The organism is Faecalicatena faecalis, assembly GCF_012524165.2.
Classification (GTDB): Bacteria; Bacillota; Clostridia; order Lachnospirales; family Lachnospiraceae; genus Faecalicatena_A; species Faecalicatena_A faecalis.
In genome coordinates this window covers 1-57,671 of record NZ_JABACJ020000001.1, presented here as the reverse complement: position 1 = coordinate 57,671, position 57,671 = coordinate 1, and the positions used below count along the sequence as shown (strand labels likewise).

The window sequence follows — 57,671 nt, the reverse complement described above, 5'->3', positions numbered from 1 at the left end:
TGTGTGCATCCATGTGATCACACCTGCGCAGGTCTCATCTGTATTCGCCTCGTTGAAAGTCTTTCTGATCAGTTCATTCGTAATCAGGGTCGGTTTCCATACCACTTCATATGGAAGAATCCCGGAAGCATTAAAAGCCTCTACGATCTTGCGGGAATGCTCTGCCACATGAGCGAGACATTCGTCCCCATATAAATCCTGTGATCCTGTGCAAAACCAAAATTTGTACTGTTTCTGCTGCATTATAAAATCCTCCTTAATTTTGTGAATATTCAGATATTGGAGTGCAAAAGGGCCTGACCCCCTTGCAGAGGGGTCAGGCCCCTTTGCCCTCCGTTTTCAGAATCGTTTATCATTATTGTCCGTAATAAGCGTTTGCCCCATGTTTTCTATAATAGTGTTTGTCCTGCAGTTCCTGTGGAGCTGGCTGTACCTGCGGATTGATCATTTCTGTGCGAGCCGCCATTTTAGCCACTTCTTCCAGTACGACTGCGTTATGTACCGCCTCATGGGCGTCTTTGCCCCAGGTAAACGGTCCATGGTTCTTGCAGAGTACTGCCGGTACTGCAACATAGTCTTTATCCTTAAAATAGTCTACAATTAAAACTCCTGTGTTTTTTTCGTAAGCTTCGTCAATTTCTTCTTTTGTCAGATTTCTTACACATGGGATTTCTCCGTACATGTAATCTGCCTGTGTGGTTCCGTAGCATGGAATTCCTCTTCCTGCCTGTGCCCAGCTTGTTGCCCAGGATGAGTGGGTATGTACGATTCCGCCGATTTCCGGGAACGCTTTGTAGAGCTCTACGTGGGTCGCTGTATCGGAAGATGGGTTATATCTTCCTTCCACTTTATTTCCTTCCAGGTCTACTACTACCATGTCTTCCGGTGTCAGCCTGTCGTATTCTACGCCGCTTGGCTTGATGACAAAAAGTTTGGATTCTTTATCGAATCCGCTGACATTTCCCCAGGTAAAGGTAACTAATCCATATTTGGGGAGCAGCATGTTGGCTTCATATACTTCCTGTTTTAATTTCTCTAACATTTTTGTTTCCTCCTCGTTCTTATATATGTTCGGCAATTGTTGTTCCTGGCATATAAGTTCTTGTTATACCTGTTTCTGCCCAATCCCCGCTTATTTTAGGTTCATAACTGCTGAACGCTCAATCTCCAGCCCCTTCTTATATCTCTCTGTGAAGATTTCAAATCCTTCCACATCCTTCTCGTCCGGTTCCATCTTCGTCCCTTCATTTCCGGCAAATACTTTTTCGGACAGATAATGATCCAGTGTCTCCCCTTCCTCTTTTCCTGCCATATAAGCGGCCAGAAGAGCGATTCCCCATGCGCCGCCTTCTCCTGCGGTCTCCATGACTGATACCGGTGCATTCATAGCTGCCGCCATGATGCGCTGTCCTACCCCCTTCGTCTTGAACAGACCGCCGTGTCCTAAAATCTTATCGATCTTAATATTTTCTTCTTTTGTGAGGATGTCCATCCCGACCTTCAGTGCACCGAGTGCTGCAAATAAGTGAACCCTCATGAAGTTTGCCAGGTTAAACTTACTTTCTGGTGTACGCACGAACAGCGGACGTCCCTCATCCAATTCGATGATATTTTCTCCTGAATAATATCCATAGGATAACAGACCGTCACACTCTGCATCTCCCTCAAGAGCTTTGTTGTATAGAACGGAGAACAACTTGTTCATATCCACTTCCATACCGAAGGACTCTGCAAATTCCTTGAATAGTCCCACCCATGCATTGAGGTCTGAGGTACAGTTATTCGCATGAGACATGGCAACCAGATCCCCGGATGGCGTAGTAACCATATCAATCTCTGTATACACCTTAGAAAGTTCCTTTTCCAATACGATCATGGCAAATACAGATGTCCCCGCAGAGACATTTCCTGTACGTACAGCCACACTATTCGTTGCAGCCATACCAGTTCCCGCATCTCCCTCTGGAGCACATACCGGAATTCCTGCTTCTAGTTCCCCGGATGGATCAAGGAGCCTTGCCCCCTCTTCTGTCAGGCATCCGGCATCCTCTCCTGCCACAAGCACCTGAGGAAGCAGATCCTTTACTTTCCATGGATATCCCTTATCTGCCACTAATTCGTCGAACTGCCTTAGCATACCTGCCTGGAAATCCTTTTTCTTGGTATCAATCGGGAACATACCTGCTGCATCACCGATTCCAAGAACCTTCTTTCCGGTCAGACGCCAGTGGATGTATCCTGATAATGTGGTAAAGAAATCCAGGTTCTTCACATGCTCTTCGCCATTAAGGATGGCCTGATACAGATGTGCAATGCTCCAACGCTGCGGAATATTGTACTGGAACAGTTCAGTCAGTTTGGCTGCTGCCTCACCTGTGATGGTATTCCTCCAGGTTCTAAATGGAACAAGCAGATTTGCTTCTTTATCAAATGCCAGATATCCATGCATCATCGCACTGAATCCCATGGACTTTGTCCGCTTTAATGTCACACCGTACTTTTCCTTTACATCCTCTGCCATCTTGCGGTAACAGTCCTGAAGCCCCGCCCAGACATCCTCCAGAGAATAGGTCCAGATACCATTATCATAACGGTTCTCCCAGTCATGGCTTCCAGATGCGATCGGGGTAAAATCGGTTCCGATCAGAACAGCCTTGATTCTTGTAGATCCAAACTCAATTCCCAATGTTGTCTGTCCCTCAATAATCTCATTTTTTACGTTTCCTAAGTCACTCATGTGTTTCCCTCCTGTTTGAATTTTATTTATCGTTTTCTTTTCTATCACACTTTATTTTCCCGTTTCGACTACGGACATTACACGCAGCTCCTCCGGTTCTGTAAGGATACGTACCGACTTTCTGATTACCAGCTCTGGTTCCAGCTCCACGCTTTCCTCTTCTTTTATCCCCTCCAACATTTCCAGCATCTTCGCCGCGGCGATTCCTGCCAGATCTTTCACCGGATTCTGTGCCGAGGTCAACGGGATCTCACATCGCCCCGCCAAATCTGAATTGTCGATTCCCACAATAGACAGATCTTCTGGAATTCGTATCCCCGCCTCCTTGCAGATTCCTACCAGATAATTGGCCACCTCATCATTGTAGCAGACACAGGCTGTACATCCAGAAATACGCCTCAAATAACGAGCAGCATCTTCCTTCATCTCTTTCAGTTCGCAGGTATCGATCCAGGCGATCCTCTCCCCCTTCACTTTCATCTCCCGCTCCATCAATGCATCTACGTATCCCGCATACCGTTTGTGTCCCTGCCCGTCATCCGACTTAAAAATCCCGGCGATTCTGTGGTGTCCGCACTGCAGCAGATGCTCTGTCACCATCTTCCCGGCCAGATAATCATTCAAGCTCACATGCACGGACTCTAAGTCTGGGTATGAGCTGTTCAGAAAGAGGACCGGAATCTTCCTTTGAAGCTCTCTGTAGATATCCAGATTGGGATTGGGCAGCCCGCTTTTGGTAGGTTCTGCAATAATCCCATCTACACTGTCCTCTTTTAGAAACCCTTTTAAAATCATGCGTTCCTTTTCTACTGTGTTGTGCGTAAATGCAATCTGGAGCGCATATCCTTCACGTGACAATCTTCCCTCTATCTCTTTTAGCATACTGGGAAAAATGTATTCATCAACATAAGTCGTCATGACCGCGATCCGCATTGTCCTGCCGGCTCTTCCAGCCTTTCCCGGCTCTTTCCCGTTGATGTAGGTCCCGCTTCCCCGGATGCGTCTTACGATTCCCTTTTGTTCAAGCACCGAGACTGCATGTCTGGCTGTCTGGCGGCTCACCTTGAACATAGAACTCAATTCATGTTCAGAATAGATCTTGCTTCCTGGTTTTAGATTCCCCTTCTTTACTTCTGCAATGATACAATCCGCTATTTCTTCATATTTCGCTTTCTCTTCCGCCATAGACACACTCCCTTGGCAAGAGCCCTGATCCTGTTCTGCGCCCCGTCCAAGGGGCATGGATTACGGAATTTTCTACAGATTATGTATCTCTTAGCCTGTTCTTACTGTACAATACAATTTGCCGAAATTCAAGTCGGAGTCTTCCACAAATGTATATACAACTCTACTTTTACTTTTTGTAATTGGTGAACAAACATGCTATAGTTGTACATATACAACTTTTGAAAACAGCTGTTCAAAAGCAAAACAGCAGATTCCTGCGCTTCCGTCGGAATCTGCCGCCCTATTTTTATATTCCTTAATATTCTCCCACCAAAGTGGTCTTTAACAGGTTTGTGTTCCCCGATTTTCCAAGAGGCACCCCTGCTGTCAGGACCACGATCTCGCCTTCCTTGACAAAGCCCTTTTTCTCCGCTGCCTCTGTCGCATGCAGCAAGAGAATCTCCATACTGTACTCCTCCCGGATAATGACCGGCTGCACGCCCCATGACAGATTCAGCTTCCGGAAAGTATGCTGATCAGGCGTACACCCTACAATCAGACACCCCGGCCGGTATTTAGAAATCATCCGCGCCGTATGTCCAGAGCGGCTTACGGTTATAATTGCTTTTGCCGAGAGATCAATTGCTGTCATGCAGGTGGCATGTGAGATTGCAGTCGTCATATCTGTCCTGCTCTCCTTACTTCGGATACTGAACAACTGGTTATAATCAATATCACTTTCCGTCCTTACCGCGATCTTCACCATGGTCCGTAGTGCCTCCACCGGATATTTTCCAGCAGCCGTTTCTCCTGAAAGCATGATTGCACTCGTCCCCTGGTAGATTGCATTCGCAACATCTGTCGTCTCCGCCCTTGTCGGACGAGGATTTTTCATCATAGAATCCAGCATCTGCGTCGCCGTGATCACCTGTTTCCCAGAGTTGTATACCTTTCCAATAATCGATTTCTGAATGATAGGCACATCCTCAAGAGGCACCTCCACCCCCATATCTCCTCTGGCGATCATGATTCCATCCGCCGCCTCAATGATACTGTCGATGTGGTCTACTCCCTGCTGATTCTCTATCTTGGCAATAATATTGATAAATTGGCCGCCGTTCTCATCCAGAATCTTTCTGATTTCCTTCACATCTTCCGCACTCCTTGTAAAAGAAGCCGCTATAAAATCAAATCCCTCCTGGATTCCGAACAGGATATCCTCCCGGTCCTTCTGGCTGATGAATGGCATATTCACCTCAACGCCAGGCAGATTCACTCCTTTATGATCCGAAATCACACCGCCATTGACCACTTTGCAATAGACTGTCTCACCCTTCACACACTCTACCGTCAGTCCGACCAGCCCATCATCGATCAGGATGCTGTCCCCCGGCTTTACATCCTGATAAAGCTCCTTGTATGTGACCGATACTCCTTCACTTGTTCCTTCCATCTCCTCGGCAGTCAGAAAAAAGTCCTGTCCTTCCTTTAATTCCACCTTTTGTGCCTGGAATGTGCCCAGACGAATCTCCGGGCCCTTGGTATCGAGGAGAGCCGCAATCGGTCTGTCCAGCCGCTCTCTGATTTCCTTGAGCCGATCCAGACGTGCCTTCTGTTCCTCATGTGTACCATGCGAAAAATTAAACCGGGCCACATCCATCCCATCCCTCACAAGCTGCTCCAGAATTCCCTCTCCATCTGTTGCAGGCCCCAGTGTACAGATAATTTTCGTTCTCCTCATAACGACTCCTCCTTTTTCCATTGCTTCTGGCCGAACTATATTTCCAACCGAATTATGCCAGAATAATTCCCTCAAACTTACTTACACTTTCAGATTTTCCGATGACCACAAGGACATCTCCCCTGTCGAATACATAGTCCGGCTCAATCTGCGTTTCTGTATTCCCTCCATGTTCCACTGCTATGATATTCAGACCGAATCTTTGGCGCAACCGAATTTCCTCCACACTCTTTCCGACCATTTTTGCCGGAACCATGACTTCCGAAATCTCCACATCATTATCCAGCGAAATAGAATCCATCACACTGCTGACCAGCATTTTCTTAGCGAGCCTAAGAGCCATATCCCGTTCCGGGTATACCACCTCTGCACCGATCTTCTCCAGGACCTCCCCCTGGTCTTTACTGATTGCCTTCGCGATTACCCGTCTTACTCCCAGATTTACCACATTCAATGTGACCAGGATACTGGTATCTATCTTCTCACCGATACACACGACCACCGTATCGCAATTCTGAATCCCGATCTCCTCTAAGACCTCCTTGGTCAGTTCATCTGCAACATAAGCAAAATCCGTATAGCTGCGCAGTTCCTTCACTTTGCTTTCATTCCGGTCCACCACGATCACTTCACGGCCTGCCTCTGCCAGCTTCTTTGCCAGTGCTGTTCCAAATCTACCTAACCCTATAATACCATAACTTTCTGATAATTCCTCTTTTAACATCATAAACATCTCCTACCCAATTGTAATATTTTCCTCTGTAAATACTGCGTTTGCCGGCTGCTTGAAGCTCCACATCGTAATAATCGTGAGAGTCCCGAGACGTCCGATAAACATAGTCAGGATAATCACGAGCTTCCCTGCCACGCTTAAATCAGGTGTTATCCCGGTGGACAGCCCAACTGTTCCAAATGCTGACGTGCACTCAAAAAGCAGCTGCATAAAAGAATAATCCGGTTCTAAGATACACATGACCAAGGTCGAAATACACACCACCAGCAGAGAAAGAAATGAAATCATAAATGCTTTGGACACTACTTTGTCCGGTATTTTTCGCCTAAATGCACTGCAATGTTGATTGGTCGCCGTACTTTTTACTACATTTAAAAGTACGAACATCGTACTCGTCTTGATACCACCTCCGGTAGATCCCGGAGAAGCACCGATGAACATCAGGATCGTCAGGACGAAAAGTCCTGCCGAGGTGAATTTTCCAATCGGATAAGTAGAAAATCCTGCTGTTCTTGCGGAAACACTTTGAAAAAGTGCTCCCAGCCAGGTAATCTGCTCTGTACACTTCAAAAGCACCGTACCTGCCACAATCAGAACCGCACTCGTTAAGATGACCGCCTTTGAGTGCAGACATAATCTCTTAAAAGACCGGGTCTTTAACACATCCAGGATTACCAGGAAGCCCAAGCCTCCAAAAATGATCAATCCACAGGTCGTCAGATTCAAAAGAACATTATCCTGATAAGGAATCAGATTCGTCAGACCGCCAAGAATATCGAATCCCGAGTTATTGAATGCTGCTATGGAATGGAACACACTGATTCCCAAGGCGTCCAGCGGTGAATATTTCTGCACGAATACAAAGAAACTCAGCACCGCCCCTGCCGTCTCAAAACACAGCGTCATCCAAAGTACATATTTTACCAGTAGAACCATCCCTTTGATTCCGTTGACGTTCATTGCCTCCTTCACCAGAAGACGTTCCTTAAAACCAACTCTTTTTCCGGCTGCCAGTATGATTCCTACACCGACGGATGTTACTCCCAGTCCGCCGATCTGTATCAGCATGGCGACCACAGTCCTTCCAAATACCGTAAAATGTTCTGCGGTGTCAATTGCAATCAATCCCGTCACACACACTGCACTGGTCGAGGTGAACAGCGAATTGATCCAGCTCACCTCCGCCCCTTCCCTGACGGATATTGGCAGCTTTAGCAGTACCGCCCCTGTCAGGATCACAAAAGCAAAGCCCAGGGTAATCAATCTCGCCGGTGACTGCTTCTTAAAAAAATTCTTACCTGACTCTAATATGATATTCATAAAGCCAACGCTCCTCTCTGCTCATTTATTCTATGCAAAGAAGGGCCTGCCTTTTCTTCCCATCCTGCCAATGTAGAAAACCACAAATCACTTTTTTAAGAAATGTATCTACACTTAGCGCAAAAAGGGAAATTATAAATATGGCACAAGGAATAACAGCTATTTTGAATAAAACAGCCAAAATAGATTCAGCACAGATCCGACTCTCATAAATCCTGAGTGCTGTGCTGTGTCTTAAAAACGATGATATATAGGAGACGTGAAGCTCCTGCTCTGAAATCGCAGTGTCTGTCAACTGATCATCTGCACTCAGCATGCAGATTCCCTCTGACTGTATGTAACTCTCATCCGGGCATGTATCGTCCTGAAATCCTACGTAGCGTTGTCCTACCATCAAGATTCCTGTGAACAGAAGAGATAAAACCAACAAACCGACCGCTTTTGCTATCCGATTATTCGCCTTCATCTTTCTACCTCCTGCCTCTGCACCGATGCTTATGTCTGCCCCGCACTGCTCCATCTTTATAGTTATATGCATTATAGGGCCGAAGGTGAGGGGTGTCAACCAATCCTGCAAAATCTATACAAAACCTTAACCTGCAGCACGTTCGCCCAGAAAAAAACGCAAAGACTGAAGCGGTCTGGAAACTCTCACCTAAGCGCGGCCTCTTGCTGCCATTTTCTCCTTGAACAAAGTGTGTATTCCGCCTAGAGGGCTTTTTTAATATAGGAAATAGAGTTTCCTGTATTAAAAAAAGTACTGCCGCATAACGACAGTACTTTTATTCGCGCTTTGTTCAAAAGTGCCTGAATTATTTCAGGTTAACTTCTGCTCCCTGCTCCTCTAATTTAGCTTTCAGTTCTTCAGCTTCTGCCTTAGAAACAGCTTCCTTGATTACCTTCGGAGCTCCGTCTACTAATTCTTTAGCTTCTTTTAATCCAAGTCCTGTTACTTCACGAACAACTTTGATAACTTTAACTTTAGAAGCACCTGCTGCTACTAACTCTACGTCAAACTCATCTTTCTCTTCTGCTGCGCCTGCTCCGTCTCCAGCTGCTGCTGCAACTACAACGCCTGCTGCTGCAGATACACCAAATTCTTCTTCACAAGCTTTTACTAATTCATTTAATTCTAATACTGATAACTCTTTGATCGCATCGATCATTTCAGCTGTTGTCAATTTAGCCATTTTAATATCCTCCATTTTAGATTATTTGCGGATTCTCTGATCCTTTTTTTATTTTAGTTTCTTAAAACCTGGGCTCTCAAGGGAACTTCCCTTTAGACCCTGCACACCTCTTACTCAGCCGGTGTCTCTGCTGCTTCAGCTGCCGGAGCCTCTGCTACAGCTTCTTCTGCTGCTTCTACAGGAGCTGCCTCGCCGTCCTTCTCTGCAATCTGCTTGATAACACGAGCAAAATTGGTGATAGGTGACTGCATACTTCCAAGCAATCTGGAAAGTAATTCTTCTCTTGACGGGATCTGGGACAGTTCTGTCAATCCAGCTACGTCATAAACATTACCTTCAACTACACCGCCTTTTAATTCAAGCTTGTCTGCTGTCTTAGCGAACTTGCAGATAATTCTTGCAGGTGCTGTTGCGTCATCCTTAGAAATAGCGATAGCGCTTGGTCCTTCTAAGCAATCCTGAAGTCCTTCGAATTCAGTTCCTTCAAAAGCTCTCTTCATCATAGTGTTCTTGTAAACTTTGTAAATCACACCTGCTTCTCTGAGCTGCTTACGAAGTTCAGTATCCTGAGCTACTGTTAATCCACGGTAGTCAACAAGAACGACTGACTGAGCGTCTTTGATCTCTTCTGAAATTGCCTCAACGATTGGTTGTTTTAATTCAACTTTTGCCACGTTCTGGTACACCTCCTTATTTTATTTGTGCGTGTACTGCCAAAACTAAAAAAACTTCCGTGTCCGAAAACGCGAAAGTTCACAAATTCATATTAAGAATTCTGATCTTCCTCGGCAGGCGTTCATACCTTATGCCTTACGGCACCTGCTGTCTTCGGCAGTCAATTGCTTTAATATAATATCATTGAATTTACTGATTGTCAATAGATTTTATACATTTTATTTATTCACTCGACCTTTTAGATTTTGTGAATCCAGGTAATATAAAAAATCCTCTTTGAAGTAGGTCTTATAAGATAAACAACAGCAGGACAATATAGAAATTCAGCTATACCGCCCTGCAGTAATAAGACAATGTTCATTCAACACTTAATCATACGCTCTTTTTATATTCTATTCAAATAATCACCTAGTTAAATGAATGGTATAGTTATATATATCTGCGCGATTATACATCTTAGAAAATTCAAGGACATCCCCATCCCTTGTATATGTCATACGTTCTAAATAGAGTAAGGGGTCATCTACTGAAATCCCTAATTGCTCCGCAATTTCCGGCGGACATGATATTGCTTTCAAAGATTCATCTGCACAATCAATTACTGTATGGTGCTCGTTCTCTAAAATACTATATAAAGAAATTGCTTGATCGTCTAATTGTTCCTTTAGAGAACCCGACGTGATACTTTTTATAATCATATTACTATCAAGTATATTTAAATTATAGTAGCTGTCATGCATACTCATGACAATATTATTTACAGTTCTTAACCGTACTAAATGAATCAGTGGTGTTACTTCCGCTACTCCCATATGACTAGCAATAGCAGAATTCGTTATCACTTCTAACACTTTCGTCTTTGAACCGGGTATACAATTTTTTTGAATAATATCTTCCGAAAAGCTAGTCAATTTCGGTAAATGATATGAAAATTTGGGAGGAGCAACAAAAGTACCCTTAGCCCGCTTTTTAACGATGTACCCTTCATTCTCTAAAAGTTCAAGCGCATGTCTCACCGTAATTCTAGAAATCCCAAGCATATCCTGCAATTCTGTCTCTGTAGGAAGCTTCTCTCCAACAGCCCATTCATTATTTTTTATTTTTTCTAAAATATATTCTTTTAATTGTAAATACAATGGAACTTTTGAATCCGGATTAATATTCATTTCTCCATCCCTTTCATACCGCTTAAAGCTTCTACTACTTCTGAACCTATATCCCGATCTTAGAATCTTACCGGTAAATATAACATATCATTAACTAAAAGTAGCGCGCAATATAACTTAAAACATTATAGCAAAGATTATTTTAAAATGGTAGCTGAATTTTACAAATATTTCCAGTGTTTGACAGATTTTAAACCCATCCTCATCCGCGTATTCTACCTATCCTGTTCAGTACTATAATAGTTTGGCGCCTCTTTAGTCACATAAATATCATGTGGATGACTTTCCTTTAACGACGCAGATGATATTTTAACAAACTGCCCCTTTTCTTTTAATTCTTGAATTGTGGCAGTACCACAATATCCCATTCCGGCCCTTATTCCTCCAAGAAGCTGAAATACCGTATCCTCTAACATACCTCTATACGCAACCCGCCCTTCAACACCTTCCGGCACAAGCTTTTTTGCATTCTGTTGAAAATAACGATCCTTACCGCCATTCTCCATTCCTGCGATTGAGCCCATTCCACGATAAGTCTTATACTTTCTGCCCTGATATAATTCGAATTCTCCTGGGCTTTCATCACATCCAGCCAGCACGCTCCCCATCATACATACATTTGCACCTGCTGTCAACGCTTTTACAATATCTCCAGAATACTTTATTCCGCCGTCCGCAATAACTGGTATATCATATTTCTTAGCCATTTCATAGCAATCCATAACCGCTGTAATTTGTGGTACTCCAATACCTGCAACAATTCTAGTCGTACAAATTGATCCCGGACCAATTCCTACCTTTACAGCGTCTGCTCCCGCCTCTATCAGAGTCTTTACAGCTTCTTGTGTAACTACATTTCCTGCTATGATAGGAAGTGTAGGATATGCATCCTTAATTAAACGTATGCACCTTATTACATTCGCTGTATGTCCATGTGCTGAATCTACAACGATAACATCCACTTGAGCATTTACTAAGGACTCAACACGCTCCAAAACATTTGACGTGATTCCAACTGCTGCTCCACACAGTAACCTCCCCTTACGATCTCGTGCCGACAGAGGATAACGAATTGCCTTTTCAATATCTTTAATGGTAATCAACCCTTTTAATCGAAATTGATCATCTACAATTGGCAGCTTTTCAATTCTTGCCCTGCCCAGAATTTTTTTTGCTTCTTCAAGAGTTACACCCTCTTTGGCAGTAATCAATCCTTCCTTCGTCATGCATTGTGATATTTTCTGCGAGTAATCTGTTTCGAACTTTAAATCTCGATTCGTTATGATGCCTACTAATTTTTCTCCTTGTGTGATAGGTACACCTGAAATTTTATATTTGCTCATAAGCTCCTCGGCATCTTTTAAAGTATGTTCTGGAGACAAATAAAATGGATTGGCAATCACTCCATTTTCCGAGCGCTTCACTTTGTCAATCTCTTCTGCCTGACGTGATATTTCCATATTCTTATGAATAATTCCAATCCCACCTTGTCTGGCCATTGCAATTGCCATACGATGTTCTGTCACTGTATCCATACCTGAACTCATTAATGGTATATTCAATTTTATTTCTTTTGTCAAACAAGTTGACAATTCTACTTCTGCAGGTAGTATTTCCGAATATCCTGGTATTAATAGAACATCATCAAACGTTATCCCATCCTTTAATATTTTTCCCATGTTCAGCTCCATCTCTTATGCTAGTTTTTCACGAATCTCAAATATTTTTTGCATAAAACGCATAGTTCTATCACGATCCACAGTGTTTGTCCATACTCCACCTTCTTTAAAATAACTTGCTACAATGCCTCCATCAGCAACTTTCATAATCCGTTCTGCATTTTCTGGAGTAATTCCACTGCCAACTATAACTGGTACCTCTGGATCTACTTTTATACTATTCATCTCCTCATCTGTAGGCGCATCCCCCGTCCTATTTCCAGTACAGATCAGTACATCTGCGCAAAAGAACAAAGAATCTTTTGCCTGTTCTTCAATAGACCGGTCAGCCACAATAGCATGGCTTCCGTGTTTTACATGTGAATCCGCAAAGATTGATATATCCTCACCTTTGATTGCTGAACGGTAACGAAGCACTTCACCAGCCATCCCCTCCATAAACCCTTCATTAGCAACATAAGCATTCACATACTGATTTATTCGTACAAATTTGGCTCCAATAGCTTTTGCTATCGCAAGTGCAGGGATGGCTGCATTAGCAAGGCAATTCACCCCTATCGGCAACCCACACGCCTTTACCTTTTTCCCTATCTCAGCGCCAAGATATGCCATTGCAGCAACCGTTTCATATCCGAATTTATCCGGCTTCACAAAAGGTATGTCTCCATGATTTTCTATGATAAATCCATCCACTCCACATTCAATAAGTGTCTCTACTTCTTTCATCGTATATTCCAGAATCTCGTCCATAGATTCTCCATGATAGAACGGAGCTCCCGGCAAGGACAGTAAGTGCAGCGTAGGAATAATCGGTTTTTTTACATGAAATATTTCCTCTAGTTTATTTGTCCTGCTATACACCAATTCATTTCCCAACTATTCCACCTCCAATAACACCTTTCTTAAATATGAAGCAATTTTAGGCACATCTCTGACAGCTGGTTCATTACTATCATATTCAATAGATACATATCCATCGTAACCTTTACTTTTTAAAATGTCTTTAATCTTAGCATAATCTAAAATCTTATCACTCCCATCTTCATTTATATCAAAAAACTTCACATGTACAACAGCTGCATCAAGAAGAACCTCCTCCATAAATCCATAGGAGTCTCCTTTTTTAATGAAGCTTCCATTATCTAAAACAACTTTAAGAAGCCCGCCGCTAACTGCCTTCATTTTCTTTACATCTGATACATTCTGAACTACTCCAGGTTCCTGATTTTCAATTCCCACTGTAATATGCGGATACTTCCCTTCCTGTATCACCTCACTTAGACTTAAAAATACTTTCTCCTGCCTTTTCTCATCTCGTAATCCTTCTCCCCCTATCGAAATCCTCATTATAGATGCCCCAAGATAATCCGTTATTTTCAGCCATTCACGCATTGTATCCTTAGCTTTCTTAATCTCCTCATCGCTAAAACCGCCAAAAATACATTTCGTGGCAACAGAATAGACTGGTAACCCTAATTCTTCTGATTTCTTCTTGATTTTTTGCAGATAATCTTCCTCCAGACTTTCAAAATGGTTGTTCCAAATCTCTGCTCCATCAAGTCTGCACTCCTGTTTACAATGTTCCATCCACGTAAAGACATCCATTGCCCCTTTACTAAAGTCATTTCTATGCGACCAAGAAATACATCCTATCTTTATCATCGTATCTTCCTTTCCAATCCTATTTTATCTTTTTATTTTCTGTAACATCCCTGGTATATCTCTTCTACTATTGCAGCTGTATGATTTGACGACTGGGCCCCCACATTAGAGACCGTAAGACCTCCAGCAATACATCCATAGCATAATGCTTTATAACTATCCATCCCCAACTCATGATTTGTAACAAAAGCTCCTGTAAATGCATCACCAGCTCCTACTGAATCTATCACTTCCACCTTCATTCCTTCTGCGTAATAAACCTGATCTGCATCCTTCAGTATAGCGCCTTCCTCTCCAAGAGAAATCAAAAGCATGTTGCATCGTCCAATTTCCACCTGCAGTAATTCCTTTTTTATTTCTTCCAAAGTATTTCCATATATTCCAAGAAGCATCTGTGCCTCCCGCCGATTTACAATTATTGCATCTGCCTGATTTATCAACTCAGGAAGACTATTTTCTGCTGGCGACGGACATAGATAAATATAAATACCATGTTCTTTTGCATACGCCATTACTGTTTTTACAGTATTAAGGTTTATCTCCAGTGAAATTAAGATTGCATCTAATCCCTTTAATCCATCTATTATTCCATCTGACAAATCCACCTTATTTGCACCAAGACTTACAATACTAAAATAATCTTTGTTTCCATCAACTAGGAACATATATGTCTGACCAGTAGGCACATTTGGGTTTTTTATTAATAAATCGACATTACACCCCTTCTGTTCAAAATAGCTCAACATTCTTTGACCCACCTCATCATTCCCCACAGAACCTAATATGTATACCTCTGCACTATAGCGGGCCGCTTCAACAGCCTGATTAGCTGCCATACCTCCAATACAACTTCCAAGCCAATTGCCAAAAACACGCTCTCCTTTTTTGGGTAATGATTCCGCATTATATATGTTATCCAACGCAATACTTCCTATCACGCCTATTTTTTTACTCTTATACATAGGAATCTAGTTTCCCTTTAGACACCCTACTATTTCATCACATAAGGCCATTGTTTTTACGTTGTCTTCTGCATCACATACAGGTGTTTTATCATTCCTGATACAATCGAAAAAATGCTCCAATTCGCCAACATATCCGTTCAAATATAAATCACGCCATCCTCCCGAACTAGAAGTATTAACTGGTGAAAGGACAACATCAGCTTCATCTAACGTCTTCCAGCGTGCCCCTATTGTTTCAACGGGTCTATCAAAATGATATCGAACACTCATCATGTTATCGACTTTAACAAAACCTTTTGTGCCAGTCACACAAATTTCTTCCCAATGTCTTTTCCACGCCGGTATTCCCCCAAAAAACATACTTCCAATCACTCCACTGTCGAAACGCATTGTAAACACATTATCCACTTCCACGTCAACACTGTTTGTATATCCATGGATGTCTTTCAATTCTCCAAACAGATCTCGCATTAAATCTACATAATGAATTCCACCAACCTTTGTGTACACATTATTATCCCAGCCAGGTCTGCCAGATGTAATTGCAAACATCCCCATAAACGAAAGTGGTGTGCCGAACTCATCTCTGTTATTCATAATCTGCTTCAAATTCTGATATGATGGCGAAAACCGTTTCATAAAACCTACCATGACTTTTTTCTGTACTATTTTAGCCAGCTCGGCAACTTCTTGTGCCTCCTGTTTATTCATTCCAAGAGGTTTCTCAACAAATACATGCAGGCCCTTTTTTAAACACTCTTTTACAATTTCTGCTTGACTTGAGGCTTCTGTTATAACAAAAGCTACATCCAATTCTTCTTTATTTAACATTTCTTGATAGCTTCCATACGCATTTGGAATATCAAATCGTTCTGCGGCCTCCAATGCCCGTTCACGATGTCTCGCACAAACTGCCTGCATCTGGTATCCTAGCATGTGCAAGGTTGAAAAAATATTTGCTTTCGCGTGAACTCCACAACCAATCATACCTAATTTTAATTCATTCATTCCATTTCCTCCTATGCCATATATACTTTTTTAATTTTGTTTCTTTTAAACTTGACATTACTCTCTACTTTTTCTTAAATTGTTCAAGTAAAACAGCTAGTATTATTACCACTCCTAAAAGCAACTGCTGGTAATAAGAAACTATATTTAGTATGGATAAACCATTATTTATTGTCCCTATAAGAACTGCACCAAATACCGTTCCTACTAATGAACCAACCCCTCCCAGAAGGCTTGTTCCGCCAATTGCTGTTACAGCTGTAGCATTAAGTTCCAACCCTTGACCCACAGTTGGCTCACTTGCCCCCAATGTACAAACGTAAAGTACCCCTACAATTGCTGCACAGAATCCACATATTGAATACGTTATTGTCTTCATTTTCCTTGTATCGATTCCTGAAAGTCTTGTCGCCTCTTCATTCCCACCCAAGCAATAAACACACCTTCCCAGAAAAGTATAATTCAAAATGATATAACCAACAGCAAACATAAACAAAGCAATAAGTGTAATAATAGGAATCCCCAAAATACGTCCATTTCCAATCTTAATTAATAATGAGTCTGTCACAAAAACTGAACGCCCTGAGGTCAATATATAGGTGAGACCTCTCGCTATGCTCATGATGCCCAATGTACAGATCATGGGCTGCAGCCTAAAATAACTTATCAAAATACCATTCAGCATTCCAAACAATGTTCCTGTCAACATGCCGATGAGTAATGCTAAAAATACCGGTATCTCCCACTTTGTAATGGCAATTCCAACCATAACACTGGATAAGGCAGCCACTGATCCAATCGACAAATCAATTCCGCTGGTCAATATTGCAAAAGTCATCCCTATTCCTGCAATCATCACAATTGATGATTGCTGCAATAGTAGCAAAATATTACTAATTTTAATAAAATGAGGAGATAGAAACGTTAAAATCCCCCATAAAACAGCTATGAATCCTACGAGCAAAAAATTTCTTGCCTTAATCTTCCCCAATTTCCCTTTCATTATATCCATACACGAGCATCCCTTTCTCTTAACATCCTTTCTCTCAGATTCCATACATCGTATCCAACATCTTCTTTTTGGCACAATCCTTTGAGAGCAGCTCTCCTTTCACTCTTCCATCATATAAAATAATAACACGGTCACATGTATCAATTATTTCTTCTACTTCCGAGGATACGACCAGTACTGCTTTCCCTTCTTTTGCCAATTGCCTGATAATTTTATGTATCTCTCTTTTTGCTCCAATATCAATCCCCCGGGTTGGTTCACACATAACAAAGACTTCCGCATTTTTTAATAGCCATTTTGCCAATACAATTTTTTGCTGATTTCCTCCGCTTAATGTATTAACAGTCTGACTTAGGTCTGATATTCTTATATCAAGTGTCTCAACCATCTCTTTTGCGCTTTCCTTTTCTTTTTTTTGATTCAGAAAGCCCAATTTAGACCATTCTTTGCTCATTGTTAATACAATATTATTTTGAACACTGCCCTTAAGGTTCAATCCCTCCATTTTCCGATCCTCTGAAATATAGGCAATCCCTTTCTGAGCAGCAGTTTTCGGAGTAAAATGTTCTATCTTTTTGCCCTTAATATAAATTTCCCCTCCACTCAGCTTATTCACTGCGAAAAGAGCTTTCGCTATCTCCGTTGAGCCACACCCTATCAGTCCCGTAATTCCCAGCACCTCTCCTCGATACAAATCAAATGAAATATTTTGAAATAGCTTCTGAGCAGAAATGTTCTGACAAGAAATCAACTTTTCATCCGTCTTATTACTTATATTTACGGTTGAAATTTGTTCTTCTTCCGTCACCCCTGTAAGTTCTGTTACAATCTCTTTCATTGTAATCTGTCCTATTTCCTTTGTCGTAATCCATTTCCCTTCCCGCATTAACGTAACTCGATCTGCCGTTTCAAAAATTTCATCTAACCGGTGTGTTATCCAAATAATCGAAACACCTTGTCCTGCCAATTTTTTCATAATGCCAAATAGACATTCTGCCTCTGCATTGTTTAATGCAGCAGTCGGCTCATCAAATATTACAACTTTAGCCTCCCTGCTAATTGCCTTGGCTATAGCTATAACCTGCTGCTTAGATACCCCCAACTTCCTAACCGGCAGGCTTAAATCAATATCAATATCAAAATTCTGAATGATTCGTTCTGCTTCCCGTCTTCTACTCTGTGCATCAATCAAACCAAATCTATTCCGAAACTTATTTTGCCCCAAAAAGATATTCTCGTCTCCACTTAAGTCAGGTATTAAATCAAGTTCTTGATACACCATACCTATTCCTTTTTTGATGCCAGCCTGTGGGGATGTCAGATTGATCTCTTCTGAGTCCAACGTAACAGTGCCCGAGTCTTTCACATAGGCACCAGATATAATCTTAACCAATGTTGACTTTCCTGCACCATTATGTCCTAACAATGCATGTATCTCGCCTTTTTTTACCTCAAGTGACACGTCATCCACTGCTTTTACTCCTGGAAATGACTTAACAACATGTTCTAACTTTAGCATGATCTCATCTTGCAATATTTTCACCTCCTGTCATCTCATCTCGGGAGGCTATAAAGCCTCCCCCGCTCTGTCTATTCTTTAATACCTTCAATTGGAAGATAAATATTTTTATTAATATCAAACATTTCTTGTACAGGTTTTGGTGCTTCTTCCATTGCTTCCGACACGTTATCAATTGTAATTAACCCAGGTGTTAAATCATAATCTTCTAAAGTTTCTTTTTCTTCCACAACAGCCTTTACAGCTGCATGTACACTAAAATATGCAATTTGCCAGGCAACGCCGTCGATCGTAGCTGCCATTTCTTTATTTTGAATAGATTCATAGGCCTCATTTGTACCGTCATCACCAATTACAAGTACATCCTGAAGTTTTTCAGCTTGATTCAGCGCTGCCACACAGCCTAATGCCATTGTATCATTCAAAGCATAAATCGCTTTTATCTCTGGATTTGCCTGAAGAATACCGAGCGTAACGTCTTTTGCCTCTTCTCTTAACCAGTCTGCCGGCTGTGATGCAACGATTTTGATATTCGTACCTTCTAACGCTTCTTTGAAACCTGCAATCCTTTCATTAGTCGCAGTAGTTCCCGTAAGCCCTTCAATAATAGCCACTTCACCTTCTCCTCCAAGTTGTTCCGCAACATATTTTCCTGCTATAACTCCCTCATCATGGAAACTCAGTCGACAGTTGCAAGTAACTTTGGCATCATATTCTTTCAGAACGTCCTCATCTTGAAGTTCACTCACTACGACCCATGGAATTCCTTTTTTATTTGCATCAGCAATAGCAGGGATCAGATTTGTATTTGTTATTGATGCTGCAACAATAGCATCATAATCCTGATTCACCATTCCGCGCGCTACATCTAATTGACCAACATAGTCATCTTCTGATTTAACATCCCTTATATCAACCTGGACCCCCAGTTCTTCCGCTGCTGCCTCCGCTCCTTCTTGATAAGTCTGCCAAAATGTATTGCTTAAGCATTTCACTATGTATCCAATTTTAATATCTTCTGCCTTTACAGCCTTTTCCGTCTTTTCTGTCTTTTTCTCAGTTGTACCCTCTTTCTTTTCTTTTTCACTTTGCCCACATCCACATAAAAATAATACTGCAACCAACCCTATAGCAATAATAGATCGAACCGCTTTTCTTTTCATACACTTCTCCTTCCTAATTTTAATTTTCGTTTCTTTGTCATGACTTTTATTATTATAACGTTATAACCTTTATGGTTATACCATATCACAATGTAATATGCTTGTCAATAACTTTCATTTTATTCTGAATCTATGTAAATATTATTTTTTCGAAAGCAAAAAAAGACTCAACCTAATTGGTTCAGTCTTTTCTAAACTCTATTATAACTATATAGTTAAAATTATAAAAAGCCTTATGAGCCATGCTTTAAAAACATGACTCATAAGGCTTTTATTTATCTCACTATGTCATCAAATTCTTATTTGAAATTAAGCAAGCTTCATTGGGTTGATTTTTACACCAGGTCCCATTGTAGATGTCAGTGTAACACTCTTTAAGTACTGACCCTTTACAGCTGCCGGTTTTGCTTTGATGATTGCATCGATAAGCGTCTGGAAGTTGTCCGCTAACTGTTCTTCGGTAAAGGATGCTTTACCGATCGGCACATGGATAATGTTTGTCTTGTCCAATCTGTACTCAATCTTACCAGCTTTGATGTCGTTGATTGCTTTTGTTACGTCCATTGTAACTGTACCAGCCTTCGGGTTCGGCATAAGACCTTTTGGTCCAAGTACACGTCCAAGACGTCCAACAACGCCCATCATATCAGGTGTAGCAACAACAACGTCGAATTCGAACCATCCTTCATTCTGAATCTTCGGAATCAGTTCGTCTCCTCCTACGTAATCTGCTCCTGCTGCCTTTGCTTCTTCTGCTTTAGCATCTTTTGCAAATACAAGGATACGAACCTTTTTACCTGTTCCATGAGGCAGTACAACTGCACCACGAATCTGCTGATCTGCATGACGTCCGTCACAACCTGTTCTGATGTGAGCTTCGATTGTTTCGTCAAATTTAGCTACTGCTGCTTTTTTCACTAATGCTACTGCTTCTTCTTTCTCGTAAAGGTTACCCCTCTCGATCAGTTTTGCAGCTTCGATATATTTTTTTCCTCGTTTCATTTCAAATAACCTCCTTGTGGTATTGTCGGGATCGAGCCCCTCCCACTTTATTCAACTTCGTTTAGTCTTCAACAACAACGCCCATAGAACGGCAAGTACCTTCAACCATGCTCATAGCTGCCTCTACTGTTGCAGCATTTAAGTCTGGCATCTTTGTCTTAGCGATTTCTTCTACCTGAGCTCTTGTGATCTTAGCAACTTTGTTCTTGTTCGGAACGCCTGAACCAGATTTGATGTTGCATGCTTTCTTAATCAGAACTGCTGCCGGTGGTGTCTTTGTCACGAAGCTGAAGCTTCTGTCATTATATACTGTGATAACAACAGGAATGATCAGGTCTCCCTGGTCAGCTGTTCTTGCGTTGAACTGCTTTGTAAATTCAACGATGTTAACACCGTGCTGTCCAAGTGCAGGACCTACCGGTGGTGCTGGTGTAGCTTTACCAGCTGGAATCTGTAATTTGATATAACCTTCTACTTTTTTTGCCATTTTTAATTACCTCCTTGTGGTATTGGCGGGACATGAATCCCTCCCACGGTTTTTAATCCATCTTTCTTACTTCTGCGAAACTAAGCTCTACAGGCGTCTCACGCCCGAAAAGCTCTACATTGATAGACAGGCTCTGTTTCTGCTCATTCAATGACTGGATGACGCCAACAGTACCTTCCCATGCTCCGCTTAATACGGTCACGGTGTCACCAACCTCAAAGTCTACCAGGACATTCTCCTGCTTGATTCCAAGTCTATCCATCTCCTCTTCCTCAAGCGGTACCGGTTTTGATCCAGGACCAACAAATCCTGTCACACCTCTGGTATTACGAACTACATACCATGTGTCATCATTCATGATCATATGAATCATGACATATCCCGGGAACATCTTTTTTTGACTTGCTTTCTGGACACCATTCTTGAGTTCAATCACTTCCTGCATCGGAACTCTGACTTCAAGGATCTGGTCTTCCAGGTGGCGGTTCTCAATTGCCTTATCAATATTAGCTTTGACCTTGTTTTCATACCCGGAATAGGTATGAACTACGTACCATTTTGCCTCTGACATAAAATCACCTTTCTGCTACGGCTAACTATTTAACCAATAAATCAATTCCATACTTTAAGATGGCATCGATCACAGTGATCAGTGCTCCTAATAATACAGAAACTGAAACGACTGCCGTGGTCTGTTTTGCAAGTGTTTTCTTGTCTGGCCAAATGACTTTCTTAAACTCTGCCTGAAGCCCTTTGAACCAGCTCTTCTTCTGAGTTTTGGCTGTTTTCTCACCCATGACATCCACTTCCTTCCAACGACTATTTCGTCTCTTTGTGCAGTGTGTGTGATTTACAGAACTTACAGTACTTCTTAGTCTCCATGCGCTCAGGATGTGTTTTCTTATCCTTTGTCATGTTGTAGTTACGATGTTTGCATTCTGTACATTCCAATGTGATTCTTGTGCGCACAACTTCCACCTCGCTTTTTTCTTATTCACTACGTGTTACATGATGGTTGCGAAGCCATCTAATTTTAGGCATAAAAAAAAGACCTACTTCCATTCGCTAGAGCATTGTACCATAGCGAAAGCCTGGAAGTCAAGCCTTTTTCTTATTTTGCATCTATTTTTACATCTATTTTTAGTATCCAATTTCTTTAAGTACCTGATCCATCACCTCAGCCACCTCTACAGAAAATTCATTTGACACCCACGGCTTCTCTCCCTCCAGGATACATCGCCCGAACTGCTCTGTTTCCAACTGGTAATTACTCTTTACAGAGGATGTGAACGTCTCTGTCTTTCCATTCTTATGGATAAGATAGGTAAACGCTCCCTCCTGATTGAATCTGATCGGCGCTTCCAGTGCACCTTCTGTACCATATATATAGTACCGGTCAGCACGCTGCGGGGAACACAGTCCCTGTTCTGCACTGGCTCTCGCCCCGGACGGGAACACCATGTATGCCGCTGAGAAATCATCTACACCATTCTCCATAAATCCGCCCATTGCCCTGACCTGACAAGGCATTTCCTGAAATACGCTTAAGATCAGGCTGATGTTGTAGCATCCCAGGTCATATGTGCCTCCACCGAAAGTCTCTCTGCGCATCCTGATATTTTCCTGCTCATAGCTTGGGGTGAAAAAACAGGACTCCATGAACTGCGGCTTTCCTATTACATTATCATGTACCTTATCCAGAATCTCCTTTGTTGCATCACTGTGAAGATATGCAAAAGCCTCCATCAGAAGGACTCCCTCCTGTTCACATACCTGCACCAATTCCTTCACCTCCGCCGCAGTCGGTGCCAGAGGCTTCTCACATAGGATATGTTTTTTCTTTCTCGCTGCCTTCACTGCCCATTCCTTATGAAGCTGATTTGGAAGCGGGATATATACTGCTTCTACCTGCTCATCATCAAGGAGCGCATCATAGGAATTATAGGCTTTTTCAAAACCAAACTCATCCTGGAACTGCTTTACCTTTTCCGTGCTTCTGCCTGCGATCGCATATAATTCACAGTTATAGGCCTGTTTCATTCCTGGGATGGTCTGCTCCCATGCGATGCCGGCGGTTCCGAGAACGCCCCATTTTACACGTCTGTTTTCCATGTTGTACCTCCAATTGGCCTACTTGAATATCAGAATATATTCTTCCTTGTTTTTCTTTATTATAACGGCCAATTCCTCTTTTGTAAATAAAAAGGACGCTCCGGCTTCTCTATCCTTTTACAGCCCCTGCTGTCACACCGGCCACCATATACTTCTCCAGGAAGATGAACACCAATGCAATCGGAATAATCGAGATTGCCGCGGCCGCCATGACTTCTCCCCAAATAATCGTATACTCTCCCATCAGAGACGAAATCCCCACTGTGATCGTCCATTTGTCCGGCTGGGTAATGAAGGTCCTTGCAAATAAGAACTCACTCCATCCCAGAATTGCAGAATATGTAGCTGTCGCTGCGATCCCCGGAGTTGCCAGGGGTACAATCACCTTCCTGACTGCCTGGATTCTGCTGCACCCATCGATTCTTGCCGCTTCCTCCAAAGTGGTCGGAATACTGTCGAAATATCCTTTCATCATCCACGTTGAAAAGGGAATAATAAATGTAATATTACTGATAATTAATGAGGCATAATTGTTGATCAGCCTCATATTCGTAAACATCATGTAAAGCGGTACGACAAGCAGTGTCTCCGGCAGCATCCTGACTACCAGCAGGAAAAATCCCAGGAAATTCGTGGATTTATACCTGAACCTTGACATGCTGTACGCCGCCATTGTAGAAACGATGATTGCTATGATCGTGGAAAATGCGGTGACAAAGACGGAGTTACCAAACCAAGTCAGGATGGGATGTGCATCCAGGATTTTTGTAAAATTGCTAAGTGTCATATTTCCCAGGCTGGGCAGGACACTGATATTATCCAGAAGAGCACTCCTTGTCGTCAGGGCGGTCACTACCATCCAATATAGCGGAAATGCAAGGATGACCACAGATAAAATGATCAGCGCATACATCCCGGCACGTCTGGATCTTCTATGACTAAATGTATTCATACCTTTTCCTCTCCTTCCTTAGTAAAATTGTTTTTTGAGGGACGGCATCGCCAGAATCACAAAGATGGAGCAGACCAGGAGACTGATCATTCCAATTGTGGATGCATAGCCCATATTGTAGTATTTAAATGCCTGATTATATAAAAGAAGCGGCAGAGTCTCAGTCGCTTGGTTCGGGCCGCCTCCTGTAATGGTGTATACAAGATCATAATTTCTGAAGATCCAAAGGCCGTTGAGCAGAAGCGAAGTGACAATAACGGACTGCAGGGCCGGCAGTGTGATTTTCGTAAATTTCTGCCATGCATTTGCTCCATCTATACTGGCTGCCTCGTAATAGTCCTCTGAAATCCCCTTTAGTCCTGCCAGCAGCGTCAACGTAAAAAACGGGTAGCTTTTCCAAATAGTAGCCGTAATCACGGTAATCATCGCTGTATTCCCGGTGGAAATCCACTTCACATTCTGATCAATGATATGTAAGGATTTTAAAATCGTATTGATGATTCCATAGTTGCCGTCAAACAGCCATGTGAATAGTAGACCCACGATCACGCCTGGAATTGGCCATGCAAGCAGGATCAATGTACGGACCAGTTTCTGGAAATGGAACTTTTTATTCAATAGAATTGCCAGCCCAAGCCCAATGAGGAAGGAGATGGACAATGCACAAAAAGTAAACAGAATCGACCTTCCAAGAGCGTTCCAGAAATCCGCATTGGAAAACAGCTTTGTATAATTCGCCACTGTAAATCCCTTCGCATCATCTGTCAGGCTTCCAATGAATTTGACATCCTGGAAGCTCAGTTTAATTGTGGTAAATAATGGATATATAATCAACGCCAGAGAAAAGACCGCTGCCGGAAGAGCAAATGTGACAGCCATGGTATGGTTCTTTCTCTCGCTCTTTGTTTTCAAAACTTTTACTTTTGCAGCCAAAAGAGCACCTCCATCTATCCTTTCAAAACACAGTTTTATGTCTCCTGATAAGCAGGGGGCTGCCCTGATGGCAGCCCTGCTTTCCTTATTTTCCTAATTCGTTCGTAATCTTTTCTTTCATATTTTCCAGAGTGGAATCCACATCTGCATAAGGTTCTGTTACCATTGTCATCACACCGTCAATAATATACTGTGTAAATTCACTATAATCTTTCTCATACCCGGAAGGAAGAATTTCCTGGGCTTTTTCCGCATCCTCCACGAACTGGCCAAGGAATGGGTTCTCTTTCAGAATTTCTTCATCGACCGCAGTCTTACTTGGTGATGGAGAACCTACCTTTTCCATATATAATTTCTGGAAATCGTCTTCTGCCACCATTTGAATGAATTCCCATACAAGATCCTTTTCCTCGTCACTGATCGTTGCCGGGATATGCAGGCTGTTGCTCATGGAGCCCGGAACATTCTCAAACGGAATCGTAGATACGAGCAGGTTTGGTTTCACATCCTCTGCCGCGCTGTCAATCAATGATGCGACCCACGGACCGTCAAAAATCATTGCCATCTTGCCTTCCACAAAATACTGGCGCTTCTGCTCCACGGAAAGTCCGACAGGGGTATAATTATTCTGGAATAAAGACTGATATAATTTCATCGCCTCTTTTGTTTTGTCAGATGTCATTGAGGATAGGTCACCGTCCTCGGACCATTTTCCGCCCATACCTACGACAAAGGTCGTTGCTTCATTATAGAAATTGGCATCTGTCACCTGACATGCTCCAAAGCCATAGACTTCCGGGTCACCATCTCCATTCTCGTCCTTGGTCAGAGTTTTCGCCGCCTCCATAAAGGAGTCAATGTCTGTCGGGATATCTATTCCAGCCTCGTCGAACATTGCTTTGTTATAATACATGGAATATCCATTTCCAAGAAGGAGCACTCCATAGTACTCGTCATCCACAGTAAGCCCATCCTGAAGGCTGCTCCATCTATCCAGAATGTCTGTCTTTTCCAGTCGATCGTTCAGCGGTTCAAACCATCCCATATCTGAAAACTGTGCAAAATATCTGGATGGAATATGTGTGATCTGAGGAGCGGTCCCCGCTGCATACAGAGTCGTCAGTGTGTCCACATAACTGTCGAACGGGACCTGGTACAGATTGATTTTTACATTGTCATGCCGATTCTCAAACTCTGCAACCGCTTCTTCCCAAAATTCCTGGAATCCCGGTTCTGTCGCCTGCCAGCTCGGGAACTCTAACACGACTTCTTCTGAAGATGAGGATGAATCACTCTTCTTCTCTTTCCCTGATGATCCGCATGCCGCCAGACCAAATGCCAGGGACGCACATAACAATAAACTTAAAATTTTCTTTTTCATAACGTTCTCCTCTCTCAATTGACAGAATCCCTCTGCCTCTCATTCTATCCTGTTGTCTTAAATCAGAGCGCCGTTGCCGCGCAGAATCGTCTGTATGCTTTTCACATCTAATTTTCTCGGTGCAAGCTTTCTATCTGCCGCCATGGATGCTGCTACTCCTGCTGCCTGCCCAAGGGCCATACAGGACGGCATAATTCTGGTAGACGCCAGAGCCTCTGCCGTTGTAGAAATACATCTGCCTGCGACCAGCAGGTTGTCGATCCTGGCCGGAACGATACAGCGATATGGGATATCATAACTCTGCTCCTCACTTTGAATGCGGGATACGCCCCATCCCTGGCCTTTTGGATCATGAATATCGATGCAGTAACCATTTCTGGCGATACAGTCATCAAATCTTCGTCCTTCTATGATATCCTCACCTGTCAGGATATACTCTCCGTCAATCCTTCTTGTCTCCCTGATTCCAATTCCATTCGGAATACTGGTAATATGCGCCTTCTCCATCCCCGGCACATATGCATTCAGGAAACGAATCACCTTTTTCAACTGTCTCCTGCCTTCGATCTCCGCCTCAGACAGTTCATACGCGTCAGCTCCATTTTTTTCACTGACCCGGATCGTATTTACATAAGTCAGTTCATTCTCCCGCATAGTCCCGGCCCAGATATTGTGATCGGGATGTTCAAAAATTCCTTCCTTTAAAATAATATCGTTCCATTTCGAAAGCTTCCCACTGATGTGGAGATTATATTCATGATCACCGCCCACAGGACAGGCTGGGATTGGATTCTCAGAAAACAGGGACGTCGCCCGTTCCACATCCACGTCTCCTAATTTGAATAAAAGGCTCATTGCCTGGCAGAGCCCGTCGCTCTCTCTTCCCAGATGGTAGCGTGCCCCTGAAAATTTTGCCAGATCGCCGTCTCCCGTGGTATCGATGAAGCAGCCTGCCCGAAACTCTGTCAGCCCGTTCTTATTGGCGACCACAATACTTTTCAGACAATCTTCCTCTACCTTTGCCCCACAGACAAAGGAGTGATATAGAAGCTCGCATCCGCTCTCTAACAGCATCTCTTCTGCCGTGATCTTCACCCATTCCGGATCGATCATGGTCACTGAATTCAGATGCCCTCCGCTGGTACGGATATGCCCCAGTGCCGCCTTCTCCTGGAACAGACGTTTCATCAGCTCCTCTGCAATTCCTGCAGTGATCTGCTTTCCATCCCTGTTAAAAAAGTCGATGAACGGAAGTCCCGATGCGGCAGTCCCGCCAACATAAGAATTCTTCTCGATCAACAGCACATGTGCACCAGCTCTCGCTGCCGACAATCCGGCCGCTATCCCGGCAGTCCCGCCACCGGCGACAATCACATCATATTCCTGTCGGTACATTTTCCAACCTCTTTTCCCTACTCTTATTTCCTGCATTTATCATCCGGATCATGCATTTCCTTTCTCGTCTTTCCAAAAGGCTTATTTGAATATTAGTTCAATTTGGACAGAAATAAAATATGGTAAACTTTCTATTTTGTTTGTTTTCTTTCGACTTTTTTCAAACGCTTTTCTTCCTTCTTTAAAAAATGTATAATCCTTACATACTAAGAAATATCTCTTGTATTTATAAAGATCCGCAGAACCCTTTAATCTCTCACACAGCCGAAAGGAGGAAACGCATGTCCAAGCACTCAAAAAACGATTCAAAGAAAACCTTGGAAAAAATATTATTCCGAAATTATATGTATTTGATTCTCACTGCTGCCCTACTAATCAGTATATTCAGCGCCATACTAGATGCCTCCTCAACTCTTTCCAATGAGAAGAAGAACATGTATGAATCGCTGAAACAGGCGCAGATCAACATCAATAAGCATACACAGATGATCGAAGACTATCTAACGCTGACCCATGCTGACTCTGAGCTGCAGGGCCGGATAAAAGAGCTGAATAAACATCCCAGCACAATGCTGCTTACGAAGATCAACGAGACATTATTTTCCGTGGACTTATTTAAAAAGAATCTGGATTCGATGCAGATTTTTGCCTACGAACCGGACAGCTTCCTGCCTGCTTTTTCCTCCACCTCCCGGTATAATAATGCTCTGTTTTCTGCTGGAAGCGTCTCTTCCTTTGAATGGTTTCAGAACACCTTGAAGGCCAATGGAAAGACTTATTGGTTCGTAGATACAAAGACCTTTCCAAAGCCGACGCTCTGTGCCGCTCGTATCCTTTATGACATCAATAATACGACCCGCCAGTTGGGCGTCATCAAGGCAAACGTAACGATTGAAAAATTGATTCGTCACCTGGGCTCCATTTCCTTTGGAGATAAAGGCTATGCTCTGATCGAGGCGGACGGACTGCTTCTCCATCCGTATACAGAGGTTCCCGTCATCATCACAGAAAGCCTGCCGGACCACAAGGAACATCTTGCAAATTCACACCTGGTCGTAGAGTTCCCGATTATCACCGAGGGGTGGCATGTAGCAGGTGTCATCAGCAGCTTCGAACTCTACAAAAATACACTGCAGAATCTGCTTCCGATCACTTTGGTCTTTGCGTTTGCGCTCCTACTGGCCGCCCTGCTCTCAAGGAAAAGCAGCCGGAAGATCTCTCTGCCTGTACACAGTCTCTGCCAGCAGATGCAGAAAATGGAACCTGCATCTGGACACGGGGTACACAACTGCATTGAAGTGAATCAATTATATGATACTTATAATGGTATGCTCGTCAAAAATGAGGAACTGATCAAATCCCGGGAAGAGACCCTGCTGAAATTCAAACAGGCGGAAATGGCAGCTCTGCAGTCTCAGATGAATCCACATTTTATCTATAATACCCTGGAATCCATCAGTGCCCTGATTGCCACCAAAGACAATGAGCATGCCGCCCTGATGATCACCGGACTGGGAAAATTCCTTCGCAGCAGCCTGAATAATGGGAATAATTATATTACGTTAGAAAAGGAAATCGAACAGGTCAGCTCTTATGTAGAAATTCAGAAGCTTCGATATGCCAATCAAATCGAGCTGCGTCTTAATCTGCCCTCTCCACTGCCAGATTACAGAATCATCAAGTTGATTCTGCAGCCGCTTGTGGAGAACAGCATTGTACACGGATTCAAGGATTTAGACTACCTTGGTCTGATTACCATCACGGTCAAGGAAACCAACGAGCAACTCTATTTGTCTGTTGCAGACAATGGCTGGGGGAGCGATATTGAGATGTTGAATTATCTGGTACGGCGGCGGACGCTTTATAAAGAGGATAACGTGAATTTCTATTGTATTCAGAACGTCTATCAGCGCCTTGAGAACTGCTATGGGGAACACGCAGACCTGACATATGAGGAAAATGATGACGGCGGCGTCACGGCTGTCATCCGTATCGATAAAAGTGTATTATAGGAGGACAAGATGTTAAATATTGTATTAGTAGATGACGAGCAATTAATTATCCATCACCTGATTAAAATTATCTCATCATTTGATATTCCACACAAAATCGTGGGGACGGCCAATAATAATCAGCAGGCACTCACGATCATCCGGGAGACACATCCCAATCTGGTCATTACAGATATCCGTATGGGGGCTTCCAACGGCCTGGATCTCTGCGACACGCTCAAGGTCACCATGCCACACACCAAGGTCATCATTCTGTCCGGGTTCGATGACTTCACTTATGCCCAGAAAGCACTGAGCTACAATGTATTCAACTATCTGTTAAAGCCGATCAATGAGAAGGACCTGTATGATCAGTTGACACAGGTACAGGAAATTCTGGAAAAGGAGAAAGAAGCGGAAGCTAAGGATTTTATGTTAAAGGAGCAGCTCCAGGAATGTCTTCCTCTGATGCAGGAATGGTTTTTTAAGATTATTCGGGAAAATCTGGATCATCTGGAAATAATCGATTCCACATTCCGCCTGTTCAATATCGATATCCTGAACGAATCCTACCAATCTCTCTATATCGATTTTTCACAGGATAACGATGAAGCCCAGGCAGTCGAAAAAGATTTCTTGAATGTGTCCAGGCTGGCACAGACGATAATGCTATTTATTGGGGATTACTTTAAAACGATCTACTTTTATGATACCAGCTCAATCACGATTATTCTGTCCTCTGAAAATACACAAATAGAAGAAGTGCATCAAAGAAGCTATCATCTTGCCGACCGTATCCGCCAATACCTGGATTTTAATTATCCGCGGCATTTTTCCATTGGCTTGTCCACCACCGTACAGAATATATCATCCCTGCGCCAGTCCGTTAAGGACGCCATCGCTGCCAGCAAGTATTCCTTTTATATCGGCTTCAATGAAATCATCTGCATCACAGACGTGGAGCTTCGCAATACGGGTGAGACAATCCCTAACTTTAAATATATTCAGGAGGACCTGCTAAAATATGTGAAACTGTGCGATCTGCCCCATTGCGAACAATATTTGAATATCTTTTACCTGAATGTACTGCAGCTTCATGGAGACCGCAGCCTGGCAACAAACAAATTCCTGGAATTATATTACTATCTTTCCAATGCGCTGAACCAAGAATTTGACCTAGGCCATATTCCTTCTCAGGAGGTGGTATCTCAAATCAAGAGCTGCACTAATCTGGAGGAGATCAAGAATATCCTGAGCCACTATATCACCGGCTCTATCCGAGAAATCGAACAGATGCGGACGACCAAAAGCAGGAAGCTGATCGATCGAGCCAAAGCCTACATTCAAGAGAACTACGCTCACGATATTTCCCTGGAATCCATTGCCTTTGAGATTGGACTGTCTGCCTGCTATCTAAGTACTTTATTTAAGAATATAGAAAAGACATCAATCAAGGAATATATCATTGATGTGCGGATTGAAGCTTCGAAGCAATATCTTCTGGATATCGACCTTAAGATTTACGAAGTGGCTGCAAACGTAGGATACACAGATTCCCGTTACTTCAGTCAGTTATTTCGAAAAAAGACGGGATATACGCCCGGACAGTACCGGGAATTCATGAAATCAGGAACGTAGTCTAAGCGGCTGCGTCCCTGGTCCTTCTTCGGGCATCTTCTTTTTTATGCCTCTATCCCTATGCTGTTACATGATTTCTAATGATTGCCCGAATACTTTCATTCAGGTAAGGTTTCAGCTCTTCATAGCTGATGGGGTCATTCTCCAGAATCGTGCTGTAAGAGGTAGAACTTGCCAGTTCTATGATCAGGAAAAGCATCGTCTCCGGTGCCTTCAGCCTGATATCAGGATTCTCCTGCACAAGCTTATTAAAGAATCCCATCACATCGACATCCGCATCTGCTTCATTCTTTGTAATGGCCTGGCGGAAGATCCCCCAGCTTAAGTTCTTGGAAATAAACCTGAGTACCGGCTTGTTTTTCGCCATCTCATCCAGAACATAATCCACGATAAATATGATCTTGTCCTCAAATGCAGGTATCTGTGCTTTTTCCAGTGCATCATGGGCCGACATGAAAAGCCGCCCCGCGGTCTTGGCAATCAGCCTGTCCCGTATCTCATACTTGTCTTTAAAATATAGATAGAAGGTTCCCTTCGCTACTCCTGCTTTCTGAACAATATCGTGGATGGATGTCTTGGAAATCCCTTGTGTCAGAAACAGGTCATAGGCGCTCTTGAACAATGACTCCAATTTCTGCTGCTTATTGTCATCAACTTTTCCCATAGTTTTCCTCACTCCCTCAACTGATACTGCATCTGTTTTACTGATGTTTCTAATGTTTCATCCACTTATGCTGTACTTGATTTTCTTCATTATAATTTCAAAATGACCAAAAGTCAACTTTTTTCTTAAAAATTATTGACTTATGGTCATTTTTGCTGTATATTACATTTAGTCTTAAAACTGACTAAAGGTCATAAATATAAAGAGACGTGTTATTTGCAAGATCACTATTTAAAAAAAGAATGAAAAAGGGAGGCATTACACATGGTTAAAGTAGGTAAGAAAATAGTGAAGTATCGGGTCGTGATCCTGATACTCGGCATTTTACTTCTGATACCATCGGCTTTGGGATTCTTGAAGACCAGAGTCAACTACGACATACTTTATTATCTGCCCAATAATATTGATACGATGAAGGGGCAGGATATCCTGATGGATGATTTCGGCAAGGGCGCCTTTGCGATGGAAGTCGTGGAAGGCATGAGCAACAAGGATGTTGCCGCAGTCAAGGAAAAGATCGAGAACATAGACGGAGTCGCAGATGTCATTTGGTATGACTCCATCGCAGATCTTTCCATGCCGATCGATGTACTTCCTGATAAGCTCAAGGATGTGTTCAAGACCGACAACGCTACATTGATGGCCATCTTCTTTGATGATACGACTTCGGCAGACAGTACGATGGATGCTATCACAGAAATCCGCAGTGTGACGAATAAGCAGTGCTACTTAAGCAGTATGTCTGCAGTCGTGACTGATATCAAGATGCTCTCCGAGAAGGAAACTCCGATCTACGTCTTGATCGCAGTCATCCTAAGCTGTATCGTCCTTTCCGTATTCATGGACTGCTGGATTCTTCCCGTATTCTTCATGCTGAGCATCGGGATGGCAATCCTATATAATATGGGAAGCAATTACTTCCTGGGAGAGATTTCCTATATTACGAAGGCGTTGAGTGCAGTCCTGCAATTGGGTGTTACGATGGACTACTCGATCTTCTTATGGCACAGCTACCAGGAGAACCAGCAGCGGTTCCCGGGAGATAAGGAACGTGCGATGGCACATGCCATTTCCAACACCTTTTCCTCTGTTGTCGGAAGCTCCGTCACGACAGTTGCCGGATTCATTGCACTGTGCTTCATGAGCTTCACTCTTGGAAAGGACTTGGGAATCGTCATGGCGAAGGGTGTCATATTCGGTGTGATCAGTTGTATCACAATCCTGCCGTCCTTCATTCTGATTTTTGATAAATTGATACAGAAAACAACGCACCGCTCCTTGATACCGAGCATGGAACGGCCTGCCAAATTCATTACCAAACATTTTAAAGCTTTCGTCCTGATTTTCATCGTGCTGCTCTTCCCTGCTTTATGGGGATACAGTAAGGCGGAGGTCTACTATAACCTGGATGCAACACTTCCGAAATATCTGGAGAGCATCAAGGCCAATGAAAAGCTGGCAGATGAATTCGATATGAACGCTACACATATGGTGCTTGCGAACGCGGATCTGTCACCAAAGGATGCAAAGGCAATGTTGAATGAAATGTCCGACGTGAAGGGCGTAAAGTTCGCACTTGGACTCGACAGCCTTCTTGGCTCTGCCATCCCGCGGGATGTGATTCCTTCGGAGCTGACCGATACCTTGAAAGAGGGGAACTGGCAGTTGATCCTGGTACAGTCGGAATATAAGGTCGCAACCAATGAGGTCAATACACAATGTACGCAGCTCAATCACATCATTAAGAAATATGATTCCTCTGCAATGCTGATCGGGGAAGCACCGTGTACGAAAGACTTGATTACGATTACAGATAAGGATTTCAAAGTTGTAAGTGCGATTTCCATTATTGCCATCTTCATTATTATTGCAATTGTATTTAAGTCCATCTCACTGCCGGTCATCCTTGTATCCGTCATTGAGTTCGCGATTTTTATCAACCTGGGAATCCCTTACTTCACGGGAACCAAGATGCCGTTCATCGCATCCATTGTCATCGGAACCATTCAGCTGGGTGCAACAGTTGACTATGCGATTCTAATGACGACCAGATATAAGAAGGAACGCTGTAAAGGAAAGGCGAAAAAGGAATCCATACGAATCGCACTTTCCGCATCAGTCAGCTCCGTTATCGTCTCTGCACTGGGATTCTTCGCGGCGACCTTCGGTGTCGGGCTCTACTCCGATATCGATATGATTTCCGCACTCTGTACCTTGATGGCACGAGGCGCGATCATCAGCATGTTCACAGTTATCTTCATCCTGCCTTCTATGCTGATGGTATTTGACAAGGTCATCTGTGCAACCACAAAGGATATGCGTGTCTGCATTAAGAAAAAAGAAAAGGAGACGGATGAAGCCTGCGCGAACGCTTAAGCTTACCGTTATATGATCAATTTCATTTTGTTTGCAAATAGATTATTGATTTCACAGGAGGTTCATGAAAATGAAAAACAGAGAATATAAAACACTTGTAGCAATTGTACTCGCAATGACTATGGTCGCCGGAACATTATCTTCCGCCTCTACTGTCGTTTATGCAAAGGATAATAACGTAAAAACCGAGGCGTCCGCTGATAAGTCCGATTCAAAATCTAATAAGAAATCCACTTCTGATGTAAAGACGCTCAAGGATGAGACTGTATATGCCAAAATAGATGGAAGCGGTGCTGTGACTTCCGTGACCGTATCTGATCAATTAAAAAATGTAACAGACAAGAGCGAGATCAAGGATGTTTCTACCTTGAAGGATATAGAGAACGTCAAGGGAGACGAGAAATTTTCACAGAAAAGCAGCGATCTTACCTGGAATGGTGACAGCAAGGACATCTGCTACCAGGGAACGACCAGCCAGACACTCCCGATCGGTGTAAAGATCACCTATCAACTGGACGGAAAAAATGTCAGTGCTGATGAACTGGATGGAAAGAGCGGCCATCTTGTCATGCGCTATCAATATGAAAACACGACTGGAAAATCCGGGAATGAATATACTCCATTCCTGATGATCACCGGACTGATTCTGGATACTGATAAGTTCACGAATGTAAAGGTAACGAACGGCAAGCTGGTTTCCGACGGAGATCGTGACATGGTACTGGGAATGGGACTGCCTGAGATGAAGTCGAACCTTGGTGTCAAAGACCTGGATATCCCGGATTATTTTGAAATGGAAGCGGATGTCACCGATTATGAGACCATAGAGGGAATCACCATCGCTACCAACGAAGTTTTTAACGAGCTGGATACCGATAAGCTGGATGATCTGTCCGATTTGAAGAGCTCTATGAATAAACTGCAGGATAGTGCTGACCAGTTAGTGGACGGATCTGGTGAACTTAGAAAGGGACTGGATACCCTGTTATCCTCTTCTGGTACACTAAAGGATGGAATCGGACAGTTGGCGGATGGAAGCAAGACTCTGAAGGCCGGAACAGAAACGCTATTGGACGGAAGCAATGTTCTGGCTGACGGAAGCTGGACACTGGCCGATGGAACAAGTCAGCTTGCTGACGGAACTGGTGTATTGAGCGCTGGGACTCAGGAATTAAATGCCGGACTGGGCCTGGTCTCCAATAAGGTTTCTAATGAACTGCTGCCAGGCGTAAAGACATTGGATGCTGGAGTCCTGGAAATGCAGAAATCATTAGGTGCACAGCTTCCTGCCCTATGTCAGGGCGTCTCTGCTCTGAATACAGGAATCACACAGGCGGCTGGCGGAGCTGCTGCTTTAGATACTGGAATTCAGCAGGTAGCTGACGGAGCCGCAGGACTGAACAGCGGGATACAGCAAATAGCTAATGGGGCTGCTGCGTTGAATAGTGGGATTCAAACTGCGGGTGAACAGGTCGGTCAGTTGAACTATCTTGCAAACCAGCTATGTACTGCTTTGAGCGGCAATACTGCTGTCACATACAGCGCTGATACTACAGATAGTTATGATGAAATTGCACAGTTACAGGCATTACGGGATTCCCTGTCTGCCGATGAGAATGTATCTGAGGATACTTTAGGGGCCCTAGATTCTGTCATTGCTTCCCTTTCTTGGGAACAGGAACAGCGCAATGAAGTTTCCGCACAAAATGCTGCAGCGGCAGCGGAGATTCCTCAGACCCCAGTCGGCATGGCCGAAGCCTTAGCAAATGGAACGCAGGCTCTGCATGATTCCTTGACCACAGGCGATTTGGCCGTTGGCGCTGGTACATTGGATGCCGCCCTCAATACCGGAAGCGGAGAAACACCAAGCATTAGAAGTGTTTCACAAACTATCAGCTCTGCTCTGAATGACGGCGATGCCACCACAAATACAGCAAGTATCCGCGCTGGTGCACAGGCACTTGATGCCGCGCTCAATACTGGTGATCCAGCCAACAATGTGCCAAGTATCAAGGCCGGAATCAATTCGCTGAACGAAGGCGTAAACGGAGAAAATGGACTCAGTGCCCAGGTGAATGCCGGCGTATCCCAATTAAAAGCAGGTACCTCCCAGCTCCTCAACGGAATCGACGGTAAGTTTGGTCTCGTAAATGGTTTGAACCAGCTCTCAACAGGTGCCGCAGACGTGAATGACGGAGCTGCTACCCTGAATGAGAAAATGGCTGATGCAAATGAGGGTGCCAAGAGCGTTTCCGCTGGTGCCTCCCAGTTATCCGCTGGTGCAGGTGAACTGAACAGCGGTGCAGGAACACTGGCTGATGGGATCCAGACCCTGAACTCCGGTTCTGACGCTTTAATCGATGGCGTCAAACAGTTGGATGACGGTGCTAAGACACTGAATGATGGAATGATCCAGTTCAATGAAGAAGGAATCCAGAAACTCGTAAGTGCATTCGACGGGGATATCGAAGGAATGCTGGATAAGCTGAATACAATGATGGATGCCTCAAAGAAATATAAGAACTTCTCTGGAATCTCCGATGGTATGGATGGAGAAGTGAAATTCGTATTTGTAACTAATAAATAAGGTTCATTTCAAATGAGCTTTCATTCAAGGTGAATATTCATTATCCATTTCCTAACTTCCTTGATGAAGTTAAAAAGCGCCCCGGCTGTCGCGTAGATAGCCGGGGCGCGGTTTTTCTATCCATGAGACTAAAACGAATCCTCTAAGTGTTCCATTTTTCTGTCATTTATAATGTACTCATCACAATTTACTTCTCCCAGGATTTTTTCCCTTTTCTCTGCATATAATATAGAATACCCAAATATCATAAGGAGGGGCTTTATGATCTGTTTTATTTTCTTTATCAGTATTGCTTTGTTCTGCCTGATTGCCTTTGTTCTATTCGCCATTTTACATTGCAGCACACCATATGACCGGTTCATTGATGACCAACTTCAAGAAGCGTTTCTGCGCCATTACACGAAACGCTGAGATAAGGCCGCCCTTTCAAAAATACCGTCTGTCCATACTTTCTTCATTGCTACTTCTTCCTTTTCCCTTTATAATATTGTTATCTATGAAAGGAAATGAGCCATGAAAAAAGCAGGATACTATTCTTCCGGCGAATTCGCGCGTATGGCACATGTGACCTTACGCACGATCCGCTATTATGATAAACAGGATATTTTGAAGCCCTCCTATGTCACAGAAGCAGGGGCACGGTTTTATACGGACGAAGATTTCGCCCGTCTTCAGCAGATTCTTCTACTGAAATATCTTGGATTCTCCCTGGATGATATCCGGGAGATGACGATTGATGACTCGGATTATCATTTTATGCTGAACTCCCTGAATATCCAGCTAAAGCTGGTCCAGGACCGCATCGAGCAGATGCAGCTTGTCGAAAAGGCAATTCAGGATACAGCCAGTGCCATCCAGAAAGAACACCACATTGACTGGAGTCAGATGCTGAACCTGATCCACCTGACAGGTATGGAGAATAGTCTGAAGAACCAATACCAGAATGCCTCTAATATTTCCGCCCGTATCAATCTCCACAATCTCTATTCCCAGAATCCCAAGGGATGGTTCCCCTGGATTTATGAACAGAGCAGAATCCAGGCAGGGATGAACGTATTAGAGATTGGATGCGGGGATGGAACACTTTGGAAGGAAAATCTGGCGCTGATTCCGAAGCAGATCCAAATCACACTTTCTGACATATCCGAAGGAATGCTGCGTGATGCCCGGCGTGCGGTCGGAGCGGATGACCCCCGGTTCTCTTTTCAGGTCTTTGACTGCTCCAAGATTCCTTATGAAGATAATAGTATGGATCTGGTCATTGCCAACCATGTACTGTTCTATTGTGATGATATTGCCCAAGTATGCAGAGAAGTAAGAAGAATCCTGAAACCAGGCGGACGCTTTTTGTGCAGCGCCTACAGCAGACACCATATGGAAGAGGTCAGCCATCTGGTGGAAGGATTTGATGACCGAATTGTTCTGTCTGCAGACAAATTATATAATAAATTCGGCCGGGAAAACGGCACGGAAATTCTTGCCCCCTATTTTTCTGAGGTAGCGTGGACACTTTATGAGGATTCTCTTGTGATACCGGAACCGGAACCGCTGATTTCCTATATTCTCTCCTGCCATGGCAATCAGAACCAGTATATCCTGGAACACTACAAGGAGTTCCGTTCTTATGTGAAGAAAAAAACAACGGGAGGATTCCATATTACCAAGGAAGCGGGCGTATTTATCTGTACTTAGAATACAAGTCCTATTCCCAGGCCTCCCATTTCTCTTATAGAAAATAGCTGTATGACAAAGAGAAGCAGATTGACGTCTATCCGACCGTAATCTGCTTCTTTCATCATACACTTTATCAATTTCCTATATTGCAGTAATCCTCATGTCACTTATACCAGCATTTCTGCTGCCATTGATTCTCCATCTAACTGATTTGAAATATGAAAATAATCTAATACCGTCTTCCCGATATCTGCAAATGTTTCTCTGGAACCAAGGTCCACGCCCTTTCTGACTGGTTTTCCATAAACCAGAAGAGGAATATACTCCCGGGTATGATCAGTCCCCGGAAATCCGGGATCACATCCATGGTCTGCCGTGACAAGCAGCACATCTTCCTCCTGCATGCCTTTCTGAAAAACACCCAGCCATGTATCAAATTCGTTCAGGGCCCTTGCATAACCATCTACATCATTTCTATGTCCGTAGACCATATCAAAGTCGACCAAATTGACGAAACACAACCCATGAAATTCTTCCTTCAAAAGCTTTAAGGTCTGCTCCATTCCATCCGTGTTACTTTTGGTCGGTATCCGCCGGGAAATCCCTTTCCCTGCAAAAATGTCAGAAATTTTTCCAACGCCAATCGTATCCAGGCCCTCTCGTTTCAGATAATCCAACATGGTATCCGAAGATGGTTCCAGGGAAAAGTCATGACGGTTCGCTGTTCTTCGAAACGCCCCTGGTTCCCCTTCGAACGGACGAGCTATCACCCGTGCGACCCCATGTTCTCCCTTAAGAAGCTCTCTGGCAGTCTGACAGTCCCGGTACAACTCCTCCACCGGAATGATTCCTTCGTGCGCTGCCACCTGGAAAACACTGTCCGCAGATGTATAGACGATCAGCCCACCTGTTTTCATCTGTTCTTCCCCGTAGTCCCGGATGACTTCTGTCCCGGAAGCAGGACGATTACATAGGACTTTCTTCCCCGTTCTTTCTTCAAATTCCCGGATGATTTCATCAGGAAATCCGTTGGGGTAGACGGGAAATGCCTTTTTTGAAATCAATCCGGCAATCTCCCAGTGTCCCACCGTGGTATCTTTCCCAGCAGACTTTTCCCGCAGTCTGCCAAATGCGGCCTCTGGCTCGTTCTGATATGTTTTTACCTGGTCTTCCACCTCTGTTCCCTGGATACGAAGCAGTCCCATTTTTTCCATGTTCGGGATTGAGAATGCCTTCGATCTGCTGACACTATGCAGTGTGTTTGCCCCCACATCGCCAAACAGATCTGCATCTGGCTCATATCCGATTCCAAAGCTGTCCAGGACGATCAAAAATACTCGTTTCACTTATGACTGCCTCCATTCGACGCTCTCCGCAGTTACCTTTGCATAGATCAAAGGCTCCTCCTTAGGACGCTCAGGCTCGATTTCATAAGCCTTCGTAAGCAAAGCTTCCGCTTCTTGGAACAATCCCTTAGATGAAGCATAAAGCGTGGCCAGTACGTCTCCCTGCTTTACTGCATCGCCCGTCTTTTTACGGAGCGTGATTCCTGCTGCGTAATCAATGCTGCTCTCCTTGGTCGCCCTGCCTGCGCCCAGAGCCACGGATGCGATTCCACATTTTTCCGTATCCATATGTGTCACATACCCATCCTTTTTAGCAGTCACCTCATAGGAATAAGGTGCTTTTTCAAAGTTTGCCGGATTCTGGATCACTTGGACATCCCCGCTTTGAGCTTCCACCATCTCTTTCAGCTTTTCAAGCGCCCGGCCATCTGCCACCGCTTCCTCTGCCATACTGCAGCATTCACGAATGGTTCCCTTCCCAGCCAGATACAGCATATTTCCGGCAAGCTCAATGCAGACCTCGTACAGATCCTTCGGGCCTCTGCCCAAAAGGGTCTCCACCGCCTCTGCCACTTCCATAGAATTTCCAATAGCACATCCAAGAGGGATATCCATGTCCGTAATCATGGCAATCGTCTTTCTACCACACTTTTCTCCAATCGATACCATGCATTTCGCAAGCTCTACTGCCTCATCCACCGTCTTCATAAAGGCACCGCTGCCTACCTTGACATCCAGCAGTATACAGTCACTTCCAGACGCCAGCTTTTTACTCATAATGGAAGCGGCAATCAGAGGAATACTATCTACCGTCCCTGTGACATCGCGCAGCGCATACAGCTTCTTGTCTGCGGGGGCCAGGTTTCCTGTCTGCCCTGCCACACTAAAGCCCACCCTGTCGATAATAGAGAAAAATTCCTTTTGATCCAGAGAAGTACGAAATCCCGGAATGGATTCCAATTTGTCGATGGTGCCGCCCGTGTGTCCTAGGCCTCTGCCTGACATTTTAGCCACCTTCACACCACATGCTGCAACGATCGGTCCCAGAATCAGAGTGGTCTTGTCCCCAACCCCTCCGGTACTGTGCTTATCGACCTTCACACCGGGGATAGAGGATAAGTCAACCATATCCCCGGACTGGGCCATGGACATCGTCAGTTCCGTGATTTCTTCCTGGTCCATCCCCTGAAAACAGATTGCCATCAGCATGGCGGACATCTGATAATCCGGGATTTCCCCTTTCACATAACCGGAGACCATCTCTCTAATTTCCTGGCTGGTCAGCTTCTCCCCCTTCTTTTTCTTCATTATACAATCATACATTCTTATCATGTAGCTCTTCCTTCCTCTCGTTCCTATCTCTGTCCTTTTTCAAACGGCACACCGCTGGCTTTTGGCGCAGATACATTTCTTACAAATAATACCAGGACTGCAATGGTCAACATATAAGGCAGCATTGCCAGAATCTGTGACGGTATCAGGTCTGCTCCTCCAAGAAGGATTGCCAATGCCTGTGCAAGGCCGAACAACATACAGGCCCCATACACTCCGAACGGTTTCCATTTTCCAAAGATCACTGCTGCCAGGGCGATAAATCCATGGCCGCTGATCGCGGTCGGTGTAAAGTTGGAAATAATCGCCAGCGTCATTGCCGCACCACCGAAACCAGAAAGAATTCCAGATAAGATGACACAGAAATAACGGATTTTATAGACACTGATTCCCAACGTATCTGCCACCTGCGGATGCTCTCCTACCGCACGGACCCGAAGGCCCCATCTGGTCTTATAGAATAAGAACCAGGCTGCAATGGTCAAAAGCAGTGCAAGAATCACTGTGATATCGAAATTAAAATAACCAAGTATCCCTTCACTGGCCTTATTTCCGAAAATCTTCGGAAGTTTGGCCGGAACAGCCGGTGTATTGGTCACGCCGAACATCTGCCTGGTCATGAACAAGGAGATTCCCGGCCCAATTAAGTTGATGGCAATACCGGATACCGTCTGGTCTGCCTTAAGGGAAACAGAAGCGACTGCATGGAGAAGTGCCAGCACACCTGCTGCCGCACCTGCCGCTAAAAAGCCGGCCCACGGATGTCCTGTCGCATAAGTCACACACACCGCTGTGGAGGCTCCCAATCTCATCATTCCTTCGATTCCAATATTCGTCACACCGCTTTTTTCACTGACGAGGCCGCCCATGGCCCCGAATATCAGGGGGGTAGCATACATCACGGTAATGCTCAACAATAACAGTATATTATTACCCACGTTTCGCCACCTTCTTTCCAAGCTTTTCAACAATCATTGGGAACAGGCCCGCAATTGCTACGAAAAACACAATCGTACCTACCATAATATTAATGATTTCTGAAGGAGCCCCTATGGTAGACTGGATGGAACCGCCTCCGTAAAAAAGTCCTGCAAATAACAAACCTGCAAAGATGGCACCGATCGGCGAATTTCCTGCCAGCATTGCCACGGAAAGTCCATTGAATCCATAGTTCTCCGTTGCCGCAAGAGTCATGATCTTATGGGAGACTCCTGTAATCATCAGTGCCCCCGAGAGTCCGGCCAGTGCACCGGAAATCATCATGGCATGAATGACGTTCTTCTGAACGCTGATTCCCGCACATTCGGCTGCTTCCTTATTGAATCCTACGGTTCTGAGCGCAAATCCCTTCGTCGTCTTCCTTAGGATGACCCAGATCAGTATTGCTGCTGCCACCGCAATCAAAATACCAATGTTCAAATCTGTCTTTCCCACAGTCTCCAAAAGTAATGGTGAATTCTTGACTGCCTCACGCCCGCTTTCAGACATTTTAAATCTATAGATCAGATCCATACCGGATTCATTGATCTCATAAGTACTGGAGGAATCCGGCTGATGGAAACGATCCAATGTGACTACAAAGTTTGCCGCATAAAATGCGATCCAATTGAGCATGATTCCGGTGATGACCTCATGGATTCCGAATTTTGCTTTCAAAAAACCGATGATCGCACCATATAAAGCCCCGGCCAGCATCCCTCCTGCAAGAATCAATAAGAACTCGATTACAGGCGGAAAATCACAGGTAATCCCGATAATGACTGCCACGATAGTCCCTACAATATATTCACCCTCGGCACCGATATTGAACAATCCTACTTTAAACGCAAATACAACACTTAATCCGGTCAATATGATCGGTGTTGCCTTCACGATCACATTGACAATATATTTTGGTTTTGAAAAAATACCTTCTCCTAAGATGGCGAACGCGTCTGCCGGACTGTAGCCTGTACAGGCCAGGATCACCGCCGCCACTAAGAATCCGCACAGGATAGCAAGTATCGTGACAGTAATCTGCTTTTTACATATCTTAGCTAATCGTTCCATTTTCACTTCCTCCTGCCATATACAGTCCCAACGTCTGTTCATCTACTTCGCCCTGAGAAAAGGACTTCACAATACTGCCGTCATAGATGACCGAAATCGTATCTGCAACACTCATTACTTCATCCAGCTCCAGAGAGATCAAAAGAATCGCCTTGCCTTTGTCCCGCTCTCTCACCAGCATTTTGTGTACATATTCAATGGCTCCAACGTCCAGTCCTCTGGTCGGTTGCACTGCGATCAGCAGGGAAGGATCATTGGCAATTTCCCTTCCTATGATAATCTTCTGCTGGTTTCCTCCTGACAGTCCAACCGCCTTACTGTGTTCACAATCGCTTGGACGCACATCGTAATCCCGAATCAGTTCCTTTGTAAATTCAGAGATTGCAGTCCTGTTCAAAAAACCTCTTTTTGAAAACCGTTTACTGTTATAAGTCTCCAGAACCGCATTTTCCGACACATCGAAGCTTAATACCAGCCCTTTTTTATGACGGTCTTCGTGAATAATACTGATCTTATGGTCGATGACATTTTTCGGAGAGGTATTTTGGACCTCCTGGCCCTCAATCATAATGCGGCCGCCCTGGGCCTTTACCAGGCCCGCTATGGCTTCTACCAGCTCTTTCTGTCCGTTTCCGTCAATTCCGGCAATCCCCACGATTTCATGGCTTCTGACTTTAAGGGACAGATCTTTTACTGCATCCAGTCCCTTTTCATTTTTCACTGTCAGATGGTCAATTTCAAACACAACATCTCCCGGCACTGCTTTTTCTTTGTCTACCTTTAACTTTACCGCATGCCCTACCATATCTGCTGCCAATTCCTCTTCCGTCACCTTGGAGACGTCCACCGTCTTGACATAATTTCCCTTGCGGATGATTGTACAGTATTCTGCTGATTTTTTGATTTCTTTCAGTTTATGTGTAATTACAATGATGGTCTTGCCGCTGTCGGCGAGTTTATGCATAATATGAATCAGTTCATCGATTTCCTGAGGGGTCAGCACTGCTGTCGGCTCATCCAAGATCAGAATCTCTGCCTCACGATACAGCGCCTTAAGGATTTCCACACGCTGCTGCATCCCAACAGAAATATTATCCACCAATGCATCCGGGTCAACATCCAGACCATATTTTCGGGTAATGTCAACGACCCGCTTTCTGGCTTCCTTCATATCTAATACGCCCATTTTGCCGACAGGCTCCAGGCCCAGCACGATATTCTGCGTGACACTAAAGCAGCCGACCAGTTTAAAATGCTGATGAACCATGCCGATTCCATGCTCCAGCGCAACCGTCGGACTTTTCATGCGCACTTCCTCACCATTGATGAAGATCTCGCCTTCCTCCGGCTGATATAATCCATATAGTACATTCATCAGCGTACTTTTCCCGGCACCATTCTCCCCGAGTATGGAATGTATGCTTCCCTTCTTTACATCCAGATTCATCTGATTCAGAGCTGTGAAGGAACCAAACTGTTTCGTAATCCCATGCATCTGTACTGCGTATTCTTTTCCGTTATTCAAAGGTATTTCCCCCTCTACTATTTCCCGAACTGGTTGAATTCTTCCTCTGTGGACGGAGGTGTCACTTCACCTGATTCGATGAGCTTCTGCACTTCCATTGTCTTGTCATAAACGCCGTCTGCCAGGTTCGGATTCTCACTTGGGATTCCAACAGCGCCCTCTTTTAATCCATAAGCGAAGGACTGGCCTGTAATGTCTTCCCCGTCTTTTACCTTCTTAGAAATCTCTTTTGTTGCAACGCCTGTTACTTTCAGTGCAGAGGTCAAGATATTTTCCGGTGCCAGATAAGACTGGTCACGGTCTACTCCGATGATCCATTTGCCTTCCTCTGCTGCTTCCTCGATGGCACCAACTCCAACTCCGCCTGCTGCATGGAACAGAATGTCACAGCCAGAACTGTACATGGATTTTGCCATTGCTTTTCCTTTTGCTGAATCCGTAAAGCTTTCTGCATACTGCACGTCTACGGTGATGTCTTTGTTCAGCTCTTTTGCAGCATACTCTACACCCGCGCGGTATCCATACTCAAACAGGTCCATGGTCGGGCTTTTCATTCCGCCGATATAACCTACCTGATCTGTCTCGGTCATAAGACCTGCAATATAGCCTACCAGGAAGGAAGAATCCTGTACGTTGAAGGTCGTGCAGATTACATTGTCAGGTGTCTCATCACCGAAATCATAATCCACGATCGCATATGTCTTGTCCGGGTTCATCTCTGCTGAGTTTTTCAAAGCATCTGCAACATTATATCCAATTCCCCAGATGAGGTTTAAATCTTCATCGGAAAGCTTATCAAAGTTTGTTGCAAAATCAGAAGCCTGTGTGGATTCCAAATAATTGACTGTCGCATCCTCCTTTTCTGCAAACTCCTGAAGACCTTCCCAGGAGGACTGGTTAAAGCTCTGATCATTGATTCCGCCTGTATCACATACCATAGATGCGGAAAATTCAGTCTTAGCACCTTTGTCATCTGAATCCTTACTTTCTGCCTTTTTGCCATTTCCTCCACAGCCAGCTAAAGAAACTGCCATCACAAGTGTCATGAGTAATGCCATCTTTTTCATCGTTTTCTCCTCCTTGATCCCTTTGGGATCATCCTTTCTTAATTTGTTCTTTGTTTCTCTTTATTATTTGTGTTTCAATTACTCTCATGTATATTAAGTTATGATAATTTTTTGAAAGCCTGCTGCCAACGCGCATTGTTTCAACTCCTCCATATATTCCCTGGAAGGAGATTCTAATTCTGCAAATCTGCCCTTTACTCCGAAATTGCGGAACATAATCAGCTTTAATTTCACCGCGCCTACCTGGTCGGGAATCGTCTCCCGAATCCCTTCTATCGCTTCCTTCGCATCTACCTGACCCGGAAGACAGACAATACGAAGCTCCTCCAGCTTTCCAAGCTCGGCCAATAATCTCAGGTTCTTCTTCACTGTCTGGTTTAAGCCTCCTGTCAACGCCTGATAAACGTCTTCCTGCCAGGATTTCACATCCAGCATAACACCATCGCAGCATTCCAACAGACTAGGGTATTCCGAAAAGTCCACCGTTCCATTGCTGTCTGCAAAGCAGGTCAGCCCATGCTCCTTTGCCATTTTAAACAGCTCTGTGAGAAACTCGGGATAGAGCATACATTCTCCGCCGGAAACCGTGATACCCCGTATAAATGGAATCCCTTTTTCTACCTCTTCAAACACCTCGGCCGCGTCCATAAAACGGATTTTAGGAGATGCAAAATAGGGACATACTGCGATACAGTGGTCACATTGGACACATTTTATTGCATCCCAACAAACCTTTCCTTCTTCTATATATAATGCTTGTACCGGGCAGTCTTCCACACACTTCCCACAATGGGTGCACATCCTCTGTGTCTCTGGATTGTGGCAATAGCCGCAGTGGATATTGCACCCCTGCAGGAAAATGGAAGTCCTGTTGCCGATTCCGTCCACTACACTGAACGGGATGATCTTATTTACCGGAGCCTTTCTCATACCATTCTCACTTTTCTTTCTGCAAGGCGGTTGTGGTCATAATTCGGTGCACCGAGCTGGGTCGTATTCTGGAGTACGGTATCCCCTTTCCTGTATTTTTCCATCTCGGATCTCTTCACCAGGAATCCCGTAATCCTTACCAGGTCACTGTTCTTCTCATAAAAGCTCATGTACTTGACCCCTTCCTTGAAAGCTCCCTTTACAACATCCAGCATTGCCGCCGGATTGTTCCTTGCTGTCGTCTCCATGGAGAAAATATCTCCACAGCCCGTGGTAATCTCTCGATGGAAGCGGCCGCTATGGCGCAGATGATCATAAAAGCTGTCCGGCTCATCTCCTACCGGGATACGGACTCCTGAGGTAATCCCCAGATCACTTTCCAGCCCTACCTGTGCATGCAGCATAAAATGTCCGCCTGCCACTTTGGAGTACTTTGCCGGGAACTCTGCTGCGAACCCGGATATCTGCTTCATGATCTGTTCTGCCAGATCGTCGGCCTCCGGGTCATGTCCATACCGTTTTCCCTCATCCTTTAACAAGGTATTGACACATTCTGCCATTCCTGTCACGCCGAACATTCCTACGAATCTATCCGGATCGATGAGGCCCTCACGGGAAAGGAAGGAACTCTCAAAAAATCCAGATTCCTCTACCAGAAAACGTACTCTTTCATTCATATACGCTCCCATTGCTGCCAGACATTCTGGAAGAAGCTTTTCCAGGAAATCCGCAACATTATCGGCAAGCGGGGCCAGCTCTGAAAGTGTAATCCTCGTCAATGTATAGGAGCCGCCGCCAACCGGAAGAATGTTGTAACAACTGGAAATCCCATATTCTCCCGGGTATGTATCTTTATGAGCCCTGTGGTTGCAGATTGCCGGGTTCGCACAGAAGAGACTGGTGTAAAGAGCCTGTTCTGCAAAGGAATCTGACGTCAGCTCCGGGTCATATTTTAACGTAAAGTTCGGAACTGTATTGGACAGTTCCTTTTCCAGTTCCAGAATCAGCCTGCCTGCTCTTGTCTCTTCTGGTCCGAGATTGGCATGACAAAAGCTGTCTGTAATTGTGCGGTCCAAAAAATTCAGGAACAGCCGAAGCTTATGTTTTACTTCTTCATCACTCAACTCTGTAATGAAAGGCTCGATCAATTGATCTAAATCTCCCAGATAGACCGGGAAGCTTGTGATGGAAGGTACATGGTGGTAAATGATCTGTAGATTACTAAGCAGCTCATCCAAGTCCTTGGGAGGTTCCACCCCAAGGAATTCACTTCCATTTTTTACGTACTTTGCATAATCCGGCATCACATATCTTGGCCGGTATGGAGCATGTCCCTCAAATAAATCGTTGATCGCTCCTTTCTCCAAAAAATATTTTGTTCTTTCCGACATATCCAATACATTTAATGTATCTTCTGCCGCATGTGCCAGTGATACCAGCTTCTGTTCGTAGGTCATTGATTTTGATGTAACAATATCCAATACCTGACTCATAACCACTCCTTCTTTCTTCTTTATTATTATTTATAGGAATCACATGTGATCTGCTCAATACTGTCGACCATCTTCCGATACTGCTCTTCTTTGATCAATATCTTATGGCCTGATACGGTCAGGTAACCCTGCTGATCCAAGACTTTCAGGGCACGCAGAACTGTTTTCTGCGAGTAACCGATCTCATCGGCAATCTCCTGTTTTGTCATGGAAAGAACACAGTGTTCTTCTGTATCCTTCCTTTTGTACTTTCTGATCATATATAATTTCATTCGGTCTGTGCTCTGCAATTGCAGATACAATCGATTGTCACGTCCGCTTGTCAGCAGGTCCTTCAAATTGAACTGTGCCCTCTGATACAGGATCTGCGGATGCCGTCTGATAAAATCCGTATACACATTTTTCGGAACTACCACTAACAGACAGTCTGTCTTCGCCAGCAGGGATGCCAGGAAGCCCTCCATATCTGCAATGATCTCCATCTCTCCGAAAATACTTGGTACCGTATTCTCCTGGAAGATATATACATCCCCCGTCCGGTATTCCTCCAACACATTTACCTTACCCGCTATCAAAATGTAGATTCCCCTTATCTCATCATTCTGTGTGATAAAGCGTTTCCCGGCCTTCACTTTCAATAGCCGGGCCAGGCCAAGAATCTTATCCATCTCCTCACCAAACAGTTCTTCTACATATTTTAAAGTAGCTCCCGGAATCTCCCTGACCTGTTCTCTGATCGTCTGACTCATAATCATCACTCCGATTTCTTCTTCATTTACTTTCGGTTGTTTTTCTTTATTTCGTTTATTTTCTTTTGATAATGCTATTATATACATTCTGTGAATTTTGAAAAAGGACACATGTCCGTTTTAAGGCAAATCTTTCAATTTTAGGCAAAATATACAGATATCATTCATCAAATTTGTACAAACTATATAAGTACTCAGAAAGAAAGGGCTGTTAAAAAAGCCTAATCTTTCTAAAAATTTCATAAAAGGGGTTGAAGGTGACCTTAGGTCATCTTTTATAATGCAATTATGGCTGACGAAGGTGCGGTACAAAGGACAGATAAAGCATGCCGCGCACAATGAACAAAGGAGAGTTTATTATGAAGGGAATTATTTTAGCAGGAGGGTCCGGCACACGCCTTTATCCTCTGACAATGGTTACATCTAAGCAGCTACTGCCGATTTATGACAAGCCGATGATTTATTATCCTATGTCCGTACTTATGAATGCTGGCATCCGCGATATCTTAATTATCTCAACACCGCAGGATACTCCGCGTTTCAAGGAGTTATTAGGTGACGGACACCAATTCGGTGTGGAGCTGACTTATGCAGTACAGCCAAGTCCTGATGGTCTTGCACAGGCATTTATCATCGGAGAAGAGTTTATTGGCAATGATACAGTCGCCATGGTACTCGGCGATAATATTTTCGCAGGACACGGGCTGAAAAAGCGTCTGAAGGCCGCTGTTGAAAATGCAGAATCCGGCAGAGGCGCAACCGTCTTCGGATATTATGTTGATGATCCTGAACGATTTGGTATCGTGGAATTCAACGAAGAAGGAAAAGCCATTTCTATAGAAGAAAAGCCTGCTGTTCCGAAGAGCAATTACTGTGTCACCGGATTATATTTCTATGATAATAAGGTCGTGAATTACGCAAGAAACTTAGAGCCAAGTGCCCGCGGAGAATTGGAGATCACCGATCTGAACCGTATTTACCTGGAAGAAGGACACCTGAATGTAGAGCTGCTCGGACAGGGATTCACCTGGCTGGATACCGGCACACATGAAAGCCTCGTGGAAGCCACCAATTTTGTCAAGACCGTGGAGTCCCACCAGCACCGCAAGATCGCCTGCCTGGAGGAAATTGCTTATCTGAATGGCTGGATCACAAAAGAGGATGTGCTCAAGGTATATGAGGTACTAAAGAAAAACCAGTATGGACAGTACTTGAAGGATGTCCTGGATGGGAAATATCTGGATATACTGCATTAAGCACATTGCCCAATTTCCTCTGTATGATGGGGATATCTAAAATTTGTATCATGAAATAAGAACAGGGAAGAATATACATTAAGGAGATTAGATCTATGAACATTATCGTAACCGGCGGAGCCGGATTTATCGGAAGCAACTTTATTTTTCACATGTTAGACAAATACCCGGATTACCGGATCATCTGTCTGGACTGCCTGACCTATGCAGGAAACATGACTACTCTCGCACCAGTCATGGACAATCCGAATTTCCGTTTTGTAAAGGAAAGCATCACAGACCGTGAAGCTGTCTACAAATTATTCGAGGAGGAGCACCCGGACATCGTGGTCAACTTCGCTGCTGAAAGCCATGTAGACCGTTCCATCGAAGACCCGGAGGTCTTCCTGGATACCAATATCAAAGGAACTGCTGTACTGATGGATGCCTGCAGGAAATACGGAATCACACGTTATCACCAGGTATCTACGGATGAAGTCTATGGGGATCTTCCTCTGGACAGACCGGACTTATTCTTCACAGAGGAAACTCCGATCCACACCAGTTCCCCGTACAGCTCATCCAAGGCTGGCGCTGACCTGCTTGTTATGGCATACCACCGCACTTACGGTCTGCCAGTGACCATAAGCCGTTGCTCTAATAACTACGGCCCATATCATTTTCCAGAGAAGCTGATTCCGTTGATGATCGCAAATGCTTTGAATGACAAACCGCTCCCAGTTTATGGCAAGGGCGAGAATGTCCGTGACTGGCTGTATGTGGAGGACCACTGTAAAGCGATTGATCTGATCATCCACAAGGGACGCGTCGGAGAAGTTTACAACATCGGCGGTCATAACGAGATGAAGAACATCGATATCGTCAAGATCATCTGTAAGGAGCTCGGTAAGCCTGAAAGTCTGATTACTTATGTGACCGACAGAAAAGGCCACGATATGCGCTATGCCATCGATCCAACTAAGATTCACAATGAGCTGGGATGGCTGCCGGAGACGAAGTTCGCAGATGGCATTAAGAAAACAATCAAATGGTATCTGGAGAATAAAGAATGGTGGGAGAACATCATTTCAGGAGAATACCAGAATTACTATGAGAAAATGTATGCAAACCGTTAGGACGGTTATAAAATAACTCTGATAATGGGGGAACATCATCCTTAGATGAACGTTCCCTTTTCAAAATTCTTTTTGGAATATCTTGGAAACGCTTTTAGGAACTATTTTTGAAACTCCTTTCAGAAATTGTTTCTAATTGCTTTTAGAAATGGAGTGAATGTATGAAAGTATTAGTTACAGGTGTGAAAGGACAGCTTGGTTATGACTGTGTAAATGAACTGACAAATCGCGGACACGAAGCTGTTGGAGTAGATATTGAGGAAATGGATATCACAGATGCAGACTCTGTGAACAAAGTCATCCATGAGACAGCACCGGACGCAGTCATCCACTGCGCTGCCTGGACTGCTGTAGATGCTGCTGAGGACGAAGAAAATCGCGAGAAGGTACGCCTGGTCAATGCAGTTGGAACAGAAAATATCGCAAAGGTCTGCAAAGAGCTGGACTGCAAAATGCTGTACCTCTCTACAGACTATGTATTCGACGGACAGGGAACAACACCATGGCAGCCAGACTGCCAGGATTATAAGCCGCTGAGTGTCTATGGTGAAACGAAGCTGGCCGGAGAACTGGCCGTGGCAGATAACCTGGAGAAATATTTTATTGTACGTATCGCATGGGTCTTTGGTAAAAATGGAAAGAACTTTATTAAGACAATGCTGAATCTTGGAAAGACACATGATACAATTAAGGTCGTAAGCGACCAGATCGGTACGCCTACTTATACTTATGACCTTGCTAAGCTGCTGGTAGATATGATTGAAACCGAAAAATACGGATACTATCATGCCACAAATGAAGGTGGATATATCAGTTGGTATGATTTCACAGTAGAAATCTTCCGCCAGGCTGCGGCTATGGGACACCCGGAGTATTCTCAAGATCGGCTGCATGTGATTCCAGTCACCACTGCCGAATACGGCGCTTCAAAGGCAGTACGGCCTTTTAACAGCCGTCTGGATAAAAGTAAGCTGACTGAAAATGGATTTACACTGCTTCCTACTTGGCAGGATGCGCTTGACAGATATTTGAAAGAAATTGAATTCTAGGAGGTAACGATGGGACAGATCAACGTTGAAAAAAACGTGGGCGGTATCGAAGGACTCTGTATTATTGAGCCTGCCGTCCATGGTGATTCCAGAGGATATTTTATGGAGACATTTAACCAAAAGGATATGGAGGAAGCCGGGCTGACTATGAATTTTGTCCAGGATAACCAGTCCTGCTCTACTAAGGGCGTACTGCGCGGACTCCATTTCCAGAAGGAATTCCCACAGGGGAAGCTTGTACGTGTAATCAAAGGGCATGTTTTTGACGTAGCTGTGGATTTGAGAAGTGAATCCGAAACCTATGGCAAATGGTTCGGGGTGGAACTTACCGAAGAGAATAAGAAGCAGTTCTATATTCCTGAAGGCTTTGCGCATGGATTCCTTGTATTATCTGATGTTGCTGAATTCTGCTATAAATGTACGGACTTCTACCATCCTGGTGATGAGGGCGGATTGGCTTGGAATGACCCGGAAATCGGGGTGAAATGGCCTCAGGTCGTTGGGGAATATAAGGGGAACGCTTCTGCAGAAGGGTATCAGTTGGAAGACGGCACCGCTTTGAATTTGAGTGATAAAGACCAGAAATGGGAAGGGATTCGAGGGACTTTTAAGTTCTAGAATACTGTGGAAAAAGGGCGCTCGTTGAAAGAGATTATTTGAAAAGACAGGGCATGCTTGGAAGGCATGTACCTGTCTTTCTTTGATTCTCAAATTAGAAACTCTTCTAACTAAAGACTATATAAGACTTTTCCATAATTCTAAACTTTCTTCCCAACAGATACTTCCACCAGCTAATATAGAACATGGTTTATCTAAGAATATCTTACTTCCATCAATCTGTGTGATTTTGCCTCCTGCTTCATTTATAATCAATGATGCTGCAGCATAGTCCCAAGGCTGTAGAAGCAGCTCTACATAGATACCATTACTTCCTGACGCTACCCTGCATAAATCGATTGCAGAAGATCCTCCATTTCGAACTCCAAGACTATGAAGATAAAGACACTTTGCAAAATCAAAAATCAAATCTGTATCATCTGAATTGTATCTTGCACATCCGAAAGCAGCAATATTTTCCTCCAAGCCTTTGGTCGAACAATGAATCCTATTTCCATTCCTATATGCTCCATGTCCTTTTTCAGCCGTATATAATTCTTCCGTATAAGGATTATATACAACGCCAAACACCATTTCCCCACGCTTCGCAAGACCTAATGAAATACAGCTGTTTTTATAATCAAAAATAAAATTCGTAGTTCCATCAATCGGATCTATAATAAAACAATCCCCTTTTCCCAAACTCTGCTGAATCTCATTTTCTTCTGCCAAAAATGCAGCATCGGGAAGTAATTCCTTCATTTTCCTTACCAGGAAATCCTGTACCTTTTTATCATAATCCGTAACAAAATTTGAAAACCCTTCTTTATTATAAATTTCAGACTCACTGGCCGCGGTATTATTTATCATACCGCCAGCCAGTTTTACATTTTTTATGATTTCTTCATATAACATAATATTAGCCTACTCCCATATAAACGCAGATTCCCACACATCAACACCACTATCCTGGAAAATTTCATGCAGTCTTTCTTTGAGCTGTGTTTTTGTTATCCCTCTTTTAAGAACCACCATCAAGAATCCACCGCCCCCTGCTCCTGCAATGAAACGACCACTTATCAGATCCGCACAAGATAAGAAAATTTGTTCAATACATGTATTCGAAGATCCTTGATCTAATTGTTTTGATAATTCCCAATGTTGATTTAAAAGCCTTGCGAACTCATCCACATTTCCTCTCTCAAGAGCAAATTTCATTAATGCTGCTAAAGGCTGCATTTCCTTAAGTGCCTCAATACTTTCAGGACGAGCACCGATATAACTTCCGACAACATCACGTAAAAGATTTCTTGCCAGTCTGCGCTGTCCTGTATAAATAACAGCAAACCGTTCCTGAAGTTCTTCTTTCACAGAATCTGACAGTAAGACTTTCTCAACATGGATTTCCTGGTCGATTCCCGGCTCTGTAGTTATAAACTTGACTCCGTTAGTCAAGCCACCTACTTGATCCTGCCAACCACCGCCCGTACTCATAATCTGCTCCATGGAAAGAACAATACCATAAATTTCATCATCGCTAATATCATGTCCAAGGAATTCAAAAATCCCTTTTACACAGGCTCCAGATAAAATACTGCTCGTCCCCAGCCCGGACCCCTTCGGTATGCCGATTACCTGAGTCGATAGATAAATTCCGCCTCCAATCTTTTTTAATATCTCTTCAAGAGAAGCATTTCCATATAGAGGTACAATCCCACAAGCAATCAATGCTGCTTTGTGTAAAGCAAAGGAATCATATGGATTATGACAGTCCTGAACCTCCTGAACTGTATGCACTTCACCAAATACACCGATATCTGTGGACTCAAACTCAATATGATAATCTTTAAGACGTTTTACCGTAATCTGAACAGGCAATATCCCATTCAAACTAATTGCGGCATTTAATACTACCCCGCCCTGTTCATTACAATAAGGTGGTGTATCTGTCCATCCACCGCCCCAGTTCACACGGACAGGTAATTTAACATCCACCCTGTCTTTACAGATTTTAAAAGAATGTCCAACGTTTAACTTTTTTACAGCATTATCAAAAATTTCTTTTTGAATCCCCTCAAAACATTGGCTCTCCATATAATCATAAGAAGTCCCATCGAATTCAAGATCTTTTTCCTTCATAAACCTGGATACTGCATAGAAAATCCGAATTCTCAATGAAAACTCTGCCTCCTGAGCATCTTTCTGCAGTTCCCTATAAACCGATTCCGTAATCCCCTTACTACCAAAAACCTGGTAAGCATCTTTATAATAAACTCCCTTTTCCAGCATATTTACAAACTTGCTGGCCAAAATCCTATTCTCCAATTCATCTTTCCATGCTCTACTATAGTTCACATCTGCTAAAAAGAAACTGGAATACAAACTCATGCGTTTTTTTAACTTCCACTGTTCTATGTCATCCCTTGATATTTTTCCTCTGCACATATCATAAAGGAGAAGCGCTTGCTCAATACCTTCCTGCATCGTATCGCAAACAGGATAGAGGTTGGCAAACCACAAATATTTATCTTGATCCGGCCAAATATCACCTGATAAAATCTCATTCTCCTCCAATAGTTTAGACAGTGTCGTTCCTAAAAATTCATCTTTTTCTTTATAAAATCCTTTTGGATTATCTCCTACTCCATAAATACGTACAACATACTTACCATCTTTCAGACGCAATCCATGAAGAACGATATTAGATGGGATCCTACAATCTGTCAGCTTCACATTAGATACTACTGCACCCTCTCCGATATCCGTACTTCCCAAGATAAAGCTGTCTTCCAAATAGGCATTCTTCCGTACATTTGCCCGTCTCCCCACATATGCCCTGTGAGCCGCGAATTCTTCATCACCCACGCCCGAAAACATAACCTGCTTTTTCCATCCTAAAAATTCATAAGAAGATACCTCATCAGTTACAAGACCCAATAGTTCCCTTGTCGTACCAAAGTGAATAAATTCTGCTGGTGATAAACACAATAATTTCATGGAATAAGAGTGAATTGCATTCCATAGCTTTTCCCTGCACTGTATCAATTCTTCACATATTACGCCTTCTGCTGCTTCCTGGTAAAACTGTTCTAATGTAGATTCTTTAGCCAACGGATACAGGAAATCACCATAAAAGCTGATACGGGCTTTTTCATTTACAAATTCCTGGAACTTTTCAAAATCCAAATGCCCATCCGTACTAATCAATGAGTATAAAGCCTCCATAAGCCCTGTGCTTAAAATAACGGCCCCTGTATCTAAATCTACACATCCCTGTGCATTTACAGCACCACTCTCCTGCAGCATAGATACAGTCTGTTTATGTAAAAATTTTGCAACAAAATCTTGTCCGTCATTTAAGAAAACTCCATGATCTTTCCCTGTTTCCACATGTTCTTTAAATGAAATTGCTGCTGCCCCCTCATTCTGAAAGTCAATCTGTAATGGGTTAAAAAGAAGCAGAACATCACCTGAAAGAACCAACATGCCTTCTCTGAATCTTGACGGAACTCCTGACATCACTACCATGAATTCATCAAACAGTGTGGATGCATATCCATTTGGCAATTCACGAGGCACGGGAGAAAATAATTTCCCTGTTGCTGAATACTGAGGTACACGCTTACTGTCTCCTCCTGAGTGAATAACCAGAACCCTTTTCCCACTGAAATGATGTTCACTCTTTCCTTCCTGTTGTGCCAAATATGCCAGTACATTAAATGTAGCTCCTCCGGATCCGACCCGTTTTCCCTCTGGATCAGGCAGAACTTCATACACTGTAGTAGATGGCAGACGGCGCTGCTGCAGCCGCTCTTCTATCTGAGCACGATACATCGCAGCCTGCTCCTCATTAGATGCAGTCAGAATTACATAGTCCCATCTGATAAAACTGGATTTTTTTAGACTCCGTTCATAATCTTCCCATGCATCAAAATATGACTGGCTTAAAAATAGATTCTTCATTCTCTTAGATGTTAATTCCATAATACACTCTCTTCTCCTGTGCTTTTGTTTTCAATTATCACGAATATTTTAGTGAGATTTTATCTTTTCGTTTATTATAACGGACTTCACAAGAAATAACAAGGTGAGTCGCGAAATGGACCAATGGGAATGAAGTACTAATAATAACAATTATTTGGTGTTACTTACATGGAGGATCATCGATGCCTAGTAGAACCGTGGAGACAACAAATGTATCTAAGACTGAAAGAACATTAAAAAAGAAGTTACT

General features: G+C 43.7%; 51 protein-coding genes and 1 other annotated feature (1 of these 52 running past the window's edge). Of the genes, 9 read left to right on the top strand and 42 right to left on the bottom strand.

Annotated elements, in window-relative coordinates:
- The 29 genes from araA to HGO97_RS00115 all read right to left on the bottom strand — a co-directional run.
- Positions 1-243, bottom strand: partial view of an L-arabinose isomerase gene (gene araA, locus HGO97_RS00255; protein ID WP_216238267.1) — the 5' portion only. The gene continues 1,254 nt to the left of window position 1, outside the view; 243 of the gene's 1,497 nt are visible here — the first part of the coding sequence; the start codon lies at positions 241-243; its stop codon lies off the left edge, out of view.
- A 112-nt stretch (positions 244-355) separates the two neighbouring features.
- The gene (locus HGO97_RS00250; RefSeq protein WP_216238265.1) at positions 356-1,042 is read right to left on the bottom strand and encodes an L-ribulose-5-phosphate 4-epimerase; all 687 of its coding nucleotides are present in this window, start codon (positions 1,040-1,042) and stop codon (positions 356-358) included.
- Between the two features lie 90 nt (positions 1,043-1,132).
- Positions 1,133-2,737: a xylulokinase gene (locus HGO97_RS00245; RefSeq protein ID WP_216238262.1), complete on the bottom strand. Its 1,605-nt coding sequence runs from the start codon at positions 2,735-2,737 to the stop codon at positions 1,133-1,135.
- Between the two features lie 51 nt (positions 2,738-2,788).
- Positions 2,789-3,922 (bottom strand): GntR family transcriptional regulator, encoded by a 1,134-nt coding sequence (locus tag HGO97_RS00240; protein WP_216238260.1) that lies wholly within the window; start codon positions 3,920-3,922, stop codon positions 2,789-2,791.
- A 298-nt stretch (positions 3,923-4,220) separates the two neighbouring features.
- On the bottom strand, positions 4,221-5,645 hold the full coding sequence (gene pyk / locus HGO97_RS00235; RefSeq protein WP_216238259.1) for a pyruvate kinase: 1,425 nt from the start codon (positions 5,643-5,645) through the stop codon (positions 4,221-4,223).
- A gap of 52 nt (positions 5,646-5,697) precedes the next feature.
- Complete coding sequence (locus HGO97_RS00230; RefSeq protein ID WP_330641376.1) at positions 5,698-6,372, bottom strand: potassium channel family protein; 675 nt, start codon at positions 6,370-6,372, stop codon at positions 5,698-5,700.
- Positions 6,373-6,381: 9 nt separating this feature from the next.
- Positions 6,382-7,698, bottom strand: coding sequence for a TrkH family potassium uptake protein (locus HGO97_RS00225; RefSeq protein WP_216238257.1), 1,317 nt, complete (start codon positions 7,696-7,698; stop codon positions 6,382-6,384).
- A 25-nt stretch (positions 7,699-7,723) separates the two neighbouring features.
- Positions 7,724-8,164: a hypothetical protein gene (locus HGO97_RS00220; RefSeq protein WP_216238255.1), complete on the bottom strand. Its 441-nt coding sequence runs from the start codon at positions 8,162-8,164 to the stop codon at positions 7,724-7,726.
- Between the two features lie 346 nt (positions 8,165-8,510).
- A complete protein-coding gene (gene rplL / locus HGO97_RS00215) occupies positions 8,511-8,888 on the bottom strand; it encodes a 50S ribosomal protein L7/L12 (RefSeq protein ID WP_216238253.1) in 378 nt (125 codons plus the stop codon).
- A 110-nt stretch (positions 8,889-8,998) separates the two neighbouring features.
- Positions 8,999-9,562: a 50S ribosomal protein L10 gene (rplJ, locus tag HGO97_RS00210; protein ID WP_216238251.1), complete on the bottom strand. Its 564-nt coding sequence runs from the start codon at positions 9,560-9,562 to the stop codon at positions 8,999-9,001.
- A 39-nt stretch (positions 9,563-9,601) separates the two neighbouring features.
- Positions 9,602-9,738 (bottom strand) — a sequence feature (ribosomal protein L10 leader region).
- Positions 9,739-9,967: 229 nt separating this feature from the next.
- On the bottom strand, positions 9,968-10,729 hold the full coding sequence (locus tag HGO97_RS00205; protein WP_216238250.1) for a GntR family transcriptional regulator: 762 nt from the start codon (positions 10,727-10,729) through the stop codon (positions 9,968-9,970).
- 215 nt (positions 10,730-10,944) lie between these two features.
- Positions 10,945-12,408 (bottom strand): IMP dehydrogenase, encoded by a 1,464-nt coding sequence (gene guaB / locus HGO97_RS00200; protein WP_216238248.1) that lies wholly within the window; start codon positions 12,406-12,408, stop codon positions 10,945-10,947.
- A 15-nt stretch (positions 12,409-12,423) separates the two neighbouring features.
- Entirely contained in the window at positions 12,424-13,284 is an 861-nt protein-coding gene (locus HGO97_RS00195) for a BtpA/SgcQ family protein (RefSeq protein WP_216238246.1), read from the bottom strand.
- A complete protein-coding gene (locus HGO97_RS00190) occupies positions 13,285-14,070 on the bottom strand; it encodes a sugar phosphate isomerase/epimerase family protein (RefSeq protein WP_216238245.1) in 786 nt (261 codons plus the stop codon).
- Between the two features lie 32 nt (positions 14,071-14,102).
- The gene (locus HGO97_RS00185; RefSeq protein WP_216238244.1) at positions 14,103-15,032 is read right to left on the bottom strand and encodes a PfkB family carbohydrate kinase; all 930 of its coding nucleotides are present in this window, start codon (positions 15,030-15,032) and stop codon (positions 14,103-14,105) included.
- A 6-nt stretch (positions 15,033-15,038) separates the two neighbouring features.
- Positions 15,039-16,043, bottom strand: a complete 1,005-nt coding sequence (locus HGO97_RS00180) for a Gfo/Idh/MocA family protein (RefSeq protein ID WP_216238243.1) — start codon at positions 16,041-16,043, stop codon at positions 15,039-15,041.
- Positions 16,044-16,107: 64 nt separating this feature from the next.
- Positions 16,108-17,055 carry an ABC transporter permease gene (locus tag HGO97_RS00175; protein WP_216238242.1) on the bottom strand — a complete coding sequence of 316 codons (948 nt, stop codon included), beginning with the start codon at positions 17,053-17,055 and terminating at the stop codon, positions 16,108-16,110.
- Positions 17,056-17,089: 34 nt separating this feature from the next.
- Positions 17,090-18,589 (bottom strand): sugar ABC transporter ATP-binding protein, encoded by a 1,500-nt coding sequence (locus HGO97_RS00170; protein ID WP_216238241.1) that lies wholly within the window; start codon positions 18,587-18,589, stop codon positions 17,090-17,092.
- Between the two features lie 56 nt (positions 18,590-18,645).
- Positions 18,646-19,737: a substrate-binding domain-containing protein gene (locus HGO97_RS00165; RefSeq protein WP_216238240.1), complete on the bottom strand. Its 1,092-nt coding sequence runs from the start codon at positions 19,735-19,737 to the stop codon at positions 18,646-18,648.
- 309 nt (positions 19,738-20,046) lie between these two features.
- Positions 20,047-20,739, bottom strand: a complete 693-nt coding sequence (gene rplA / locus HGO97_RS00160; protein WP_216238238.1) for a 50S ribosomal protein L1 — start codon at positions 20,737-20,739, stop codon at positions 20,047-20,049.
- Between the two features lie 61 nt (positions 20,740-20,800).
- Positions 20,801-21,226, bottom strand: a complete 426-nt coding sequence (gene rplK, locus HGO97_RS00155) for a 50S ribosomal protein L11 (protein WP_216238235.1) — start codon at positions 21,224-21,226, stop codon at positions 20,801-20,803.
- Positions 21,227-21,278: 52 nt separating this feature from the next.
- Positions 21,279-21,797: a transcription termination/antitermination protein NusG gene (gene nusG, locus HGO97_RS00150; RefSeq protein WP_216238234.1), complete on the bottom strand. Its 519-nt coding sequence runs from the start codon at positions 21,795-21,797 to the stop codon at positions 21,279-21,281.
- A gap of 25 nt (positions 21,798-21,822) precedes the next feature.
- Entirely contained in the window at positions 21,823-22,023 is a 201-nt protein-coding gene (gene secE, locus HGO97_RS00145) for a preprotein translocase subunit SecE (RefSeq protein ID WP_216238232.1), read from the bottom strand.
- A gap of 22 nt (positions 22,024-22,045) precedes the next feature.
- Entirely contained in the window at positions 22,046-22,195 is a 150-nt protein-coding gene (rpmG, locus tag HGO97_RS00140) for a 50S ribosomal protein L33 (RefSeq protein WP_109732732.1), read from the bottom strand.
- A 171-nt stretch (positions 22,196-22,366) separates the two neighbouring features.
- Complete coding sequence (locus HGO97_RS00135) at positions 22,367-23,338, bottom strand: Gfo/Idh/MocA family protein (RefSeq protein WP_216238230.1); 972 nt, start codon at positions 23,336-23,338, stop codon at positions 22,367-22,369.
- 109 nt (positions 23,339-23,447) lie between these two features.
- Positions 23,448-24,290 carry a carbohydrate ABC transporter permease gene (locus HGO97_RS00130; RefSeq protein WP_216238228.1) on the bottom strand — a complete coding sequence of 281 codons (843 nt, stop codon included), beginning with the start codon at positions 24,288-24,290 and terminating at the stop codon, positions 23,448-23,450.
- Positions 24,291-24,308: 18 nt separating this feature from the next.
- Positions 24,309-25,223, bottom strand: a complete 915-nt coding sequence (locus tag HGO97_RS00125) for a carbohydrate ABC transporter permease (RefSeq protein WP_216238226.1) — start codon at positions 25,221-25,223, stop codon at positions 24,309-24,311.
- Between the two features lie 85 nt (positions 25,224-25,308).
- Positions 25,309-26,604, bottom strand: coding sequence for an ABC transporter substrate-binding protein (locus HGO97_RS00120; protein WP_216238225.1), 1,296 nt, complete (start codon positions 26,602-26,604; stop codon positions 25,309-25,311).
- A 57-nt stretch (positions 26,605-26,661) separates the two neighbouring features.
- Positions 26,662-27,999 carry an FAD-dependent oxidoreductase gene (locus HGO97_RS00115; RefSeq protein ID WP_216238224.1) on the bottom strand — a complete coding sequence of 446 codons (1,338 nt, stop codon included), beginning with the start codon at positions 27,997-27,999 and terminating at the stop codon, positions 26,662-26,664.
- 317 nt (positions 28,000-28,316) lie between these two features.
- On the opposite strand from HGO97_RS00115, the gene HGO97_RS00110 reads away from it, so the two are divergent.
- Together HGO97_RS00110 and HGO97_RS00105 are read left to right on the top strand one after the other, a co-directional pair.
- Entirely contained in the window at positions 28,317-30,011 is a 1,695-nt protein-coding gene (locus HGO97_RS00110) for a cache domain-containing sensor histidine kinase (RefSeq protein ID WP_216238223.1), read from the top strand.
- A 9-nt stretch (positions 30,012-30,020) separates the two neighbouring features.
- Positions 30,021-31,628, top strand: a complete 1,608-nt coding sequence (locus HGO97_RS00105; protein WP_216238222.1) for a response regulator — start codon at positions 30,021-30,023, stop codon at positions 31,626-31,628.
- 58 nt (positions 31,629-31,686) lie between these two features.
- On the opposite strand, the gene HGO97_RS00100 is transcribed toward HGO97_RS00105, so the two are convergent.
- Positions 31,687-32,292 carry a TetR/AcrR family transcriptional regulator gene (locus HGO97_RS00100; RefSeq protein WP_216238221.1) on the bottom strand — a complete coding sequence of 202 codons (606 nt, stop codon included), beginning with the start codon at positions 32,290-32,292 and terminating at the stop codon, positions 31,687-31,689.
- Positions 32,293-32,556: 264 nt separating this feature from the next.
- On the opposite strand from HGO97_RS00100, the gene HGO97_RS00095 reads away from it, so the two are divergent.
- Positions 32,557-34,668, top strand: a complete 2,112-nt coding sequence (locus tag HGO97_RS00095; protein ID WP_216238220.1) for an efflux RND transporter permease subunit — start codon at positions 32,557-32,559, stop codon at positions 34,666-34,668.
- Positions 34,669-34,738: 70 nt separating this feature from the next.
- Positions 34,739-37,255: an autotransporter outer membrane beta-barrel domain-containing protein gene (locus HGO97_RS00090; RefSeq protein WP_216238218.1), complete on the top strand. Its 2,517-nt coding sequence runs from the start codon at positions 34,739-34,741 to the stop codon at positions 37,253-37,255.
- 128 nt (positions 37,256-37,383) lie between these two features.
- Here HGO97_RS00090 and HGO97_RS00085 read toward each other — a convergent pair whose 3' ends face one another.
- Entirely contained in the window at positions 37,384-37,584 is a 201-nt protein-coding gene (locus HGO97_RS00085; RefSeq protein ID WP_216238215.1) for a hypothetical protein, read from the bottom strand.
- A 184-nt stretch (positions 37,585-37,768) separates the two neighbouring features.
- On the opposite strand from HGO97_RS00085, the gene HGO97_RS00080 reads away from it, so the two are divergent.
- Entirely contained in the window at positions 37,769-38,947 is a 1,179-nt protein-coding gene (locus HGO97_RS00080) for a MerR family transcriptional regulator (RefSeq protein ID WP_216238213.1), read from the top strand.
- A 149-nt stretch (positions 38,948-39,096) separates the two neighbouring features.
- Here HGO97_RS00080 and HGO97_RS00075 read toward each other — a convergent pair whose 3' ends face one another.
- From HGO97_RS00075 to HGO97_RS00035, 9 genes are all read right to left on the bottom strand, one after another.
- Positions 39,097-40,275 carry a phosphopentomutase gene (locus HGO97_RS00075; protein WP_216238211.1) on the bottom strand — a complete coding sequence of 393 codons (1,179 nt, stop codon included), beginning with the start codon at positions 40,273-40,275 and terminating at the stop codon, positions 39,097-39,099.
- Entirely contained in the window at positions 40,276-41,604 is a 1,329-nt protein-coding gene (locus HGO97_RS00070; RefSeq protein ID WP_216239158.1) for a pyrimidine-nucleoside phosphorylase, read from the bottom strand.
- 26 nt (positions 41,605-41,630) lie between these two features.
- Complete coding sequence (locus HGO97_RS00065) at positions 41,631-42,545, bottom strand: ABC transporter permease (RefSeq protein ID WP_216238210.1); 915 nt, start codon at positions 42,543-42,545, stop codon at positions 41,631-41,633.
- On the bottom strand, positions 42,538-43,656 hold the full coding sequence (locus HGO97_RS00060) for an ABC transporter permease (protein ID WP_216238209.1): 1,119 nt from the start codon (positions 43,654-43,656) through the stop codon (positions 42,538-42,540). The genes HGO97_RS00065 and HGO97_RS00060 overlap by 8 nt, the downstream gene beginning before the upstream one ends.
- Entirely contained in the window at positions 43,640-45,151 is a 1,512-nt protein-coding gene (locus HGO97_RS00055; protein WP_216239157.1) for an ABC transporter ATP-binding protein, read from the bottom strand. The genes HGO97_RS00060 and HGO97_RS00055 overlap by 17 nt, the downstream gene beginning before the upstream one ends.
- A 47-nt stretch (positions 45,152-45,198) precedes the next feature.
- A complete protein-coding gene (locus tag HGO97_RS00050; protein ID WP_216238208.1) occupies positions 45,199-46,248 on the bottom strand; it encodes a BMP family lipoprotein in 1,050 nt (349 codons plus the stop codon).
- Positions 46,249-46,341: 93 nt separating this feature from the next.
- On the bottom strand, positions 46,342-47,178 hold the full coding sequence (locus HGO97_RS00045) for a YjjW family glycine radical enzyme activase (RefSeq protein ID WP_216238207.1): 837 nt from the start codon (positions 47,176-47,178) through the stop codon (positions 46,342-46,344).
- The gene (locus tag HGO97_RS00040; RefSeq protein WP_216238206.1) at positions 47,175-48,671 is read right to left on the bottom strand and encodes a YjjI family glycine radical enzyme; all 1,497 of its coding nucleotides are present in this window, start codon (positions 48,669-48,671) and stop codon (positions 47,175-47,177) included. Before HGO97_RS00040 ends, HGO97_RS00045 begins: the two co-directional genes overlap by 4 nt.
- 26 nt (positions 48,672-48,697) lie before the next feature.
- On the bottom strand, positions 48,698-49,507 hold the full coding sequence (locus HGO97_RS00035; RefSeq protein WP_216238205.1) for a Crp/Fnr family transcriptional regulator: 810 nt from the start codon (positions 49,505-49,507) through the stop codon (positions 48,698-48,700).
- A 272-nt stretch (positions 49,508-49,779) separates the two neighbouring features.
- Here HGO97_RS00035 and rfbA point away from each other — a divergent pair, with 272 nt between their 5' ends.
- The 4 genes from rfbA (at position 49,780) to rfbC (ending at position 53,458) form a co-directional block, all read left to right on the top strand.
- Positions 49,780-50,676: a glucose-1-phosphate thymidylyltransferase RfbA gene (gene rfbA / locus HGO97_RS00030; protein WP_216238204.1), complete on the top strand. Its 897-nt coding sequence runs from the start codon at positions 49,780-49,782 to the stop codon at positions 50,674-50,676.
- 95 nt (positions 50,677-50,771) lie between these two features.
- Positions 50,772-51,791, top strand: a complete 1,020-nt coding sequence (gene rfbB / locus HGO97_RS00025; RefSeq protein ID WP_216238203.1) for a dTDP-glucose 4,6-dehydratase — start codon at positions 50,772-50,774, stop codon at positions 51,789-51,791.
- A gap of 161 nt (positions 51,792-51,952) precedes the next feature.
- The gene (gene rfbD, locus HGO97_RS00020) at positions 51,953-52,840 is read left to right on the top strand and encodes a dTDP-4-dehydrorhamnose reductase (RefSeq protein WP_216238201.1); all 888 of its coding nucleotides are present in this window, start codon (positions 51,953-51,955) and stop codon (positions 52,838-52,840) included.
- Between the two features lie 9 nt (positions 52,841-52,849).
- Positions 52,850-53,458, top strand: coding sequence for a dTDP-4-dehydrorhamnose 3,5-epimerase (gene rfbC, locus HGO97_RS00015; protein ID WP_216238199.1), 609 nt, complete (start codon positions 52,850-52,852; stop codon positions 53,456-53,458).
- Between the two features lie 117 nt (positions 53,459-53,575).
- Here rfbC and HGO97_RS00010 read toward each other — a convergent pair whose 3' ends face one another.
- Complete coding sequence (locus HGO97_RS00010; RefSeq protein ID WP_168866537.1) at positions 53,576-54,352, bottom strand: inositol monophosphatase family protein; 777 nt, start codon at positions 54,350-54,352, stop codon at positions 53,576-53,578.
- Between the two features lie 9 nt (positions 54,353-54,361).
- On the bottom strand, positions 54,362-57,421 hold the full coding sequence (locus HGO97_RS00005) for a fucose pyrophosphorylase domain-containing protein (protein ID WP_216238197.1): 3,060 nt from the start codon (positions 57,419-57,421) through the stop codon (positions 54,362-54,364).
- Positions 57,422-57,671: the final 250 nt, after the last annotated feature.

Coding starts and splice junctions, on each gene's coding strand:
- HGO97_RS00250 (WP_216238265.1), bottom strand. CDS start 1,042: ATGTTAGAGAAATTAAAACAGGAAGTATATGAAGCCAACATGCTGCTC.
- HGO97_RS00245 (WP_216238262.1), bottom strand. CDS start 2,737: ATGAGTGACTTAGGAAACGTAAAAAATGAGATTATTGAGGGACAGACA.
- HGO97_RS00240 (WP_216238260.1), bottom strand. CDS start 3,922: ATGGCGGAAGAGAAAGCGAAATATGAAGAAATAGCGGATTGTATCATT.
- pyk (WP_216238259.1), bottom strand. CDS start 5,645: ATGAGGAGAACGAAAATTATCTGTACACTGGGGCCTGCAACAGATGGA.
- HGO97_RS00230 (WP_330641376.1), bottom strand. CDS start 6,372: ATGATGTTAAAAGAGGAATTATCAGAAAGTTATGGTATTATAGGGTTA.
- HGO97_RS00225 (WP_216238257.1), bottom strand. CDS start 7,698: ATGAATATCATATTAGAGTCAGGTAAGAATTTTTTTAAGAAGCAGTCA.
- HGO97_RS00220 (WP_216238255.1), bottom strand. CDS start 8,164: ATGAAGGCGAATAATCGGATAGCAAAAGCGGTCGGTTTGTTGGTTTTA.
- rplL (WP_216238253.1), bottom strand. CDS start 8,888: ATGGCTAAATTGACAACAGCTGAAATGATCGATGCGATCAAAGAGTTA.
- HGO97_RS00205 (WP_216238250.1), bottom strand. CDS start 10,729: ATGAATATTAATCCGGATTCAAAAGTTCCATTGTATTTACAATTAAAA.
- guaB (WP_216238248.1), bottom strand. CDS start 12,408: ATGGGAAAAATATTAAAGGATGGGATAACGTTTGATGATGTTCTATTA.
- HGO97_RS00190 (WP_216238245.1), bottom strand. CDS start 14,070: ATGATAAAGATAGGATGTATTTCTTGGTCGCATAGAAATGACTTTAGT.
- HGO97_RS00185 (WP_216238244.1), bottom strand. CDS start 15,032: ATGTATAAGAGTAAAAAAATAGGCGTGATAGGAAGTATTGCGTTGGAT.
- HGO97_RS00180 (WP_216238243.1), bottom strand. CDS start 16,043: ATGAATGAATTAAAATTAGGTATGATTGGTTGTGGAGTTCACGCGAAA.
- HGO97_RS00175 (WP_216238242.1), bottom strand. CDS start 17,055: ATGGATATAATGAAAGGGAAATTGGGGAAGATTAAGGCAAGAAATTTT.
- HGO97_RS00165 (WP_216238240.1), bottom strand. CDS start 19,737: ATGAAAAGAAAAGCGGTTCGATCTATTATTGCTATAGGGTTGGTTGCA.
- rplA (WP_216238238.1), bottom strand. CDS start 20,739: ATGAAACGAGGAAAAAAATATATCGAAGCTGCAAAACTGATCGAGAGG.
- rplK (WP_216238235.1), bottom strand. CDS start 21,226: ATGGCAAAAAAAGTAGAAGGTTATATCAAATTACAGATTCCAGCTGGT.
- nusG (WP_216238234.1), bottom strand. CDS start 21,797: ATGTCAGAGGCAAAATGGTACGTAGTTCATACCTATTCCGGGTATGAA.
- secE (WP_216238232.1), bottom strand. CDS start 22,023: ATGGGTGAGAAAACAGCCAAAACTCAGAAGAAGAGCTGGTTCAAAGGG.
- HGO97_RS00135 (WP_216238230.1), bottom strand. CDS start 23,338: ATGGAAAACAGACGTGTAAAATGGGGCGTTCTCGGAACCGCCGGCATC.
- HGO97_RS00130 (WP_216238228.1), bottom strand. CDS start 24,290: ATGAATACATTTAGTCATAGAAGATCCAGACGTGCCGGGATGTATGCG.
- HGO97_RS00120 (WP_216238225.1), bottom strand. CDS start 26,604: ATGAAAAAGAAAATTTTAAGTTTATTGTTATGTGCGTCCCTGGCATTT.
- HGO97_RS00115 (WP_216238224.1), bottom strand. CDS start 27,999: ATGTACCGACAGGAATATGATGTGATTGTCGCCGGTGGCGGGACTGCC.
- HGO97_RS00105 (WP_216238222.1), top strand. CDS start 30,021: ATGTTAAATATTGTATTAGTAGATGACGAGCAATTAATTATCCATCAC.
- HGO97_RS00100 (WP_216238221.1), bottom strand. CDS start 32,292: ATGGGAAAAGTTGATGACAATAAGCAGCAGAAATTGGAGTCATTGTTC.
- HGO97_RS00095 (WP_216238220.1), top strand. CDS start 32,557: ATGGTTAAAGTAGGTAAGAAAATAGTGAAGTATCGGGTCGTGATCCTG.
- HGO97_RS00090 (WP_216238218.1), top strand. CDS start 34,739: ATGAAAAACAGAGAATATAAAACACTTGTAGCAATTGTACTCGCAATG.
- HGO97_RS00085 (WP_216238215.1), bottom strand. CDS start 37,584: ATGGCGAATAGAACAAAGGCAATCAGGCAGAACAAAGCAATACTGATA.
- HGO97_RS00080 (WP_216238213.1), top strand. CDS start 37,769: ATGAAAAAAGCAGGATACTATTCTTCCGGCGAATTCGCGCGTATGGCA.
- HGO97_RS00060 (WP_216238209.1), bottom strand. CDS start 43,656: ATGGAACGATTAGCTAAGATATGTAAAAAGCAGATTACTGTCACGATA.
- HGO97_RS00055 (WP_216239157.1), bottom strand. CDS start 45,151: ATGCATGGGATTACGAAACAGTTTGGTTCCTTCACAGCTCTGAATCAG.
- HGO97_RS00050 (WP_216238208.1), bottom strand. CDS start 46,248: ATGAAAAAGATGGCATTACTCATGACACTTGTGATGGCAGTTTCTTTA.
- HGO97_RS00045 (WP_216238207.1), bottom strand. CDS start 47,178: ATGAGAAAGGCTCCGGTAAATAAGATCATCCCGTTCAGTGTAGTGGAC.
- HGO97_RS00040 (WP_216238206.1), bottom strand. CDS start 48,671: ATGAGTCAGGTATTGGATATTGTTACATCAAAATCAATGACCTACGAA.
- HGO97_RS00035 (WP_216238205.1), bottom strand. CDS start 49,507: ATGTATATAATAGCATTATCAAAAGAAAATAAACGAAATAAAGAAAAA.
- rfbA (WP_216238204.1), top strand. CDS start 49,780: ATGAAGGGAATTATTTTAGCAGGAGGGTCCGGCACACGCCTTTATCCT.
- rfbB (WP_216238203.1), top strand. CDS start 50,772: ATGAACATTATCGTAACCGGCGGAGCCGGATTTATCGGAAGCAACTTT.
- rfbD (WP_216238201.1), top strand. CDS start 51,953: ATGAAAGTATTAGTTACAGGTGTGAAAGGACAGCTTGGTTATGACTGT.
- rfbC (WP_216238199.1), top strand. CDS start 52,850: ATGGGACAGATCAACGTTGAAAAAAACGTGGGCGGTATCGAAGGACTC.
- HGO97_RS00010 (WP_168866537.1), bottom strand. CDS start 54,352: ATGTTATATGAAGAAATCATAAAAAATGTAAAACTGGCTGGCGGTATG.
- HGO97_RS00005 (WP_216238197.1), bottom strand. CDS start 57,421: ATGGAATTAACATCTAAGAGAATGAAGAATCTATTTTTAAGCCAGTCA.